The 54,968-nt window shown below is 64.0% G+C and carries 56 protein-coding genes (2 of these 56 cut by a window edge); 29 read left to right on the forward strand and 27 right to left on the reverse strand.

Features of this window, described 5'->3' with window-relative positions; all coding sequences use genetic code 11:
• Positions 1–1,105, reverse strand: the 5' portion of a protein-coding gene (locus tag ACFOEV_RS18815; protein WP_386776433.1) for an ABC-F family ATP-binding cassette domain-containing protein. 836 nt of this gene lie to the left of the window's left edge; 1,105 of the gene's 1,941 nt are visible here — the first part of the coding sequence; the start codon lies at positions 1,103–1,105; the stop codon falls past the left edge of the window.
• A 70-nt stretch (positions 1,106–1,175) separates the two neighbouring features.
• Between ACFOEV_RS18815 and ACFOEV_RS18820 the strand changes: the two genes are divergently transcribed.
• The 7 genes from ACFOEV_RS18820 to ACFOEV_RS18850 all read left to right on the forward strand — a co-directional run bounded on the left by ACFOEV_RS18820 (position 1,176) and on the right by ACFOEV_RS18850 (position 7,247).
• A complete protein-coding gene (locus tag ACFOEV_RS18820; protein ID WP_386776434.1) occupies positions 1,176–1,748 on the forward strand; it encodes a TIGR02444 family protein in 573 nt (190 codons plus the stop codon).
• Positions 1,749–1,840: 92 nt separating this feature from the next.
• Positions 1,841–2,863 (forward strand): TRAP transporter substrate-binding protein, encoded by a 1,023-nt coding sequence (locus ACFOEV_RS18825; RefSeq protein WP_386776435.1) that lies wholly within the window; start codon positions 1,841–1,843, stop codon positions 2,861–2,863.
• 195 nt (positions 2,864–3,058) lie between these two features.
• Complete coding sequence (locus ACFOEV_RS18830; protein ID WP_386776436.1) at positions 3,059–3,637, forward strand: TRAP transporter small permease; 579 nt, start codon at positions 3,059–3,061, stop codon at positions 3,635–3,637.
• Positions 3,638–3,667: 30 nt separating this feature from the next.
• Complete coding sequence (locus ACFOEV_RS18835; RefSeq protein WP_386776437.1) at positions 3,668–4,954, forward strand: TRAP transporter large permease; 1,287 nt, start codon at positions 3,668–3,670, stop codon at positions 4,952–4,954.
• Between the two features lie 22 nt (positions 4,955–4,976).
• Entirely contained in the window at positions 4,977–5,417 is a 441-nt protein-coding gene (locus tag ACFOEV_RS18840; RefSeq protein WP_386776438.1) for a universal stress protein, read from the forward strand.
• Positions 5,418–5,497: 80 nt separating this feature from the next.
• Complete coding sequence (locus ACFOEV_RS18845; RefSeq protein WP_386776439.1) at positions 5,498–6,178, forward strand: FKBP-type peptidyl-prolyl cis-trans isomerase; 681 nt, start codon at positions 5,498–5,500, stop codon at positions 6,176–6,178.
• Between the two features lie 10 nt (positions 6,179–6,188).
• Complete coding sequence (locus tag ACFOEV_RS18850) at positions 6,189–7,247, forward strand: extracellular catalytic domain type 2 short-chain-length polyhydroxyalkanoate depolymerase (RefSeq protein WP_386776440.1); 1,059 nt, start codon at positions 6,189–6,191, stop codon at positions 7,245–7,247.
• Between the two features lie 29 nt (positions 7,248–7,276).
• On the opposite strand, the gene ACFOEV_RS18855 is transcribed toward ACFOEV_RS18850, so the two are convergent.
• Positions 7,277–7,873 carry an SCO family protein gene (locus ACFOEV_RS18855; RefSeq protein ID WP_386776507.1) on the reverse strand — a complete coding sequence of 199 codons (597 nt, stop codon included), beginning with the start codon at positions 7,871–7,873 and terminating at the stop codon, positions 7,277–7,279.
• Positions 7,870–8,379, reverse strand: coding sequence for a hypothetical protein (locus ACFOEV_RS18860; RefSeq protein WP_386776441.1), 510 nt, complete (start codon positions 8,377–8,379; stop codon positions 7,870–7,872). The genes ACFOEV_RS18855 and ACFOEV_RS18860 overlap by 4 nt, the downstream gene beginning before the upstream one ends.
• 113 nt (positions 8,380–8,492) lie before the next feature.
• Between ACFOEV_RS18860 and ACFOEV_RS18865 the strand changes: the two genes are divergently transcribed.
• Entirely contained in the window at positions 8,493–9,407 is a 915-nt protein-coding gene (locus tag ACFOEV_RS18865; RefSeq protein ID WP_386776442.1) for an AEC family transporter, read from the forward strand.
• Positions 9,408–9,635: 228 nt separating this feature from the next.
• Here ACFOEV_RS18865 and trmB read toward each other — a convergent pair whose 3' ends face one another.
• The 3 genes from trmB to thiS are packed head-to-tail and all read right to left on the reverse strand — an operon-like array spanning position 9,636 to position 11,462.
• Positions 9,636–10,385 carry a tRNA (guanosine(46)-N7)-methyltransferase TrmB gene (gene trmB / locus ACFOEV_RS18870; RefSeq protein ID WP_386776443.1) on the reverse strand — a complete coding sequence of 250 codons (750 nt, stop codon included), beginning with the start codon at positions 10,383–10,385 and terminating at the stop codon, positions 9,636–9,638.
• Positions 10,386–10,417: 32 nt separating this feature from the next.
• Positions 10,418–11,215: a thiazole synthase gene (locus ACFOEV_RS18875; protein WP_386776444.1), complete on the reverse strand. Its 798-nt coding sequence runs from the start codon at positions 11,213–11,215 to the stop codon at positions 10,418–10,420.
• A gap of 46 nt (positions 11,216–11,261) precedes the next feature.
• A complete protein-coding gene (gene thiS / locus ACFOEV_RS18880) occupies positions 11,262–11,462 on the reverse strand; it encodes a sulfur carrier protein ThiS (RefSeq protein WP_386776445.1) in 201 nt (66 codons plus the stop codon).
• A gap of 181 nt (positions 11,463–11,643) precedes the next feature.
• On the opposite strand from thiS, the gene ACFOEV_RS18885 reads away from it, so the two are divergent.
• Positions 11,644–12,036, forward strand: coding sequence for a DUF423 domain-containing protein (locus ACFOEV_RS18885; RefSeq protein ID WP_386776446.1), 393 nt, complete (start codon positions 11,644–11,646; stop codon positions 12,034–12,036).
• Here ACFOEV_RS18885 and ACFOEV_RS18890 read toward each other — a convergent pair.
• The gene (locus ACFOEV_RS18890) at positions 12,012–12,425 is read right to left on the reverse strand and encodes a PaaI family thioesterase (protein ID WP_386776447.1); all 414 of its coding nucleotides are present in this window, start codon (positions 12,423–12,425) and stop codon (positions 12,012–12,014) included. The two genes, ACFOEV_RS18885 and ACFOEV_RS18890, sit on opposite strands and share 25 nt — an antisense overlap.
• Positions 12,426–12,610: 185 nt before the next feature.
• On the opposite strand from ACFOEV_RS18890, the gene ACFOEV_RS18895 reads away from it, so the two are divergent.
• The 6 genes from ACFOEV_RS18895 to ACFOEV_RS18920 all read left to right on the forward strand — a co-directional run bounded on the left by ACFOEV_RS18895 (position 12,611) and on the right by ACFOEV_RS18920 (position 19,946).
• A complete protein-coding gene (locus ACFOEV_RS18895) occupies positions 12,611–13,366 on the forward strand; it encodes a response regulator (protein ID WP_386776448.1) in 756 nt (251 codons plus the stop codon).
• Between the two features lies 1 nt (position 13,367).
• Complete coding sequence (locus ACFOEV_RS18900; RefSeq protein ID WP_386776449.1) at positions 13,368–15,893, forward strand: PAS-domain containing protein; 2,526 nt, start codon at positions 13,368–13,370, stop codon at positions 15,891–15,893.
• A gap of 123 nt (positions 15,894–16,016) precedes the next feature.
• Complete coding sequence (locus ACFOEV_RS18905) at positions 16,017–17,036, forward strand: sugar ABC transporter substrate-binding protein (protein WP_386776450.1); 1,020 nt, start codon at positions 16,017–16,019, stop codon at positions 17,034–17,036.
• Positions 17,037–17,091: 55 nt separating this feature from the next.
• Positions 17,092–18,177 (forward strand): ABC transporter permease, encoded by a 1,086-nt coding sequence (locus ACFOEV_RS18910; protein ID WP_386776451.1) that lies wholly within the window; start codon positions 17,092–17,094, stop codon positions 18,175–18,177.
• Positions 18,174–18,953: an ATP-binding cassette domain-containing protein gene (locus ACFOEV_RS18915; RefSeq protein ID WP_386776452.1), complete on the forward strand. Its 780-nt coding sequence runs from the start codon at positions 18,174–18,176 to the stop codon at positions 18,951–18,953. Before ACFOEV_RS18910 ends, ACFOEV_RS18915 begins: the two co-directional genes overlap by 4 nt.
• Before the next feature lie 57 nt (positions 18,954–19,010).
• Positions 19,011–19,946 carry a substrate-binding domain-containing protein gene (locus ACFOEV_RS18920; protein ID WP_386776453.1) on the forward strand — a complete coding sequence of 312 codons (936 nt, stop codon included), beginning with the start codon at positions 19,011–19,013 and terminating at the stop codon, positions 19,944–19,946.
• 76 nt (positions 19,947–20,022) lie between these two features.
• On the opposite strand, the gene ACFOEV_RS18925 is transcribed toward ACFOEV_RS18920, so the two are convergent.
• Positions 20,023–22,197: a malate synthase G gene (locus tag ACFOEV_RS18925; protein WP_386776454.1), complete on the reverse strand. Its 2,175-nt coding sequence runs from the start codon at positions 22,195–22,197 to the stop codon at positions 20,023–20,025.
• A gap of 217 nt (positions 22,198–22,414) precedes the next feature.
• Between ACFOEV_RS18925 and ACFOEV_RS18930 the strand changes: the two genes are divergently transcribed.
• The 3 genes from ACFOEV_RS18930 (at position 22,415) to ACFOEV_RS18940 (ending at position 25,088) form a co-directional block, all read left to right on the forward strand.
• The gene (locus tag ACFOEV_RS18930) at positions 22,415–23,419 is read left to right on the forward strand and encodes an alpha/beta hydrolase (RefSeq protein WP_386776455.1); all 1,005 of its coding nucleotides are present in this window, start codon (positions 22,415–22,417) and stop codon (positions 23,417–23,419) included.
• On the forward strand, positions 23,416–23,901 hold the full coding sequence (locus ACFOEV_RS18935) for a hypothetical protein (RefSeq protein WP_386776456.1): 486 nt from the start codon (positions 23,416–23,418) through the stop codon (positions 23,899–23,901). The genes ACFOEV_RS18930 and ACFOEV_RS18935 overlap by 4 nt, the downstream gene beginning before the upstream one ends.
• 77 nt (positions 23,902–23,978) lie before the next feature.
• Positions 23,979–25,088, forward strand: a complete 1,110-nt coding sequence (locus ACFOEV_RS18940) for an aminotransferase class I/II-fold pyridoxal phosphate-dependent enzyme (protein ID WP_386776457.1) — start codon at positions 23,979–23,981, stop codon at positions 25,086–25,088.
• 2 nt (positions 25,089–25,090) lie between these two features.
• Here ACFOEV_RS18940 and ACFOEV_RS18945 read toward each other — a convergent pair whose 3' ends face one another.
• From ACFOEV_RS18945 to ACFOEV_RS18960, 4 genes are all read right to left on the reverse strand, one after another.
• The gene (locus tag ACFOEV_RS18945; RefSeq protein WP_386776458.1) at positions 25,091–26,137 is read right to left on the reverse strand and encodes a sodium:calcium antiporter; all 1,047 of its coding nucleotides are present in this window, start codon (positions 26,135–26,137) and stop codon (positions 25,091–25,093) included.
• Positions 26,137–27,567: an amidase gene (locus tag ACFOEV_RS18950; RefSeq protein WP_386776459.1), complete on the reverse strand. Its 1,431-nt coding sequence runs from the start codon at positions 27,565–27,567 to the stop codon at positions 26,137–26,139. The genes ACFOEV_RS18945 and ACFOEV_RS18950 overlap by 1 nt, the downstream gene beginning before the upstream one ends.
• Before the next feature lie 184 nt (positions 27,568–27,751).
• On the reverse strand, positions 27,752–29,260 hold the full coding sequence (locus ACFOEV_RS18955; protein ID WP_386776460.1) for a YifB family Mg chelatase-like AAA ATPase: 1,509 nt from the start codon (positions 29,258–29,260) through the stop codon (positions 27,752–27,754).
• 98 nt (positions 29,261–29,358) lie between these two features.
• Entirely contained in the window at positions 29,359–29,712 is a 354-nt protein-coding gene (locus ACFOEV_RS18960) for an accessory factor UbiK family protein (protein WP_386776461.1), read from the reverse strand.
• Positions 29,713–29,978: 266 nt separating this feature from the next.
• Between ACFOEV_RS18960 and ACFOEV_RS18965 the strand changes: the two genes are divergently transcribed.
• The 3 genes from ACFOEV_RS18965 (at position 29,979) to glnK (ending at position 32,158) form a co-directional block, all read left to right on the forward strand.
• Complete coding sequence (locus ACFOEV_RS18965) at positions 29,979–30,317, forward strand: P-II family nitrogen regulator (protein WP_386776462.1); 339 nt, start codon at positions 29,979–29,981, stop codon at positions 30,315–30,317.
• Between the two features lie 83 nt (positions 30,318–30,400).
• Positions 30,401–31,651 (forward strand): ammonium transporter, encoded by a 1,251-nt coding sequence (locus ACFOEV_RS18970; RefSeq protein WP_386776463.1) that lies wholly within the window; start codon positions 30,401–30,403, stop codon positions 31,649–31,651.
• A gap of 168 nt (positions 31,652–31,819) precedes the next feature.
• Complete coding sequence (gene glnK, locus ACFOEV_RS18975; protein ID WP_297457795.1) at positions 31,820–32,158, forward strand: P-II family nitrogen regulator; 339 nt, start codon at positions 31,820–31,822, stop codon at positions 32,156–32,158.
• 139 nt (positions 32,159–32,297) lie between these two features.
• Here glnK and ACFOEV_RS18980 read toward each other — a convergent pair whose 3' ends face one another.
• The gene (locus ACFOEV_RS18980) at positions 32,298–33,074 is read right to left on the reverse strand and encodes a ferredoxin--NADP reductase (RefSeq protein WP_386776464.1); all 777 of its coding nucleotides are present in this window, start codon (positions 33,072–33,074) and stop codon (positions 32,298–32,300) included.
• A 147-nt stretch (positions 33,075–33,221) separates the two neighbouring features.
• Between ACFOEV_RS18980 and ACFOEV_RS18985 the strand changes: the two genes are divergently transcribed.
• Positions 33,222–34,148, forward strand: coding sequence for a LysR family transcriptional regulator (locus tag ACFOEV_RS18985; RefSeq protein ID WP_386776465.1), 927 nt, complete (start codon positions 33,222–33,224; stop codon positions 34,146–34,148).
• 71 nt (positions 34,149–34,219) lie between these two features.
• On the opposite strand, the gene ACFOEV_RS18990 is transcribed toward ACFOEV_RS18985, so the two are convergent.
• Positions 34,220–36,106, reverse strand: a complete 1,887-nt coding sequence (locus ACFOEV_RS18990; protein WP_386776466.1) for a methyl-accepting chemotaxis protein — start codon at positions 36,104–36,106, stop codon at positions 34,220–34,222.
• 118 nt (positions 36,107–36,224) lie between these two features.
• Positions 36,225–36,653 (reverse strand): host attachment protein, encoded by a 429-nt coding sequence (locus ACFOEV_RS18995; protein ID WP_386776467.1) that lies wholly within the window; start codon positions 36,651–36,653, stop codon positions 36,225–36,227.
• A 202-nt stretch (positions 36,654–36,855) separates the two neighbouring features.
• Between ACFOEV_RS18995 and ACFOEV_RS19000 the strand changes: the two genes are divergently transcribed.
• Entirely contained in the window at positions 36,856–37,350 is a 495-nt protein-coding gene (locus ACFOEV_RS19000; protein WP_386776468.1) for a hypothetical protein, read from the forward strand.
• A gap of 63 nt (positions 37,351–37,413) precedes the next feature.
• On the opposite strand, the gene ACFOEV_RS19005 is transcribed toward ACFOEV_RS19000, so the two are convergent.
• From ACFOEV_RS19005 to hemE, 7 genes are all read right to left on the reverse strand, one after another.
• The gene (locus tag ACFOEV_RS19005; RefSeq protein WP_386776508.1) at positions 37,414–38,142 is read right to left on the reverse strand and encodes an amino acid ABC transporter ATP-binding protein; all 729 of its coding nucleotides are present in this window, start codon (positions 38,140–38,142) and stop codon (positions 37,414–37,416) included.
• 76 nt (positions 38,143–38,218) lie between these two features.
• Positions 38,219–39,319 carry an amino acid ABC transporter permease gene (locus ACFOEV_RS19010; protein ID WP_386776469.1) on the reverse strand — a complete coding sequence of 367 codons (1,101 nt, stop codon included), beginning with the start codon at positions 39,317–39,319 and terminating at the stop codon, positions 38,219–38,221.
• Positions 39,320–39,329: 10 nt separating this feature from the next.
• On the reverse strand, positions 39,330–40,520 hold the full coding sequence (locus ACFOEV_RS19015) for an amino acid ABC transporter permease (protein WP_386776470.1): 1,191 nt from the start codon (positions 40,518–40,520) through the stop codon (positions 39,330–39,332).
• A gap of 117 nt (positions 40,521–40,637) precedes the next feature.
• Complete coding sequence (locus ACFOEV_RS19020; protein ID WP_386776471.1) at positions 40,638–41,666, reverse strand: amino acid ABC transporter substrate-binding protein; 1,029 nt, start codon at positions 41,664–41,666, stop codon at positions 40,638–40,640.
• A 320-nt stretch (positions 41,667–41,986) separates the two neighbouring features.
• A complete protein-coding gene (speE, locus tag ACFOEV_RS19025) occupies positions 41,987–42,847 on the reverse strand; it encodes a polyamine aminopropyltransferase (protein ID WP_386776509.1) in 861 nt (286 codons plus the stop codon).
• Positions 42,848–42,904: 57 nt separating this feature from the next.
• Positions 42,905–43,285, reverse strand: coding sequence for a VanZ family protein (locus tag ACFOEV_RS19030; RefSeq protein WP_386776472.1), 381 nt, complete (start codon positions 43,283–43,285; stop codon positions 42,905–42,907).
• Complete coding sequence (gene hemE, locus ACFOEV_RS19035) at positions 43,278–44,354, reverse strand: uroporphyrinogen decarboxylase (RefSeq protein ID WP_386776473.1); 1,077 nt, start codon at positions 44,352–44,354, stop codon at positions 43,278–43,280. The genes ACFOEV_RS19030 and hemE overlap by 8 nt, the downstream gene beginning before the upstream one ends.
• 194 nt (positions 44,355–44,548) lie before the next feature.
• On the opposite strand from hemE, the gene ribA reads away from it, so the two are divergent.
• The 3 genes from ribA (at position 44,549) to ACFOEV_RS19050 (ending at position 46,378) form a co-directional block, all read left to right on the forward strand.
• Positions 44,549–45,184 carry a GTP cyclohydrolase II gene (gene ribA, locus ACFOEV_RS19040; protein WP_386776474.1) on the forward strand — a complete coding sequence of 212 codons (636 nt, stop codon included), beginning with the start codon at positions 44,549–44,551 and terminating at the stop codon, positions 45,182–45,184.
• 54 nt (positions 45,185–45,238) lie between these two features.
• Entirely contained in the window at positions 45,239–45,910 is a 672-nt protein-coding gene (gene trhA / locus ACFOEV_RS19045; protein WP_386776475.1) for a PAQR family membrane homeostasis protein TrhA, read from the forward strand.
• Positions 45,911–46,084: 174 nt separating this feature from the next.
• Entirely contained in the window at positions 46,085–46,378 is a 294-nt protein-coding gene (locus ACFOEV_RS19050) for a hypothetical protein (RefSeq protein ID WP_386776476.1), read from the forward strand.
• A 140-nt stretch (positions 46,379–46,518) separates the two neighbouring features.
• Here ACFOEV_RS19050 and djlA read toward each other — a convergent pair whose 3' ends face one another.
• From djlA to ACFOEV_RS19070, 4 genes are read right to left on the reverse strand one after another with little or no spacing between them, the layout of a single operon-like run.
• Positions 46,519–47,295: a co-chaperone DjlA gene (gene djlA / locus ACFOEV_RS19055; RefSeq protein WP_386776477.1), complete on the reverse strand. Its 777-nt coding sequence runs from the start codon at positions 47,293–47,295 to the stop codon at positions 46,519–46,521.
• A gap of 32 nt (positions 47,296–47,327) precedes the next feature.
• Positions 47,328–49,256 (reverse strand): 1-deoxy-D-xylulose-5-phosphate synthase, encoded by a 1,929-nt coding sequence (gene dxs / locus ACFOEV_RS19060; protein WP_386776478.1) that lies wholly within the window; start codon positions 49,254–49,256, stop codon positions 47,328–47,330.
• Positions 49,257–49,272: 16 nt separating this feature from the next.
• On the reverse strand, positions 49,273–50,163 hold the full coding sequence (ispA, locus tag ACFOEV_RS19065) for a (2E,6E)-farnesyl diphosphate synthase (RefSeq protein WP_386776479.1): 891 nt from the start codon (positions 50,161–50,163) through the stop codon (positions 49,273–49,275).
• Positions 50,153–50,434 (reverse strand): exodeoxyribonuclease VII small subunit, encoded by a 282-nt coding sequence (locus tag ACFOEV_RS19070; RefSeq protein WP_386776480.1) that lies wholly within the window; start codon positions 50,432–50,434, stop codon positions 50,153–50,155. The genes ispA and ACFOEV_RS19070 overlap by 11 nt, the downstream gene beginning before the upstream one ends.
• A gap of 359 nt (positions 50,435–50,793) precedes the next feature.
• Between ACFOEV_RS19070 and serA the strand changes: the two genes are divergently transcribed.
• A complete protein-coding gene (gene serA, locus ACFOEV_RS19075; RefSeq protein WP_386776481.1) occupies positions 50,794–52,044 on the forward strand; it encodes a phosphoglycerate dehydrogenase in 1,251 nt (416 codons plus the stop codon).
• Positions 52,045–52,085: 41 nt separating this feature from the next.
• Here serA and ACFOEV_RS19080 read toward each other — a convergent pair whose 3' ends face one another.
• On the reverse strand, positions 52,086–52,904 hold the full coding sequence (locus tag ACFOEV_RS19080) for a bifunctional helix-turn-helix transcriptional regulator/GNAT family N-acetyltransferase (RefSeq protein ID WP_386776482.1): 819 nt from the start codon (positions 52,902–52,904) through the stop codon (positions 52,086–52,088).
• A 288-nt stretch (positions 52,905–53,192) separates the two neighbouring features.
• Here ACFOEV_RS19080 and trhO point away from each other — a divergent pair, with 288 nt between their 5' ends.
• Positions 53,193–54,155 (forward strand): oxygen-dependent tRNA uridine(34) hydroxylase TrhO, encoded by a 963-nt coding sequence (gene trhO / locus ACFOEV_RS19085; protein ID WP_386776483.1) that lies wholly within the window; start codon positions 53,193–53,195, stop codon positions 54,153–54,155.
• A 153-nt stretch (positions 54,156–54,308) separates the two neighbouring features.
• Positions 54,309–54,968, forward strand: partial view of a DMT family transporter gene (locus tag ACFOEV_RS19090; protein ID WP_386776484.1) — the 5' portion only. 234 nt of this gene lie beyond the right edge of the window; only the first 660 of its 894 coding nucleotides appear in the window; it begins with the start codon at positions 54,309–54,311; the stop codon falls past the right edge of the window.

Raw genomic sequence — 54,968 nt, forward strand, 5'->3', positions numbered from 1 at the left:
ACAGCGGCAGTTCGCCGGTCAGCGACTTGATCAGCGTCGACTTGCCGGCGCCGTTGGGCCCCAGCAGGCCGATGCGTTGCCCGGGCAACAGGGTCAGTTTGACGTCGTCGAGCTGGACGATCTCGCCTTGCTCGCCACGATAGCCGAGGCGCGCCTCGTCGAGTACCAGCAGCGGATTCGAGGTCTTGTCGGCGGCCGGCAGCGTGAAATGAAACGGCGAGTCGACATGGGCCACGGCGATGGTTTCCATGCGCTCGAGCATCTTCAGCCGGCTCTGCGCCTGGCGCGCCTTGGTCGCCTTGGCACGAAAGCGCGCCACGAAGCGCTCGATCTCCTCACGCCGGGCCTGCTGCTTGACGGCCTCGGCCTGCTGCTGGGCCAGCTTCTCGGCGCGAGCACGCTCGAAGGCCGTATAGTTACCGCGGTAAGTCACCAGCCGGCCACGATCGAAGTGCACGATATGGTCGCACACCGCGTCGAGGAAATCGCGATCGTGGGAGATCAGCAGCAGGGTGCCCGGATAGCGGATCAGCCACTGTTCCAGCCACAGCAGGGCATCGAGATCCAGGTGGTTGGTGGGCTCGTCGAGCAGCAGTACATCGGAGGGCATGAACAGGGTGCGCGCCAGGTTGACACGCATGCGCCAGCCACCGGAGAAGTCCGACAGCGGCCGCTCGAGATCGGCCTGGGTGAACCCCAGCCCGACCAGAAGCTGCGCCGCCCGCGCCTGCGCACTGTAACCGTCGAGCGCCTCGATGCACCCGTGCAGTTCGGCCTCGCGATGGGCGTTGCCGCTGGCCTGGGCTTCCAGCAGCGCACGCTCGGTGTCGCGCAGGGCCCGGTCACCGTCGAGCACATAGTCGACGATGGCGCGCTCCAGCGCGGCTACCTCCTGGTCCATGTGGGCGATGCGCTGGCCACCGGACATCTCCACCTGCCCCTGATCCGGGGCGAGTTCGCCGAGCAGCAGCTTGAAAAGACTCGATTTGCCGGCACCGTTGGGGCCGACGATGCCCGCCTTGTGGCCAGCGTGCAGCGTCAGGTCGGCTGCCTCGATCAGCCGCTGAGTGCCGCGTTGCAGACTGAGTTGACGCAGTGCGATCATGCCTGACTCCGGAGTGACAGAAGTTTCGCGCCATCGCGCACCCATCGGCAGGGGAGGCGACAGCCATTCGATGAGCATGGATTCTACCCAATTGTGCCGTCATTTGCGGACCTACTTGCCTCCCGCATCGGCGTTCGGCGCCGCCCGGTCGTGGGCGGTGCCGCTATGGGACCATGCCCTGGCGCTCTACGCCCAGCCCGAGGTGATGACGGCCTGCCTGTACCTGCAGGACGATGCCGGCGTGGATGTCTGCGAACTGTTGTGGGTCTGCTGGCTGCAGGTTCATGGCCTGACGCTCGATGACGATGTCGACAGTGCCCTCGACGACGTCCGCGCCTGGCAGACCGAGATGACACTCCCCCTGCGCCGCCAACGCCGAGCCCTCAAGAAGCGAGCCCTCACCAACCCGGGCCTCGCCGAGCTGCGCGAGACGATCCAGCGCGCCGAGCTGCTAGCCGAACGCGAAACCCTCGTCCGCCTGCAGACCCTGGCCGAACGCGGCCAGGGCATTCGTCCGCTCGGCGCCGAGGATCCGCCCCTGGAAAAACGCTTGGCGTCACGGTTGGGCCTACAGAAAAAACCCCACCTTTCGGCCTTGAAAACCCTAGAAACCCGCCTTGACCCCCCCACGCAGCCACGCTAGCCTCAATTAAGTAGAGACTATTGATTTTCCTGTAATTCAGCCAAACGCAGGCTCCAATCCATCGCCACCATCTGGCTAAGGGGAACATAATAATGAAGGTGCAAAAGCTATTGACCACCGCGAGCGTGAGCGCTCTGATGCTGGGTATGTCCGCCGCGGCCTATTCCGATAACTGGCGCTACGCCCACGAAGAATACGAGGGTGACGTCCAGGATGTCTTCGCCGTCGCCTTCAAGGAACATGTCGAGGGAAATTCCGACCACACGGTGCAGATCTATCGCTTCGGTGAACTGGGCGAATCCGAAGACATCATGGAGCAGACCCAGAGCGGCATCCTGCAGTTCGTCAACCAGTCGCCCGGCTTTACCGGCGCCTTGATTCCCGCGGCCCAGATCTTCTTCATTCCCTATCTGATGCCCACCGACATGGAAACCGTGCTCGAGTTCTTCGACGAGAGCAAGGCCATCAACGAGATGTTCCCCAAGCTCTATGCCGAGCACGGTCTGGAACTGTTGAAGATGTACCCGGAAGGGGAAATGGTGGTCACCACGAACGAGCCATTCACCAGCCCCCAGGGTCTCCAGAACAAGAAGATCCGCGTCATGACCAACCCGCTGCTGTCGGAGACCTACAAAGCCTTCGGTGCCACCCCCACACCGCTGCCGTGGGGCGAGGTCTACGGCGGGCTGCAGACCGGCGTCATCGACGGCCAGGAGAACCCGCTCTTCTGGATCGAGTCCGGCGGCCTGTATGAAGTGTCGCCCCACCTGACCTTTACCCACCACGGCTGGTTCACCACCGCCATGATGGCCAACAAGGAGTTCTTCGATGGCCTGGCCGAGGAGGACCAGCAACTACTGCGCGATGCTGCCAATGCCGCCTATGACCATACCATCGAGCATATCCAGGGTCTGGCCGAGGAGTCGCTGCAGAAGATCAAGGAGAACTGCGACAAGTGCACCTTCACGCGCCTGAACGAAGAGCAGACCCAGGCCTTCAAGGAGCGTGCGCCCCAGGTCGAGCAGGCATTTCTCAACATGACCGGCGAGAACGGCAAGGAACTGCTCGAGCAGTTCAAGGCCGATCTCAAGGCGGTCACCCAAGACGAGGGATAACCGCTTTCGCCTTCCAGCAAGAAGGGGGCAGCCATCGCTGCCCCTTTTGCGTTCGTCATCAGCGCATAGCGTCCACCAAGCGTTGAGGGCTTGCGCTACTCGCTGGCGCGTTTCTATTAGCCTTGGAGCTAGGGTGTATCGGCTGCCCGACAGGGGCTCGCTGAATGAATGGTTCGCTGAGAGGAGTGCGGTTTCATGTCCGACGAAGAAGCAGAAAAACACTACCGCTCTGGTCTGCCGGGCTTCCTGGGGACTATCGATACCGCCATCAGCCATATCGAGGCGGTCATCCTCGCGCTCGGGGTGCTGTTGATGGCCTTCAATACCGTCGCCAATGTCATCGGGCGCTTCGTATTCGGCCAAAGCATCTTTTTCTCCGGCGAGATCAACCGCATCCTGATCATCATGATCACCTTCGCCGGGATCGGCTATGCCGCCCGCCATGGCCGCCACATTCGCATGTCGGCCCTCTATGACGCGCTGCCGGTGGGGGGACGCAAGGCGTTGATGATCTTCATCTCGCTGTTCACTTCCCTGATGATGTTCTTCCTTCTCTATTATTCGATCGTTTATATTCTCGACCTGTATTCCCGAGGGCGTATTCTGCCCGCCCTAGGCTTTCCCATCTTCATCATCTATGTCTGGGTACCGGTCGGTTTCCTGATCACCGGCATTCAATATCTGCTGACCGCGATCAAGAACCTGACCTCGAGAGACGTCTATCTCTCGACCGCGGTCGTCGACGGGTACAAGGATACGGAAACGGAAGTCTGATGCAGGGCTAGCGACCTGGAGGAAGGTTCGATGACAACGATAATGGTCTCCACCATGATAGTCCTGCTGCTGCTGGGCTTCCCGATGATGATTCCGCTGGTCACGGCGGCGGCCATCGGCTTCTACCTGATGTTCAATGGCCTCGGCCAGATGGACACCCTGATCCAGCAGATGATGGCCGGCATTCGTCCCGTCTCCCTGATCGCAGTGCCGATGTTCATCCTGGCCGCCGACATCATGACCCGTGGCCAGTCGGCAAATCGCCTGATCGCCATGGTCATGGCCTTCATCGGCCACATCAAGGGCGGCCTGGCGGTCAGCACGGCGGCTTCCTGCACGCTGTTCGGGGCCGTCTCCGGTTCGACCCAGGCCACAGTGGTGGCGGTCGGCTCACCGTTGCGTCCCAAGATGCTCAAGGCCGGCTATACCGACTCCTTCACCCTGGCGCTGATCATCAACTCCAGTGACATCGCCTTTCTGATCCCGCCGAGTATCGGCATGATCATCTATGGGGTCATCTCGGGTACCTCCATCGGCGAACTGTTCATCGCCGGGATCGGCCCGGGGCTGATGATCCTGTTCATGTTCTCGGTCTATTGCGTGATCTACTCCATCATCAAGGACGTGCCTACCGAGGCCAAGTCCTCATGGCGCGAGCGCTTGACCGCCGTGCAGCAGGCGCTATGGCCGCTGGGCTTCCCGGTGATCATCGTCGGCGGCATCTACGGCGGCATCTTCAGTCCCACCGAAGCCGCCGCGGCCTGCGTGCTCTATGCGATCATCCTGGAATTCGTGGTGTTCCGCTCGCTGAAACTGCCGGACATCTATGCCATCGCCAAGTCCACCGGCCTGATCACCGCCGTGGTCTTCATCCTGGTCGCCGTCGGCAACGGCTTTTCGTGGATCATCTCCTTCGCCCAGATCCCTCAGCAGATCCTGACCGCCGTAGGCGTCCAGGAGGCCGGGCCCATCGGCGTGCTGATCGCCATTTGCGTATCCTTCTTCGTGGCCTGCATGTTCGTCGACCCCATTGTGGTGATCCTGGTGCTGACCCCCATTTTCGCCCCGGCCGTGGCAAGCACCGGGCTCGACCCCGTGCTGGTGGGCGTTCTGATCACGCTGCAGGTGGCGATCGGCTCGGCGACGCCGCCCTTCGGCTGCGATATCTTCACCGCCATCGCCATCTTCAAGCGACCCTATTTCGATGTAATCAAGGGCACTCCACCGTTCGTCTTCATGTTGATCCTGGCCGCGGCCCTGCTGATCATGTTCCCACAGATCGCCCTGTTCCTCAGGGACCTGGCCTTCGCCGACTAAATCCGCATGAAGGGGCTGTGTCATGTTCAAGAAGATTCTGGTGCCAGTCGATGGTTCGAAAGGTGCCCTGGCGGCGTTGGAGAAGGCCGTCGAGCTGCAGAAACTGACCGACGCCGAGCTGTATATCTTGTGCGTGTTCAAGCATCACAGCCTGCTCGAAGCATCGCTGTCGATGGTACGCCCCAAGCGGCTCGACATTCCCGACGATGCGCTCAAGGAGTATGCCACCGAGATCGCCGTGCAGGCCAAGCAGCAGGCCATGGAGCTTGGCGCCAGCAAGGTGCGCGCCTTCGTCAAGGGCGGGCGCCCCTCGAGCACCATCGTGCGCTTTGCCAGGAAACGCGATGCCGACCTGATCGTGATCGGCTCGCAGGGCACCAATGGCGAAAAGTCGGCTTCCATCCTGGGCAGCGTCTCCCAGCGCGTCGCCAGCATGGCCAAGTGTCCGACGCTGGTGGTCTGATGCCGACACCGGATGCGGAACCCTTCGAGTCCTGATAGAGTCCGAAGGTTGGGATTTCGAATTCTATTTGAGGACACTACATGAAGACACTGGTGACCGCGACGGCCCTTTCCTTGCTTGCCGCCGCTCCGCTGGCTCTGGCCGCCCCGGAAAGCGACGAGGAAAAGCTCAGTTACAGCCTGGGCGTCACCCTGGGGCAAAGCCTGGCGGAGGACGTCACCGACCTCGACCTCGAGGCCTTTACCCAGGCGATCGAGGATGTCTATGCCGGCAATGAGCTGGCCATGAGCGAAGAGGAGATGGCCGAGGCCCTGACTCGCTTCCAGCAACAGGCCATGGCCGAGCGCCAGGCGCAGGCCGAAGAACAAGCCGCCGCCAACCGCGAAGCCGGCGAGGCCTTCCTTGCCGACAACGCCGCCAAGGACGAGGTTGAAGTCACTGATTCCGGCCTGCAGTACAAGGTGCTGGCAGAGGGTGACGGCGCATCGCCAAGCGCCGAATCACAGGTCGAAGTGCACTATGAGGGCAGCCTGCTCGACGGCACCGTGTTCGACAGCTCCTATGAGCGTGGCGAGCCGGTCAGCTTCCGCGTCAACCAGGTCATCGAAGGCTGGCAGGAGGCGTTGCAACTGATGAGCGTCGGCGACACCTGGATGCTCTACATTCCTTCCGAGTTGGCTTACGGTCCCCGCGGCCAGGGCCCCATCGGTCCCAACGAGACCCTGACCTTCAAGGTCGAGTTGCTCGACGTCACCGAATGATGCCGGCGGCATGAGGTCGGCAATCCTGATCATCGCCATCGCGCTGGGCCTTGCAAGCCCCGCGGTGGCCGATGACCCACCGCTCTCCCCGCTGCCCGTGCTGACGATCGACCCCGAGGCGATCAGCGTGATGGGCGTATCATCCGGAGGCTACATGGCGACGCAACTGGCGGTCGCCTTTCCCGCGCGTTTCCACGGTCTGGGAGTGTTCGCTGCTGGCCCCTGGGGCTGCTCCCGGGGTGACCTGAGCCGTGCCCTGGGACAGTGCATGCTGACCCGGCTTGGTCCTCCCGACCTGGCCGCCCTGGCCGAGCGGCGAGACGACTATCAGGCCGATGGCCTGGTCGGGCCAGCCCGGGAGCTCGCCGATCAACGGGTCTATGTGTGGCATGGCGAGGCCGACACTACCGTCGACCCGACGCTCGGCGTGTGGCTCGCCGAACAGTACCGCACCTGGCTCGCCGACGGTGATGCCCAGTTGAAACTCGTACTGGAGGAGGGCGCGAACCATGGCTGGCCGGTGAGTGACCGGGAGGGGGAGGTTCGCTTGGCCGACTGCGGCGAGGGCGGTGGCCCCTACCTCCTGGACTGCGACATGGATGGCGCCGGTGAGGCGCTGACGTGGTTATACGGCGGGCTCGAGGCCCCGCAGGAGTCGCCTCGCGGCATGCTGTGGACATTCGACCAGGCCCCCTTCGAGGGTGGCCGCGGCTTCGACGAGCGGGGGTATCTGTTCGTGCCCAAGGCTTGTGAGGAGGGGGCCGAGTGTGGCCTGGTGGTAGCGCTGCATGGCTGCGAGATGGGACGCGAGCGTATCGACGAGACGTTCGTGCGGCACAGCGGGCTGAACGAGTGGGCCGCCGCCAACGCGCTGGTGGTGCTCTACCCCCAGGCCAAATCCAGCCTACCCAATCCCCGCGGTTGCTGGGACTGGTGGGGATATGCGGAAAGCACCTGGCGACTCGCCCCGACCCACGACACCCGCGATGGCCGCCAGGTACGTGCCATCATGACCATGATCGAGCAACTCGCCGGCCTGGCACCACCGCAAGGCCCCGAACGCCACTGAGCTCTCCATCCCGGTCATTGCCTGAGGCATCAGCGCCTTCCCAACTCACTCTCCAGCGCCACGACCAGGCTGTGCGGGTTGGGCGAATACAGCACCCGCTGACGAATCCGGCCCTCACGATCGACCAGATACAGCGACGAGCTATGATCGACGGTGTATTCCATCTCGGAATTGTCCATCTCGACCTTGCGCCAGAAAATACCGTAACGGTCGGCGATATCCTCGAGCTGCTCCTGGCTGCCCCGGGCACCGATGAAGGATTCCCCGAAATAGCCGACATACTCTTCCAGGCGTTCGAGGGTATCGCGCTCGGGGTCGACGGTGATCATGACCGGCATGACCCGCTCCGCGACGTCCTCATCCAAACGCTGCAGCGCCTGACGCATCACGGCCATGGTCATGGGACAGACATCCGGGCAGTAGGTATAGCCGAAGAACAGCACCGCAAGCTGATCGTCCTCGAGCTGAGCCAGCGAGAAATCCCCTTGTGTCGAAGGCAGGGCCACCTCGCCCCCCTCCAGCCCATCGCCGCTAGAGGTCCGATACTGCTGGAACGCCCAGGCCCCAATGGCCACGGCCACCAACAACACCACTCCAAGACCCATCCAGATACTGTGTCGCTTCACCACGGCCGCCTCACCTCGAAATCGAACCAACTTCCCTGACGCCCCTGGGGTGTCTCGATGACCACCTGCGCTCGCCAAGGCATGACCGCCTCGGTACAGACACCGATCTGGCCATCACCACGAAAGTGCCCTTCTCCCACCGGCTGCAGAGGGAAGCGATTGAGCCCCATGGACATATCGCGCCCCACGAACTCGACCGCAACCGCTTCGGCGTCGACACCCTCGACCCGCACCTCGATGGGCAGCACTTGCAGTGCCTGCAATTCGCCGTCGAGCTCGAGGACGAGGCGCGTACCCAACCCCAGGCTGGCTTCGCAAGGCCCACGATGCAAGTCACAGGACTTGGCCGGCGGATACCAGGTCACGTCCTCCCGACTGCCACGCAGGTAATAATCAACGAGATACCACAACGCCACCACGATCGTCACCAGCGTGACCACGATCAGCAGGTTGAGCAGTGGCGAGCGCGGCGCGTCGTCATCCTGGTGAGGCAATGGAAGTGTCATGGCGGCGAAAGAAGCACTCCAGAAACGGCAGGGAAACGGTAAGCTTACCAGCTATTGCCCGCACCATGGCTGCGGACGGATGTCGCAGCCCGACCATCACGCAAGGAGACGATATGGCTGGCGTCGATAACGCCCTGGGACCGCTGTTTCTACTGATTCTACTCGGCGCAGTGCTCGGCTGGCGACGCCTGCCCGGTGGCGATTTCTGGCCCCAACTCGAGCGCCTCGTCTACTTCCTGTTGTTCCCCGCCATGCTGCTCTCGACACTGGCGACCGCCGATGTCAGCCGGGTGCCGGTGCTCCGCGTGGCCATTGCCCTGCTCGGCGCCATGCTGCTCTTCGCCATGGCGCTGTGGTCACTGCGTTCACGACTGCGGCTGGCAGCACCGGCCTTCACGTCGGTGTTCCAGGGCGCGCTGCGCTTCAACACCTATGTCGGCGTGGCCGGTGCCAGTGCCCTGCACGGCCATGCCGGCGCCACCGTGGCCGCCGTGGCGGTGGCCTTGATGGTCCCCGTGGTCAATGTGCTGTGCGTGGCGAGCTTCATCGCCGCCGGTACCCTGGGGCCCGCAAGCCTCGGACGCAGTCTCGCCGCCCTGTCTCGCAACCCCCTGATCCTGGCTTGTGTCGCCGGGATCGCCCTGAATCTCAGTGGCATCGGCCTGCCCGGCTGGAGCGAGGATACCGTCTCGCTACTGGGCCGGGCGGCGCTTCCCCTGGGCCTGATCGCGGTCGGCGTGGCCCTGCGGCCCCGCGCCCTGACACGCCTCGACCGAGGCGTGTGGACGACCAACCTGATCAAGCTACTGCTGATGCCGGCTTTGGTGCTGGGCCTGACCGCGACCCTGGGGCTCGATCCCGTCAGCCGCGATATCGCCTTGCTGTTCGCCGCTCTGCCTACCGCCACGTCCGCCTATATCCTGGCGCGCCAGCTAGGCGGGGATGCCGAACTGATGGCTGCCCTGATCACCGGGCAGACGCTGCTGGCGATGCTGACGCTGCCCCTGTGGCTGACGCTAACCGGCTGATATTGGAATGCAAATAAAAAATATTCTCGTTAACCTTGACGGCGCAAATGAGAATGATTATCTTGATAGCCGTGGCACTCGCCAAGTGCCGCACTCCATCGCAGAGGATGTCAGGTTCTCTGCCATGGTTTCTCCTCATCAAGCTAGTCACGGTCTTGACGCCACCCACCCGGGTGGCGTTTTTTTGGCGAGACGGCCTCGACGCCCCCCACTCGGGGTGTCGGCTGGCTATTCGCAGCGCTCGAAGATCAGGTCCCAGACGCCATGGCCGAGTCGCGCGCCACGCGCCTCGAACTTGGTCAGGGGACGAAACGCCGGACGTGGCACATAGGGCGCCGAGTCGGACGCCGCAATGTTGCGATACCCCGGAGCAGCGGACATGACCTCGGCCATGTGTTCGGCATAGGCCTCCCAGTCGGTGGCCATGTGCAGGATGCCACCGATCTTGAGGCGGGTGCGCACCAGTTCGGCGAAGGCCGGTTGCAGGATGCGCCGCTTATGGTGCTTCTTCTTCGGCCAGGGGTCGGGAAAGAATAGCTGGAGGGTGTCGATCGAGGCCTCGGGCAAGCATTCGTCGAGCACTCGCAGCGCATCCTCGCGATAGACGCGCAGGTTGGACAGGCCACGCTTGTCGGCCTCGTCGAGCAACTTGCCGACCCCCGGGGCATGCACCTCGATGCCGATGAAATCGGTGTCGGGATGCGTTTCGGCCTGCTCGATCAACGAGGCCCCCATGCCGAAGCCGACTTCCACCACTCGGGGGGCATGGCGCCCGAACAGGGCATCCAGGTCCTGACGCCCGTCGTCGAGCGTCAGCCCCAGGCGCGGCCAGACCTCCTCCAGGCCGCGCGTCTGGGCGGCGGTCATGCGTCCCGCCCGCAGCACATAGCTCTTGATGCCGCGGCGATGCAGCGGCGCCTGGGAAGGAGCAATAGGGGGGGTGGACCTATCGGGCGTATCGTGGCGTTGGTCGTTCATACGGCTCGCAGCAGGCATCCTGGTCAGAGGGCTCAACCGTTGATACGGCCGGCGAAGGGCGAGGACGGCTCGGCACTCTGGCGACGCGGCATGCGTCCGGCCAGGAAGGCCTCGCGACCGGCTTCCACCGCCTTCCTCATGGCCTGGGCCATCAGCACCGGCTGGCGAGCATGCGCGATGGCAGAATTCACCAGTACGGCGTCATAGCCCAGTTCCATGGCCATGGCCGCGTCCGAGGCAGTGCCGATCCCGGCATCCACCAGCACCGGCACTTCGGCCTGCTCGACGATCAGGCGCAGGTTATACGGGTTCTGCAGACCATGACCGGAGCCGATCAGCGAGCCCAGCGGCATCACCGCGCAACAGCCACGCTTCTCCAGCTCCTTGGCAACGATCGGGTCGTCGCTGGTATAGACCATCACGTCGAAGCCGTCCTTGATCAGCGCATCGGCAGCGGCGAGCGTCTCCACCACATTGGGGTAGAGGGTAGCGGCATCGCCCAGCACCTCGAGCTTGACCAGGTTATGGCCGTCGAGCAGCTCGCGGGCCAGTTTGCAGGTCCGTACCGCATCCTTGGCGGTATAGCAGCCAGCGGTATTGGGCAGCAGGGTATAACGCTGGGGCGACACGGCATCGAGCAGATTGGGTTCGTCCGCGCTCTGCCCCAGATTGGTGCGCCGCACGGCGAAGGTGACGATCTCGGCGCCGCTGGCATCGATGGCCCGCGCCGTCTCGTCGAAGTCCTTGTACTTGCCGGTTCCCACCAACAGGCGTGACGTGAATTCACGGCCCGCCACGTTCAGCGGCCGATCCTGGAACGGTTCAGACATCTCGTCTCCTCAGCGCGGTTAACCATCCGCGGCTAGCCATTGGCGATTAGCCACCGCCAATGGCATGTACGATTTCTACGCAGTCGCCATCGGCAAGCCGGGTGACGGCATGCTGACTGCGTGGCACGATTTCCTCGTTGACCTCGACAGCGATGCGTCGACCGGCCAGCCCAAGCGATTCGATGAGGCCATGAAGCGTGATGTCGCCGTCGAGCGTCGTCATCTCGCCGTTGAGCTGAATCTGCATGGCTGTCTCCGAATATCCTCACAAGCGGGCCCGTCTCTGGACGGGCCCATATTTTAACGCTAAACGCGCCGTCAGGCATCCTTATCGGCAATCGCGAAGCAACTGCATGAGCGACAACGACACCCGGATACGCGATGCTTGCAGGAATTGCCAGCTCACCACATGCCGGGAGACTCACACCATGCCTCATCGCCTTGTCTGGATTGCCGTTGCCCTGAGCGGTTTCGTCACCGTCGCCGCCGGCGCCTTCGGCGCGCACGGCCTGGAAGGGCGCATTCCCCCTGCCTCGCTCAATGCCTTCGAAACCGCCGTACGCTACCAGGCCTGGCATACCCTGGCCTGCCTCGGCATCCTCGTCTGGCAACAGGTCCGTGAGGTGCAGGGGCAAGGCCTGGTACTGGCACTGTGGGCGCTGGGCATCGTGCTGTTCTCGGGCTCGCTCTATGCGCTGGTGCTGACCGGCACGCGTGCCCTGGGCCTAGTGACCCCGATCGGGGGAGTCCTGCTGATGCTCGGCTGGCTGGCGCTGGGGGGGTGCACCTGGCGCGCTCAGTCGCTGTCCGGCAGGGCGTAGGTGGCGGTGACGATGGCGACCGGGGACTCGTCGCCGGCGGAGAAAAGCTGCACTTCGCCCACCACCAGGCGCCGCCCCAGCTTGACGATGCGGGCATTGGCGATCAGGTCGCGATCGCCGCGGGCGCGGCGCAGGAAATGACAGTTCATGTCGGTGGTCACCGCCATGGGTTCGGGGCCGACCTCGGCGAGTATCGCCACGTACAGGCAGACATCCGCCAGCCCCATCATGCTCGGCCCGGACACGCAGGCCCCGGGACGCAGGTGCTCGTCTTCGATGGCCAGGCTCATGGTCGCGCGCATGCTGTCGATGCCCTCGATGGTGCCTTGACGATGCGGAAAGACCTCGTCGAGGAATTCCTCGATGGCGGCGGCGGTCATCACGGTCATGGGGCTCTCCTGCGGCGCGAGACGATGGCGTTGCGCCCAAGATAGCGCAAGGCGCGGATTCCGCACAGTCACCCGGATCGTTCGATAGTCGAGCGCGCCAGAATGATTGAAATCTTATATTAACATGTCGATGCAAGGGTTTTATTCGAAATGGGCGGTACGCCTCTGCCATGGCGGGAGAGACAATGACAAATCCAATCCCCGTGACCCACCAGACCGGCAGATACCATATTGCCGTGGTGGACGACGAAGTCGACATGCTGGATGTCCTGCAGGATGCGCTGCAGGATGAAGGCTACCGGGTCAGCGCCCTGCGCAGCGGCCAGGCGCTGCACGAACTGATCGCCCGGGACCCGGCGGACCTGATCGTGCTCGACCTGAAACTGGCCGGTGAGAATGGCTTGCAGGTGGCCCGCGATATACGGGCAGCCAGCCCGGTACCGATCATGATGCTGACCGGCAAGGGCGATGAAACCGACCGCATCCTGGGCCTGGAGGTGGCGGCAGACGACTTCCTGATGAAACCTTTCAATCTGCGTGAGCTGATGGCGCGGGTGCATGCCCTGCTGCGTCGCTCCAAGCAACTCAGCGTGCCCCTGCAAAGCGTCGATGATCAGGACCATGCCTGCCTCTGGTTCGACGACTGGCGACTCGATTTGACCCGGCGCGTGCTCTACAACCCGGCCAACCAGCCGGTCAACCTCACCTTCGGCGAGTTCAATCTGTTGGAAAGCCTGGTGACATCGGCCAACCACGTATTGAGCCGCGACAGCCTGCTGGAGCGCACCCGCGGGACCGACAGCGACTCCTTCGACCGCAGCATCGATGTGCTGATCCTGCGGTTGCGCCGCAAGCTCGAAGCCAACCCCAAGCAACCCCGTTACATCCTGACCGAACGCGGCCTGGGCTACGTATTTCAAGCCCAGGTGCGCAAGCGCTGAGATGGGACGCTGGACCCTGCAGCGACGCGCCCTGGTGGCGCTGGTCCTGGCCACGCTGTTGGCGATCGGCCTGGTACTGGTTGCCTGGTTCGGCCTCACCCAGACCCGCAATGCCGTCAGCGAGTTCGAGGCCCGCACCTTGCCGGAGATTCGGACCGCCCTGACCCTATCCGAAGAAGTGGCGCAGTTGGCCGCCCTGGCCCCTTACGTTGCCTCGGCCGCCAAGCCCTTTCTATTGCAGACCGAGCGCGACCGGCTGACGCAGCGATTCGAGTCGCTGGTAGTAGTGGCCGCCTCCCTCCGCGACCGTCCCTTTCGCTTGACGCTGCAATCCCGGCTTCAGGCGCTGCGGACCGACGTCGACCGCCTGACAGACCTGGTGGAAACCGAGCTTTTCATTCGCGAGGATCTGCTGACCGCCCAGTTCGAAGTCAACCAGATTGCCCGGCGGATCGCAGGGACGGAAGACGGTCGCACCGTTACTGACTGGCAGCTCCTGCAGGCGCTCTATCAGGGCCTCAGCGACCCCGACCAGTGGGTCGAGCGATGGACCACACTGACGGCGCCGCCCCCCTCATCGATGCCGCACGCGCCGGCCTACCAGCGGTTACGACAACTGGCAGGGAGCAGTGCCGCCCAACTGGCACAAGTCGGTCAGCAAAAAGCCTTCCTGCTGGCCAGTCTGCGCGCCAAATCCGACCATCTGACCCGGGAGGTCAATGGCTTTGCCGGCGACTTGCAACGCCAGGTCGTGGCCCAGCAGCAGACCGTCCATGCACAGGTCAATCGCGTGCTGTTCGGCATGATGCTGATGACCTGCCTGCTGATCCTGGGGGTGATCCTGCACTACATGAGCAACCTGAAGACGGTACGTGACCTGGGGGTCGTCACCCAGGACATGACGCAACTGGCGCAGGGCGGCCAGGCGCCCAAGCGCATCGCCGTGACCCGTCACGATGAGATCGGGACACTGGCCAGGGCCTACGAGGTTTTCCGCGATCATGCCGGGCGCATCGAACAGGCCGGGCATGATCTGAGAGCTCAGAAACACCTGCTGGAAACGGTCTTCAACGAAATCCAGGATGGTCTCAGCGTATTCTCTGCCGACGACCGGCTGATCGCCTGGAATCGCCGTTATCTGGACATGTTCGGCCTGGCGCCGGGAACCATCGAGCCCGGGATGTCCCTGGCCGAGGTACAGCACCAGATGGCCCGCCATCCTCACCGTAACCTGACGCTGGCCAATCGCTCGGTCGACATGAGCACGCTCAACGTGCGTCGCCACCAGGCCTACCAGAGTTTCGAGCGTCATTACGACGATGGCCGCGTGATCGAGTTTCGCAGCCAGCCCATGCCCGGCGGCGGCTTCGTGACCCTCTACAGCGACCTCACCGACCGCCGCACGGTCGAGCAGCAACTGCAACAGGCCCAGAAGATGGAGGTGCTGGGGCAACTGACCGGCGGGGTGGCACACGATTTCAACAACCTGCTGGCCGCCATTCTCGGCAATCTGCAACTTCTCGAACAGCAGGCGAGCCTGTCCGACAAGGCGCGCAGATACACCGAGCGCGCCCTGGATGTCAGCGAGCGCGGCACGCAACTGGTACAGCGCCTGCTGGCGTTCAGCCGCAAGCAACACTTGCAGCCGGAATGGGTCGAGATCGATACCCTGATCGGCGGGCTCGAGGAACTGCTGGAATACAGCGTATCGGCGCACACCCGGTTACTGATCCGGCGTCAAGCGCCAGGCACGAAGCTGTACATCGACCCATCGCAATTGGAAAACGCCGTGCTGAACCTGGCATTGAACAGCAGTGCGGCCATGCCGGAGGGCGGCCAGTTGGCCATCACCACCGGCCAAAGCATGGGGTTGGCACCCGCAGTAACGATCACCGTGAGCGATACCGGCCAAGGGATACCGGCCGAGCTGAAAGCGCGGGTCCTGGAACCCTTCTTCACCACCAAGCCCATGGGGCAGGGCAGCGGATTGGGGTTGAGCTCCGTCTACGGGTTCGTCACCCAGAGCGGGGGCGAGTTCAGCATGGAGTCCGAACCCGGCCAGGGCACGACGGTACGCTTGCGCTGGCCGACCAGTAGCGCCACGGAACGTCCCGAACGCGCAGTCCCGTCCGTCCTGCCCTTGGCGGTACCGAACGGCAAGACCGTGGTAGTGGTGGAGGACGACGCCGAGGTCAGGCGGGTAACGGTGGAACTCATCGCCACCTACCAACGGCCCGTCGAGGCCTTCCGCCATGCGCAGCAGGCGCTCGACTGGTTGCAGCACAATGCCGAGGTGACTGGTCTCGTTCTCACCGACGTCAATCTCAACGGGCCCCTCAGCGGCGTCGACCTGCGCGAGCAGGTGCGTCACCACTGGCCCGCGATCCCGGTAGTGCTGGCATCGGGCATGCCGCGCGAGGCGCTGGAGCGTGAGTATGGCCTATCGATGGGGGACACCTTCCTGCAGAAACCGATCCGCTCCGAGCAGTGGCAAGCGTTCTTTGCCGGCCCTTCCACCGACCGCTAAGGTCGCCCGCAGCAAATATTACAAATGTTTCGAGCCAAGCCGCGGCGATGAAATCGTTCATTAGCACTGCGGTGCCAGGGTGGCTCGTGTCACTGGGACAACAACAACGTTCAGGAGCATACCATGAAGAAATCCCTATCCGGTCTGGCACTAGGGGTGACGGCAATGCTTATCGCCCCCCTGGCAGCTGCCGACGACGTGTTGGTGGGACTCATCACCAAGACCAATACCAACCCCTTCTTCGTCAAGATGCGGGAAGGCGCCCAGGTACAAGCCGAGATGCTGGGTGCCGAACTGCGCACCTTTGCGGGCCGGTTCGACGGCGATAACGACTCCCAGGTACAGGCCATCGAAAACCTGGTGTCTTCCGGGGCCAAGGGCATCCTGATCACCCCCAACGATCCAGTGGCGATCGTTCCCACCATCGAACGGGCCCGTGAGGCCGGTGTCATGGTCATCGCACTGGATACCCCCTTGAGTCCAGCCGATGCCGCCGATGCCACTCTAGCCACCGACAACTTCAAGGCCGGCGAACTGATCGGCCAGTGGGCGCGGGCAAGAATGGGCGAGGAGGCCGACAATGCCAGGATCGCGCTGCTGGACCTGAGCGCCAGCGAGATCACCGTCGACGTCGCCCGCAACCAGGGCTTCCTGCAGGGCTTCGGCATCGAACTGAACGATCCCGACGACATCGGCGACGAGGCCGATCCCCGCATCGTCGGCAACGACGTGACCCAAGGCTCCGAGGAAGGTGGCCGGCGGGCCATGGAGAACCTGCTGCAGAAGGATCCCGGCGTGAACCTGGTCTACACCATCAATGAGCCGGCCGCCGCCGGCGCCTATGAGGCCTTGAAAGCGGCGGGTCGCGAGGACGCGGTCACCATCGTCTCGGTCGACGGAGGGTGCCCTGGGGTGCGCAACGTCGAGGACGGCATCATCGGCGCCACGTCGATGCAGTTCCCCTTGCGGATGGCGTCCATGGGGGTCGAGGCGATCGTCGAGTATGCCAATAGCGGGGAGAAGCCACGCCTGTCGCAGGGACTCGATTTCGTGGACACCGGTGTGGAGCTGATCACCGACTCCCCGGTAGCGGAGATACCTTCGGTTTCATCCAGCGATGGCCTGGATAAGTGCTGGGGCTGAGCAGTCGTTGTCTGTCGGTGCCCTACTGGGGTACCGACCTACCAACAGGTGAGTTATGACACATCCCAATCAATCAGGCCCACGCAACGTTGCCGCCCATGAGCAAGCAGCGGAGACCTCGGCCGGCCAGGTGGCCCGGTTCGAGGAAGAGGCACTCTCCCTGGGCCGGCGCCTACATCGTTTCTTCCATGCCAACCCGACGGCAGCACCGGCGCTGGTGCTGGTCGTGTCCGTCCTGGCCTTCATGCTGCTGGTGGGCGAACGCTTCCTGGCCCCGTTCAACCTGTCGCTGGTGCTGCAACAGGTCACCATCATCGCCACGCTGGGCATCGCACAGACACTGATCATCCTGACCATGGGCATCGACCTTTCCGTCGGCGCCATCATGGTGCTCTCATCGGTGGTCATGGGGCGCATGGCCATCGATTTCGGCCTGCCACCGTCACTGGCACTGGCCCTCGGCCTACTGACCGGCGCCACCTGCGGCCTGCTCAACGGCACCTTGGTGACGCGGCTGAAGCTGCCACCCTTCATCGCCACCCTCGGCACCTGGAATATCTTTTTCGCCCTGAACCTGTGGTATTCGAAAAGCGAAGCCATTCGCTCGCAGGACATCGAGTCCACGGCACCGTTGCTGCAATGGGGCGGAACCGCCTTCGAACTGTTCGGCGCCCGCTTCACCTACGGCTCGATCATCATGGTGCTGCTGTTCTGCGCCGTCTGGTATGCACTGAACTGGACCGCCTGGGGCCGCCATGTCTATGCCACCGGCGATGACAAGGACGCCGCCGAACTAGCCGGCATCCGCACGCGTCGGGTGTTGCTATCGGTCTACATCGTTGCCGGCATCATCTGCGCGATCGGCGCCTGGCTGCTGATTGGACGTACCGGCTCGGTAAGTCCACAGGCAGGCTATACCGCCAACCTGGACAGCATCACCGCCGTGGTGATCGGCGGCACGTCCCTGTTCGGCGGGCGCGGGTCGATCTTCGGCACCCTGATCGGCGCCCTGATCGTCGGCGTATTCCGCAACGGGCTGGCACTGGCCGGGGTGGATGTGCTGTGGCAGGAGTTTACCGTCGGTATGCTCATCATCGTGGCGGTGACCACCGACCAGTGGATTCGGAGGGTATCGGCATGAACGCACCATCCCCTATTCTGCAGGCAACCGGGCTGGTCAAGCGATATGGCCGGGTGACCGCACTCGACCGGGCGGACTTCGACCTCTATCCCGGCGAGGTACTGGCGGTGATCGGTGACAATGGCGCGGGCAAGTCGTCGCTGATCAAGGCCCTGTCGGGTGCAGTGGTGCCCGATGCCGGGGAGATCCGCATGCACGGCGAGCCCGTGCGGTTCAGCAGTCCGATGGACGCCCGGACAGCGGGAATCGAGACGGTCTACCAGACGTTGGCCGTGGCGCCGGCACTGGGCATCGCCGACAACCTCTTCCTGGGCCGGGAACTGCGCAAGCCAGGCCTCCTGGGATCCGTCTTCCGCATGCTCGACAAGGGGGCCATGCAGCGCCAGGCACGGGAGAAGCTGTCGGACCTGGGGCTGCTGACCATTCAGAACATCAACCAGGCCGTGGAGACGCTCTCCGGTGGGCAGCGCCAGGGGGTGGCGGTCGCCCGCTCGGCGGCCTTCGGCAGCCAGGTGGTGATTCTGGACGAGCCAACGGCGGCACTGGGCGTCAAGGAATCGCGCCGGGTGTTGAACCTGATCCGGCAATTGCGTGACAAGGGCATGCCTATCGTCCTGATCAGCCATAATATGCCTCATGTCTTCGAGGTGGCCGACCGGATTCACGTGCACCGCCTGGGGCGTCGCATCGCGGTGATCCGGCCGGACACGCATACCATGTCCGATGCCGTTGCCATCATGACCGGCGCCATGGAGGCAAGTCCTACCATCGCGTGACCGCCTGGCGCCACAGTGGACACCGTTGTGGTTCGGCTTCCCGATCAGGAAACCAGCATGCGCAAGCTTCTTCTCGTCCTGTTGTCAGTGTACGCCGCCCAACTCCACGCCGAGCCGTTGAAGATCGGTGTCAGCGTGGCGGACCTCGGCAACCCGTTCTTTGCCATCCTGGCGGATGCCGTCGGCACTTCGGCCCGGTCGATCCATCCCGGCGAGGTAACGCTGCTGGTACGCTCCAGTGCCTATGATCTCGACCGCCAAGTGAGCCAGATCGACGCCTTCGTGGACGCGCGAATGGACATCATTGTCCTGGCCGCCGCGGATAGCGAGGCCATCGCCCCGGCCGTCCGCCGTGCCCAGCAGGCCGGCATCATCGTGGCGGCGGTCGATATCAATGCCCGGGGGGCGGATGTGACCGTGACCACCGATAACGTCCAGGCGGGGGAAGTCGCCTGCGCCTACATGGCCGAACGGCTGGGGTACGCCGGCCGCGTGGCGATCATCAACGGGGCGCCGGTGTCATCGGTGACCGACCGGGTGGCCGGCTGTCGTGCGGTCCTGAACAACCATGGCCAGATCCAGCTACTCAGCGACGACTACAACGGCGGCGGCACCTACAGCGGTGGCTTGGAAGCCATGACCTATCTCGTCAATGCCTACCCGGACCTGGACGCCGTCTTTGCCATCAATGACCCCTCGGCCATGGGCGCGGTCAATGCCGCTCACCTGGCCGGGCGAACGAACCTGTTCCTCGTCTCGGTCGACGGCTCCCCCGAAGGCGTGGCGGCCTTGCAGGAAACCCCGCCCATACTGGCAGCCACCGCGGCGCAGTTCCCTCGCCGTCTGGCCCAGACGGTCATCCACGAGAGCCTCGAGCACCTGGCCAAGGCCGGACGGCAGGAAAGCCGGGTGATCCGCCTTCCCACCCGCCTGGTCACCGCAGAAAACGCCGAACGGTTCGGACACTGGAACGACAGCTTGCCAGCACAGTGAAACGCCACCAACAAGAACGCCCCTGCCGGTCTTCCCGGCAGGGGCGTTTTTCATGACTCGCAGCCCGCAGCCGAGCCTACTTGGCCTTATGCACTGCGCGCCAGTGGTGCAGCAGCGGCTCGGTATAGCCGGAGGGTTGCGCGCGCCCCTTGAAGATCAGGTCGCTGGCGGCCTGGAAGGCCGAGGAAGCGGCGAAGTCCGCGGACATGGGCGTGTAGCTAGGGTCCTTGGCATTCTGCTCGTCGACCACCTTGGCCATGCGCTGCAGGGTTTCGCGAACCCGGTCGGCGCTGACCACGCCATGGTGCAGCCAGTTGGCCAAGTGCTGGCTGGAGATGCGCAATGTCGCGCGGTCTTCCATCAGCCCCACGTCGTGGATGTCCGGCACCTTGGAACATCCCACGCCGTGCTCGACCCAGCGCACGACATAGCCGAGGATGCCCTGGCAGTTGTTATCGAGCTCCTGCTGGATCTCCTCATCCGACCAGGTGGGCGCCTCGGCCACCGGCACCGTGAGCAGATCGTCGAGGAGATCGGGTTCGCCCTGGGCCTCGAGCTCGCGCTGGACAGCATCCACATCCACTTGATGGTAATGCAGGGCGTGCAGTGTCGCGGCAGTGGGCGACGGCACCCAGGCGGTGTTGGCGCCGGCCTTGGGATGGCCGACCTTCTGTTCGAGCATCGCCGCCATCAGGTCGGGCATGGCCCACATGCCCTTGCCGATCTGAGCGCGACCGCGCAGGCCACAGGCCAGACCGACCTGCACGTTGTTGCGCTCGTAGGCGTTGATCCAGGTCGCCCCCTTCATATCGCCCTTGCGGATCATGGGGCCGGCTTCCATGGCGGTATGCATCTCGTCGCCGGTGCGATCGAGGAAACCGGTGTTGATGAACACCACCCGCGAAGCGGCCTCGGCGATACAGGCCTTGAGGTTGACGGTGGTACGCCGTTCCTCGTCCATGATGCCCATCTTCAGGGTATCGCGGGCCATGCCCAGGATGTCCTCGACGCGACCGAACAGCTCGTTGGACAGCGCCACCTCCCTGGGGCCGTGCATCTTCGGCTTCACGATATACACCGAGCCGGTCCGCGAGTTGCGGGGCTGTCCATCGCCCTTGTTGAGGTCGTGCAGCGCCACCAGGCCGGTGACCACAGCGTCGAGGATGCCTTCGGGCAGCTCGTTGCCATCGGCATCGAGCACCGCCGGGGTGGTCATCAGATGACCGACATTGCGCACGAACATCAGCGAACGACCGGGCAGGGTCAGGCTGCCGCCTGCCGGGGTGGTATAAGCGCGATCGTCGTGCAGGCGCCGGGTGATCGTCTCGCCCCCCTTGTCGACCTGTTCTTCCAGGTCGCCGCGCATCAGACCCAGCCAGTTGCGATACACGCCGACCTTGTCCTCGGCATCCACCGCCGCCACCGAATCTTCACAGTCCATGATGGTGGTCATCGCCGCCTCGACCACCAGGTCCTTGATCCTGGCCGGGTCGGTCTTGCCGATCGGATGCTGGTCATCGAACTGGATTTCCAGGTGCAGGCCGTGGTTGACCAGCAGCACCGCCGTCGGCTTGGCGGCATCGCCCTGGAAGCCGACCAGCTTGCCGGCATCCTTGAGGCCGGTTTCGCGCCCCCCGTCGAGGGTCACCACCAGATGGCCATCGCGCAGGGCATAGCCCACGGCGTCGCGGTGCGAACCGGTCGCCAGCGGGGCGGCCAGGTCGAGCACGCCACGCGCATAGGCAATGACCTTTGCGCCACGCTTGGGGTTGTAGTGGGTGCCTTTTTCGGCGCCGTCCGTTTCGCTGATGGCATCGGTGCCATAGAGGGCATCGTAGAGACTGCCCCAACGCGCGTTGGCGGCATTCAAGGCGTAGCGAGCGTTGCTGACCGGCACCACGAGTTGTGGCCCCGCTTGTACGGCCACCTCACGATCGACAGTGGCGGTGGTCGCCGCCACCTTGGAAGGGGCGTCCACGAGATAGCCGATCTTCTTCAGGAAGGCCCGATAGGCGGCCATGTCGCGGATCGGGCCGGGGTTTTCCCGATGCCAGGCGTCGAGTTCACCCTGCAGGCGTTCCCGCTCGGCGAGCAGTTCTCGGTTTTTCGGGGTCAGATCATGAAAGAGGGCATCCACACCGGACCAGAAGGTCGCAGCATCCACCCCGCTGCCGGGCAAGGCCTGCTCAGTGATGAAACGGTCCAACTCTGGGGCCACCTGGAGACGGTGGCGGGTGACACGATCGGTCATGAGGGTCTCCTGATGCGCTGAAGCCGGCAAGTCTAGACGCCGGCCATGGGTCGTTTGCTGTTTTTTTGATCATTATTATTTGTGGAAATGAGTTCCATATGCTACCCGAAATAATCCTCCGGGTCTTCAGGGCTCGACCAAATGATGAAATCTCACCGTTTGGTTATGGCCCAAGGCATGGCAAGGCGCTAGCATGACAGGGTACAGGGAGGGATTGATGACCGACTTCGCACCATTGCAGGCCCTTGGGCCCATCGCGCCAGCCAATGTTCCGGGTGCCGAGCCATGGACCGATCATCTCGATCACTACCTCAGCCACTATCAACTGGCCCCGCTGCTGGCGGAGCATGTCGGCCTGCATGTCGGCTTCATCGAGGCCGGCAACTTTCGCCTCTGGACCCAGGTCTGGAGCCCCGGCGTCCCCCATGGGACTGTCTTCGTGGTGCACGGTTACTTCGATCACCTCGGGCTCTATCGCCATCTGCTGCAGTGGTTGCTGGACCGTGGCTGGCAGGTGGTACTGTGGGACCTCCCCGGCCATGGCCTGTCCAGCGGCCCACGCGCCTCCATCAACGACTTCGCCGACTACGGCACCTGCCTGGCGGCCCTGCAGCAACATCTCGTGCTGCGCGACCTGGCCCCCCACCCCTGGCTCGGGATCGGCCAGAGCACCGGTGCCGCCATCCTGGCCACCGATGCCCTGACCCAAGGTGAGCACAGTTGCTGGGCTGGCCTGGCGCTACTGGCCCCCCTGGTACGCCCCTGGCGCTGGCAGCAATCGAGTTGGCTGCACTTGCTGGCCAGTCCCTTCATTCGTTCCTTGCCACGCAAGTATCGCGCCAATTCGTCGGACAGTGACTTCACGACTTTTCTCCGCGAAGGCGATCCACTGCAGCCGGAGCGGCTGACGGTCACCTGGATCACCGCCATGCGTCGCTGGATGCCGCGCCTGCTGGCGCTGCCACAGAGCGATCTGCCGGTGTTGATCCTGCAAGGCGAACAGGACCTGACGGTGGACTGGGAATGGAACCTGGGCGTCCTCGAACGCAAGTTCCCCCGGGCACGCATCCATCGCCATCCCGAGGCTCGCCATCATCTCGTCAACGAGGCCGAAGCGATCCGCCAGGAACTGTTCGCAGAGCTCGAGGCCTTCATCGCCGGTTTCGAAGGCGCTCCACGCAGCGCTAGTGCGTCTCCCGCCAAGGTAGCCAAGCATCCATGAAGCGCCGCTGGTTATGGTGGCTGATCGCCATCATGCTCGGCGGCTGTGCCAGTGCTCCGGATCAGCCCACGATGATGCGCCAGGCGTTGGTCGGCCTGAGCGATCGCGCCGCACGCCTGGTGCTCGCCGATCCGGTGTGGGATCTCCCCACGGCTGATGTGGTGGTGTTACTGGCCCCGCCGGAGGTCGACGAGCAGTTGGGCATCGGTACCGAACGCTTCCACGAGAATCTGAGCCGCGCCCTGCTCGCCCAACAAGAGGGCCCGCAACTCCTCGACTGGACACCGGCCATGGACAGTGCCGAGGCGCCGGCTAACCAGTGGTTGCTGGAATGCCGGCTTGCCGCCGATGGCCCGCGCCTGCGTCTCTCGGATCGGGAGCTGTTGCCCTACCGGTTGACGCTATCGCTGCGCCGCCCGGGTGACGGGGCACCACGCTGGCAACAACACATCAGTGGCGCCATCGATGCCAGCGCACTGTGAGCCGATGTCGACTTGGACTGCGGCGCCAAGGCGGGGACAATGGCGCCATACCCATCCACCGGCAGGAGCCCTTCGTCATGCCGCGTTTTGCCGATCATCTCTATCGCGACGGCCCGACCAATCCTTTCCCCGGCCTCAGGGCACTGGAGCGTCGTCTGGGTCGCAAGATCCCCCACCGGCTCGGTTCCAATGAAGGGCTGGACATGCCCCACCAGGCACTCGGTGCACGCTTCGGCCGCGAATTGGCAGACCTGGCGCGCGGCTACGGCGATGCCGAAGCCATGGGGGTCCGTACCCGCCTGAGCGAACAGCTCGACACGCCGCTCGAGTCGCTGCTGATCGATGCCGGTGCCGATAGCCTGATGGCGTTGGCGCTGCGGGCGACCTCTCCCGCTGGCAGTTGCGTCATCACAAGCGCCGGTACCTATCCGACCTTCGGCTATTTCGCCGCCGGGCAGGGCTGCCGGATCGTCGAAGTCGACTATCACGATGCCACCCGCACCCTGGCACCCGACCTCGACGCTCTGGCGCAAGCGGCGCACTATGAAGGAGCGCGCCTGGTCTATCTGGCCAACCCCGACAATCCCAGCGGCCATTTTCACGACGATCGGGCCGTGAGGGCGCTACGCGACGCCTTGCCCAAGGATTGTACCCTGCTACTCGACGAGGCCTACCATGACTTCCGCCATGACGCCGCCTCGCCCAGTGCCGGCGAGGCATGGTCTCGGGTGATTCGTCTGCGTACCTTTTCCAAGGCCCATGGCCTGGCCGGGCTGCGGATCGGCTATGCGATTGCCGAAGCGCATGACATCGAGATGCTCAACAAGGTGCGTATCCACTACGCGGTGTCATCGCTGGCCGAAGCCGCTGCCGAAACCCTGCTCGACCATCCACAGGAAACCGCCGAGCACGTCCAGGCGGTCATCGGGCGCCGTCAACGTCTGAGCCAGTGGCTGCGCGACCTCGGTGCGGACGTGCCCGAGAGCGCCACCAATTTCGTCGCCGTGCGACTGCCCGAGGCGGAACTGGCCAAGCGGGTTCACGGCGAGTTGCTCGAGGCCGGCAGCCTGATCCACCGGCCGCCCCATCCCGCCCTCGGCCACGTGCTGCGTATCAGCGCCGTGGAGGATGCCCTGGCGCCGGGCCGGTTGGATGCACTGGAGAGGGCGTTGCGGAGTACCGACTAGGCTTATCCGCCTTCCCCGCCCAGCATGACCATGACCACCCCGGCCAGGTAACAGCCGATGATCGTCACACTCTCGAAGCCGATACGTCCGGGCCCTTGCTCCTCGCGGCGAATCAGCCCGGCCAGCATGACGCCGGTCATCAGCAATGACAGGGCGATCCACAACACGACCGAGTCGGGTACCGCGTGGTAGATCGAGCCGCCACGATAGGCAACATCCGAGGCAGCGGCGAACAGGACATCGAAGGCATTGCCACCGATGATCCCGGCCACTGCCAGGGTCAGCGCCCCCCGGCGTACCGCCGCCAGCGTCGTGACCAGCTCGGGCAACGAGGTCGCCACCGAGGTCAGCAACACTCCCACCGCGGTCTGGCTGAGCCCACTGTTCACGGCGATGGCCGTGGCGCTGCGCTCGAGAACCCAGCCCGCGAGCCCCAGCACAGCGGCCATGATCACGAACGCCAGCCACAGCAGACTCAGTGAGCGCTGCATGGCCGCTGCATCGGGCTCGTCGAGACGGGTTTCCCGGGTTCGCGCGGGGCGCCACATGGGATTGGCCTGCACCTTGTTGACCAGCCGCAGGCCAAACAGATAGCCGACAAACAGCAACGGCGTCACCGGATGAATGTGCCATACCGTGATTTCCGGCGAGAAGCGCCCCACCAGCAGCAGCCCCAGCAAGCACAACAACAATGCTCCCTGCATCAGGTTGCCGAGGGAGGCGGCGGCATGCTCCAGATTGGCTCGCCGGTACGTCACGTCGGCAACGGTCAGGAACAGGGTCTGGACGGCAATGCCGCCCAGCGCATTGCTCATGGCCAGTTCCGGCCGGTTGGCCCAGGCCGCGGACACCGACAACACAATGCCCGACAGCGAGGTGGCCATGCCCAGCAGCATGGCACCGGCGATCGCCTCGCCGATTCCGGTGCGATCGGCCAGGTCGTCGACGACGCGGGTCAAGCGCGTACCCACTACGCCGACCACCGCCGTGCCGAGAAGGAACAGTCCGATGGCAAAGGTCAGCGGCAGGCTGCCGGGTGACAGGGACATCAGGCCGTTTCTTGCTCGTCAGCGCACGGGGCAATGGGAAAACGTGGCGGCACGGCACGCATATAGGCACGACTGGCACGCAGCACGGCACGATCCTGAAAGCGCGCGCCCACCAGTTGACAACCGATCGGCAGCCCCTCGGTACTGAACCCGCAGGGCACCGATGCGGCCGGCTGGCGTGTCAGGTTGAAGGGATAGCTGAACGGGGTCCAATCCATCCAGTCGTTCATCCCCTTGCCTTCCGGCACCTCCTGGCCCGCGGCAAACGGCAGGACAGCCACGCTGGGCATCAACAGCAGGTCGAATTCATCGCGAAAGTGCGCCTCGAATCGTGAGGTCAGGGTGGCCCTGGCCTCTTCGGCGACGAGCACGTCATTGGCACTGAACTCTTCGCCACGCCAAGCGTTTTCCAGCAGTCCCGAGCTGATCAGGTGACGCTCGGCTTCGGTCATCTGATAGCACAGTCGCCAGGTCGTCGTGAACCACAGAACCTTGAAGGCTTCGCCGGCTTCGTGCAGATCGAGATCGCTGGGCACCACCTCGGCGCCCAGCTCGGTCAGCGTCTTTGCCGCCCGTTCGACGGCCGCGGTGACCTGCGGGTCGACCCCGACACGACGCGCTGCGGTGATCAGGCCGATACGCATTCCCTCGAGGGTCTGGCGGGTGGTTTTCCCCCAGTCCGCCGGTGCCGCATCGATGGCGTAGCTGTCGCGGGACTCGTAGCGGCCGATGACGTTGAGCATGCGTATCGCGTCGTCGACGCTGCGGGTGATCGGACCGATATGCGACATCGACGGCAAGGCACAGGGCGGCCATTGCGGTACCAGGCCGAATGTCGACTTGAAACCGAAGGTCCCGGTGAAGGAGGCGGGTATGCGTATCGAGCCGCCGGAATCGCCTCCCTGGTGCAGCACTCCCAGGTTCAGCGCACAGGCCGCGGCGGCGCCGCCCGACGAGCCACCCGGCGTGAGCCGGGTATCCCAGGGGTTGTAGGTCACCCCGGTCAACGGGCTGTCGGTAACCCCCTTCCAACCGTACTCGGGCGTGGTGGTCTTGCCCAGGATGACGGCTCCCCCATCCCGTAGCCGCCGTGCCGGCGGTGCATCCTCGTCGCAGGGGGCGGGGTCGGAGATCAAGGTCCCCTCGCGCGCCGGCATGCCACGCACCCGGGTCAGGTCCTTCATCGTCACCGGCAGCCCGTCCACCGGCCCCCGCGGCAGGCCACGCTGCCAGCGGGCCTCGGCCTCGTGGGCAGCGGCGAGTGCACCCTCGTGATCCACGTGACAGAAGGCGTTGACGACGGGGTTGTAGCAATCGATGCGCTCCAGGGCGTTCGCGACCGCCTCCACGGGCGAGAGACGGCCATGTCGATAAGCGTCGATCAGGGCAGCAGCATCCATCGCAGCGAGATCGGTCTCCGGCTTATGCATCGGCCCCCCTTGGCTGTCTTGGCTGGTGTGGACCCCAGGGCACGACGAAGTGGCCCCCGTATCCTCCTATCGACAGCTTAGCCAACAGGAGCGGCCCTGGGTTCCAGCGCCCGCGAGAGGGATATCGCCTGCTCAAGAGAACGAGCCATGACGGTGCTTGCCGCTCGAGTGCGTTCCCGCGCAGTCAGGGACGCTTGAGTAGCCGGTCCAACTGGCGATAGCCGATGGCTTCCATCAACTGCGGCTTGGCGGGACGCCCCTCCCCGGCCAGGTCGGCCAGGGTCAGCGCCACACGCAGCACGCGGTGATAGGCGCGTGCCGAGAGATTGAGACGGCCGAGCACCTCGGCCAGCCAGGTGCGCTCCGCCGCCTCCAGCGCACAGGCGGCCTCCAGTTCACGCCCCGGCAAGTGGGCATTCAGGCCACCGCGAGCATACTGGCGCTCGCGGGCCGCCACCACGCGGGCACGCACCGCGGCCGAGCTTTCGCCACTGTGCTCGGCGGTCAACTGCTCGGGGGGCAGGGCCGGCACTTCCACCTGCAGATCGATACGGTCGAGCAAGGGACCGGACAGCCGTGCCTGGTAACGCTGGATCTGCGCCGCCGTGCATTGGCAGCGGCTTCGCGGATCGCCCAGGTGCCCGCAAGGGCAAGGGTTCATCGCCGCCACCAGTTGGAAACGGGCTGGATACCGGCGCTGGTGGCTGGCCCGCGAGATGGAAATGCATCCCGACTCCATGGGCTCACGCATCACTTCCAGCACACTGCGGCTGAATTCCGGTAACTCATCGAGAAACAGCACGCCTTGATGAGCCAGGGAAATCTCGCCGGGACGCGGCTTCGAGCCACCTCCGACCAGGGCCACGGCGCTGGCGGTATGATGCGGGGCACGAAAGGGGCGTTGCCCCCACTGTTCACGCAACGCCAGGCCACACACCGAGCGAATTGCCGCCACTTGCAGGGCCTCATCCTCGGTCAGTGACGGCAGGATGCCGGGCAGGCGGCTGGCGAGCATGGTCTTGCCGGTTCCCGGCGGGCCGGCGAACAGCAGGTTGTGCCCTCCCGCCGCTGCCACTTCCAGGGCACGCCGCGCCTGGTGCTGGCCGCGTACCTCGCGCAGGTCGGCAGAGGGGTCGGGCAGGGCGACGGGCGCCTCGAGATGGTGCGCTGCAATGCGTTGCTGGCCCAGCAGGTGCGCCACCACCTCCAGCAGATGGTCGGCGGGTAGTACCTCGAGCCCTCCCGCCAGGGCCGCTTCATCGGCATTGGCCCGCGGCACCAGCAGACGTCGTCCCGCACGACGTGCCGCCAGTGCCACCGGCAGCACACCCGGTACCGGGCGCAGGCGGCCATCGAGCGCCAGCTCACCCAGGCATTCGACTCCCGCCAACGCCGCGGCCGGCACCTGGCCGGAGGCCACCAGGATTCCCAAGGCGATCGGCAGATCGAAACGCCCGCCCTCCTTGGGCAGGTCGGCGGGCGCCAGGTTGAGGGTGATGCGGCGCGTATTGGGAAACTCGAAACCGGCATTGATCAGGGCGCTACGCACCCGCTCACGGCTTTCCTTGACCGCGGTTTCCGGCAGCCCGACCAGGGTCAGCCCCGGCAGGCCGTTGGCCAGGTGCACCTCGACCAGCACCTCGGGCGCATCCAGCCCCACGCTGGCACGTGTGTTGATAATGGCCAACGTCATGGGCGTTCCTTGCACATCGTCATCGTCCTTGAATGAACGCCATGGCCTTCGGCGTCGAATATCGGTGCCGCCCGGTCCCGCTAGCGACGGGACCGGAATCAGTCGCCGCTCCTGCCGGGCGGTCGAGACGCCTCTCCGGCGCCGGCGTCCTCGGGCGGTGAGGTATCGTCACGGCGTTCGCCCAGCGGTGCCTCGACCGACGATTGGGCGGTATCCAGTGCCGCTTCGAGTGCCGCCACCTGCTTCTCCAGGGCTTCGACCCGTGACCGGGTACGTTGCAGGACATCCATCAGGATATCGAAATCCTCCCGCGACACCAGCTCCAGACGGTCGAAGGCGCCACGCATGGCCTGGTGCACGCCACGCTGCAGTTCCTCCGGGGCATGCGAGGCGTCCTGTAGACGTTCACCGAGCTGTTGGGCCAGCCGGCTGAGGCGGTCGCTGTTCACCATGGGTCGTTCCTCGCTCCAGGAATGTGATCCCCACAGGATACGCAAGGATCCCGCCCAGCGCATGCGCCGAAATGATGCGCCCACGAAGTGCAAGAGCACCAAATCAGTGCATTACCTTGCCGAGTGGGATGCACGCCACCTATGCCGCCGCGCGAAATGCATTATAACTATTTGATATTAATTGAATAACAATATCGTGGCATGTTTTGCGCTTGATGCCAGGTAGGCGCAAGCCATTACCGCACGCCATTGACGGGAGAATTGGGATGAAACTCATCACCGCCATTATCAAGCCGTTCAAGCTTGACGATGTCCGCGAGGCGCTGGCCGACAACGGCGTCCAGGGCATCACCGTGACCGAGGTCAAGGGCTTCGGGCGCCAGAAGGGGCACACCGAGTTGTATCGCGGCGCCGAGTATGTCGTCGACTTCCTGCCCAAGGTCAAGGTCGAGGTCGCCGTCGACGCCGACCGCCTGGAAACCGTTCTCGATGCCATCCGCACGGCGGCCAACAGCGGCAAGATCGGTGACGGCAAGCTCTTCGTCACCCCGCTGGAAGATGTGATCCGGATCCGTACCGGCGAACGCGGTGCCGATGCCGTCTGATCCATCCTTGATCCGACCATGTACGCAGGAATCTACGCCAACGCGAGTCCCTAAAAAATAACGCTGGCTCAGGAGATTATCGAATGACAGAGCTTTCAGAGCTGACTTATGCGCTCGACACTTTCTACTTCTTGATCTGCGGTGTGCTGGTGATGTGGATGGCCGCCGGCTTCGCGATGCTCGAGGCCGGGTTGGTGCGTTCCAAGAACACCGCCGAGATCCTGACCAAGAACGTGGCGCTATTCGCCATCGCTTGTACCATGTATCTGCTGATCGGCTACTACATCATGTATTCCAGTGCCGGCGGTGGCGTCCTGCCCAGCCTGGGCTTTCTGATCGGCGTCGAGAACAGCCTGGACGCCATTACTGCGGGCGGTGACGACGCGCCCTATTACTCCATGCGCTCCGACTACTTCTTCCAGGTCGTGTTCGTGGCTACCGCCATGTCCATCGTCTCCGGTGCCGTGGCCGAGCGCATGAAGCTGTGGGCGTTCCTCGCCTTTGCCGTGGTCATGACCGCGGTCATCTATCCGGTCTCCGGCTACTGGACCTGGGGCGGCGGCTGGCTGTCCGAGGTCGGCTATTCCGACTATGCCGGTTCCGGCATCGTGCACCTGGCGGGTGCTGCGGCCGCTCTGGCCGGTGTGCTGATACTCGGCCCGCGCAAGGGCAAGTACGGCAAGGACGGCTCGATCTATGCCATCCCGGGTGCCAACATGCCGCTGGCGACGCTGGGGATGTTCATCCTGTGGATGGGCTGGTTCGGCTTCAACGGTGGTTCGGAGCTGAAGATGTCCGACGCCGTATCCGCCAACAATGTCGCCCAGGTGTTCGTCAATACCAATGCCGCGGCGGCCGGTGGCGTGATCGCCGCCCTCGTGCTGGCCAAGCTGTGGTTCCGCAAGGCCGACCTGACCATGGCCCTCAATGGCGCCCTGGCCGGCCTGGTCGCCATCACCGCCGACCCGCTGTCTCCCCCTGCGCTGGGCGCCGCGGTCATCGGCGCTATCGGTGGCGCCATCGTCGTGGCTTCCATCGTGGCGCTCGACAAGCTCAGGATCGACGATCCGGTCGGCGCCATCTCGGTGCACGGTGTGGCCGGTATCTGGGGTGTCCTGGTGGTACCGATGAGTAATGGGGATGCCTCCTTCGGCGCCCAGATCCTCGGCATCATCGGCATCTTCGCCTGGGTTTTCCTTGCCAGCCTCGTGGTATGGCTGATCATCAAGGCGGCCATGGGCATCCGGGTCAGCGAAGAGGAGGAATACGAGGGGGTCGACCTGACCGAGTGTGGCCTGGAGGCTTACCCCGAGTTCAACGTCGCAAGCAAGTAGCGGCATACCGAGTGAGCTGGCGTGCTCCCCTGGCCCCCTTCGGGGGCCTTTTTTAATCCCCCCTCGAGCGGTGTATGCTTGACAGCCAACACCACTCGGCGATGCTAGACGAAAGATCCTGTGGGGGCTCGGTGCGCCACCTGCACAACAGATGCAAGGAGAAGGACCATGAAACTGGTGACTGCCATCATCAAGCCGTTCAAGCTCGACGACGTTCGGGAATCGCTTTCCGAGATCGGCGTTCAGGGCATCACCGTCACCGAGGTCAAGGGCTTCGGGCGACAGAAGGGGCACACCGAGCTGTACCGCGGTGCCGAATACGTGGTCGACTTCCTGCCCAAGGTCAAGCTCGAAGTGGCGGTGGACGACGACATGGCCGAACAGGTCATCGACGCCATCACCCAGGTCGCCAATACTGGCAAGATCGGCGACGGCAAGATCTTCGTCTCGCCACTCGAGCAGGTCATCCGCATCCGCACCGGCGAGACCGGCAAGGACGCGGTCTGAAAGATGTAAGCTGTAAGCTGTAAGCTGTAAGCTGTAAGAAAAACAGTTTATATCAGCTAGTTATAGAAAACCCCGCCGATATATTTTACCGCCGGGGTTTTCTTATAGCTTAAGGCTTAGAGCTTACGGCTATCCTTGCTTATTTCTCGACAAAGGCGCGCTCGATGACGTAGTCACCGGGCTCGCCCATGCGCGGCGAGATCTGGAAGCCGAGGTCGTCGAGCAGGGCGCTGGTGTCGTCGAGCATCGCCGGACTACCACAGATCATGGCGCGGTCCTGCTTGGGGTCGATCATCGGCAGGCCGGTGTCCTCGAACAGCTTGCCGTCACGGATATGGTCGGTCAGGCGCCCCATGGTATGGAATTCCTCACGGGTGACCGTGGGATAGTAGACCAGTTTCTCGGCGATCTCCTCGCCCAGGTACTCGTGAGCCGGCAGTTCCGTGGTGATGAAGTCTGCATAGGCGAGCTCACTGACGTTGCGCACGCCATGGATCAGCACGATCTTGTCGTAGCGTTCGTAGGCTTCGGGATCCTGGATCAGGCTCATGAAGGGCGCCAGGCCGGTACCGGTAGAGAGCAGGTAAAGGTTGCGTCCCGGCAGCAGGTCGTCGGTGACCAGGGTGCCGGTGGGCTTGCGGCTGACCATGACCTGGTCGCCGACCTTGAGGTGCTGCAAGCGCGAGGTCAACGGACCATCCGGCACCTTGATGCTGAAGAACTCGAGGTGGTCCTCGTAATTGGGACTGGCGATGGAGTAGGCGCGCATCAGCGGCTTGCCGTTCACCTCGAGACCGATCATCACGAACTGGCCGTTCTTGAAGCGCAGGCTACGCTCACGGGTGGTACGAAAGCTGAACAGGGTGTCGTTCCAGTGATGAACGCTGAGGACTTCTTCCAGGGCAAACTTGCTCACGACGGGCTCCTTGATATTCCATTGGCGAATAACGTCGCCGCTCTACCTATGGCAGCAATTCTAAGCGCCCATTTTATATCTGTTAAATGGATTATATGGATAACCCTTATCTATACTATGGATAAGCAGTCCATCGGGAGTCACATCATGCGCTATAGTCTGCGTCAATTGGAAGTCTTCGTCGCCGTCGCCCAGCACGAGAGCGTATCGCATGCCGCCCGTTCGCTGGCGTTGTCCCAGTCGGCGGCGAGCACCGCGCTGGCCGAGCTCGAGCGTCAGTTCGACTGCCAACTGCTCGACCGCATCGGCAAGCGACTCAAGCTCAACGCCCTGGGCTTCCAGATCCTGCCCAAGGCGGTGGCCCTGCTCGATCGCGCCGAGGAGATCGAGGAACTGCTGCGCGGCCAGCGCGGCATCGGCTCGCTCGATGTGGGTGCGACGCTGACCATTGGCAACTACCTGGCCACATTACTGATCAGTGACTTCATGCAGCGCCATCCCGATAGCCGGGTCCGCCTGCAGGTAAGAAATACCAGTGCCATCATAGAGCGCATCGTGCAACACGAACTCGACCTGGGTCTGATCGAAGGCGACTGCCAGCATGAGGATGTGGTCATGCAACCCTGGGTGGAGGACGAACTGGTGGTGTTCTGCTCACCGCACCACCCACTGGCCAATGCCGGGGAACTGGACATGGACCGCCTGCTGCGAGCCGACTGGATCATGCGCGAACCGGGATCGGGGACACGACTGACCCTGGAACACGCCACGCGCCATCGACGGGCACGCTTCAATACCCTCCTCGAACTGGAACATACCGAGGGCATCAAGCGTGCCGTGGAATCGGGGCTGGGTATCGGCTGCGTGTCGCGACTAGCGCTGCGCGACGCCTTCCGTCGCGGCAGCCTGGTGCCGATCCCCACCCCGGAGTTGGACCTGAGGCGCCAGTTCACCTTCATCTGGCACCGCCACAAGTACCTGACCACCGGCATCCGCGAGTTCCTGCGCCTGTGCCGCAAGATGACCGAGGGCATCACGCGTAGCGACGAGATCGACCTGCCCTATATTCCCTGACACCGGGAAGCCCGGCAATGGCCAGGCTTCGATAGGATCGGCAGTAGCATTCTTGGAGCCTATCGTCGCCGTCAGGCCGACTCGAGCCGCCTGGCCGATGGCTTCTCCCGCGCGGATGACACTGGCGCCGACAGTTGCGGTGAGAGGGACTCGTGCCGTTCGGCGAGGGTAAAGCCACCAACCGCTTCGGTCAGCCGATCCGCCTGGTCCTTGAGCTGTTCGGCCGCCGTGGTGGATTCCTCGACCAGCGCCGCATTCTGCTGGATCATGCGGTCGAGTTCGGAGACCGCGACATTGACCTGGCCGATGCCATCGCTCTGCTCGGCGGTGGCCGTGGTGATCTCGCCGAGGACGTCGGCGACCCGGGTAACACTGTCGACGATCTCGTCCATGGTGTCGCCGGCGGTGCGCACCAGGGCGGCCCCGTCTTCGGTCCTGGCCACCGAGGTATCGATCAGCGCCTTGATCTCGCGCGCGGCGTCGGCACTACGGCCGGCCAGTTGCCGTACCTCACCGGCGACCACCGCAAAGCCACGGCCCTGCTCACCGGCGCGCGCCGCTTCCACCGAAGCGTTCAGCGCCAGCAGATTGGTCTGAAAGGCGATGCCATCCATCACCGTGACGATCTCGGCGATCTGCCGCGAGGAGTCGGTGATGTCCTGCATCGTACTGACCACCCGGGAGACGACTTCGCCACCGCGTGTCGCGACGGCGGAGGCCGACTGGGAAAGCCTATCCGCCTGCCGGGACGATTCGGCGGTGTGTTCCACGGTGCTGGTGATCTCCTCCATCGAGGCCGAGGTCTGCTGCAGGCTGGAGGCGGCATTCTCGGTACGTCGCGACAGATCCTGGCCGCCGCTGGCGATCTCGGTGGCGGCGATGCGCACCGTCTCGCTGCTGTCGCGGATGGTCATCATCACCGCTTCCATCTTGGCCACGAAGCGGTTGAACGCTGACGCGATCTGCGCCACTTCATCGCTACCGTCTTCCGGCAGGCGACGGGTCAGGTCGCCGCTGCCACTGGCGATGTTCTCCAAGGCGTCGCGAGCTCGCACCAGACCGCCCAGGGAACGCTTGAGCCACAGACCGAGCAACACCGTAGCCATCCCCGCCGCCACCAACAGTGTGATCAGCGAGGAGTGGATGATCGCCCGCAATCCAGCGTTGGCCTCGTCTGCATCGAGTGCCACCCCCAGTTCCCAGTCGCTGCCCTCGATGGGCATGACGGCGAGTCGCTTGTCGTGCCCAGCGATGTCGACGGGTCGCCAGCCACCGTCGCTACCCAGCGCTGCGATCGCCTCCGGCGTCAGGTCGTCGCTCAGCCGCGTCACGGGCTCGAGGGTGAGAGCGGCGTCGGGGTGGGCAATCAGCGTTTCACCGCCGACACTCAGGAAGGCGAAACTCGAGGGCGTCGGCTGAATCGCCGCGACATCGGCAACGATGGTGTCGATGACCACATCGCCGCCGAGCACACCGACCAGCTTGCCGTCGCGTTCGACCGGCGTAGCGAAGGTCACTACGACGCGCCCCGTATTGGCATCCACATAGGGCATCGACACGATGCTGGCACCGCGCTCGGTGGCATCGAGATACCAGCCGCGCTGGCGCGGATCGTAATCGTCGGGGGGAACCCAGCCATCGGAGGTGGTCAGGCTGCCGTCGGGCTTGCCCAGGTAGGTCGAGAGAAAGCCTCCGGACTCGGCCAACTGGACCAACGCCGTGACGGGGGCATCCCTGGTCACCGGGGTACGCGCCGCTTCGATCATGCTGGTACGCGCGGTGATCCATTCACTGATCGCCAAGGCATGGCCTTGCGTCACGGAGGCAAGCTGCCGGGCCACCTGCTCGTCATTGTGCGACTTGACGGTGAGGTAGTTGGCCGCGCCACTGATGGCCAGGGCCAGAGCGACCACCACCACGGTGGCGATCAGGATTCGTATGCGCAGGGAAGAAGCCATGGGCGTGCTCGCTGATAGGGTGGTTTGCCAGAGAAGACGGCACGCGGGTGCCACGCGCCGCCACTGGTCGGTCCTATCGGCAATTGCGTCCCAGGCTTTAGTCGATGCGCGAGAGAGATCAGCGCAGGTCGCTGACGGCTTCCTGAATCTCGGCCTGGCTGGCCTTGGAAAGATCCTTGGGCAAGGTATGGATGATCAACTTGCCGGAGGGGGCATCGAGCTTGTCACGCAGGAGCCCCAGAAAACGCGGTGGCGCCACCAGAATCAACTTCTGCAAGTGGTTGTCGACGCGCGCTCGATAGACACGTTCGGCCACTTCCTTGGCAAACATCTCGGCATGGTGGTTGGAAGCAACATTCTCGCCGCCCGAGGCACGTGCGGTGGTGGCGGTCGACTCATGCACATCTCCGCGGCCATCCGTCACCAGGTCACCTTCATGCAAACGCCCTTCGGCATGCACCAGGCTGTCCTGCTCCACCAGTTGCAAGGCATCACGAGTGAAGACGCGCGCCCGGGCCGAATCCGCCACCACAATATAGGTCGTCATAGACTTACGCTCCTTGGGTTGCTGACACCGCGACACTTACCTTATCGAGATTGGCAAGGGTCGCGCGGGTGGTCAATATCGCCATCGGATGAGAGACCACTGCAGTTTTTCCGCCAACTGGGTTAGCATCGACTGCGCCGGCACGGAGGCCAGCGCAACCGGCCAGCACCGCGTGCGCCGATTCACTGGGAGGTCCCTATACATGCGTCAGTTCCTGTTTCCGCGTCGCCCTCTGCCGCGACGCACCCTATTGTTCTGTCACCTGGTCATCCAAGTCGGTCTGTTGGTCGCCGGCGGAGGCTGGCTGGCGAGCCGCACCCCCTGGCTGAGCTCGCAAGACTGGGCCAGCGCCTGGCCTGAGCTGGTCCTTGGTGGCAGTCTGCTGCTGTTGGCCATTGTCGCTACCCGGCTATTGGCCGAGCTATGGCTGTTGCCCCATCATCTGGCGGAGCAGCGTCCCGGGTTCGCCCCGAGCGCCGTAGTGACCCGTTCCTTCGATCGTCGGCCCGCGATCCACGATGAAGGCCACGCCTGGACCAGTGCCGCGCGCAGCGTGGATGCCGAGGATACGGTACTGGGCAGTGCCCGCGTCAGCCAGCCGGCGCCGTCGCGGCGCCGCGGCCTCGATGAGCCCACCCTGGATCTCGCCGCCAGCGGCACTCCCGAACCACCGGCTCGCCATGAACCACGACTGTAACGCTATCATGCAACGACGCCCCGGCCCTGAAGCCGAGGCGTCGTCTCTCGCCACGTCCGCCGATCAGTGACCGAGGATCTGACTGAGGAACAGCTGGGTGCGTTCCGACTGGGGGTGGTTGAAGAACGGCTCCGGGGCGTTTTCCTCGATGATCTGGCCCTGATCCATGAAGATCACCCGATCGGCCACGGTCTTGGCGAAGCCCATCTCATGGGTGACGCAGAGCATGGTCATGCCTTCCCGGGCCAACTCGACCATGACATCGAGCACTTCCTTGATCATCTCCGGGTCCAGCGCCGAGGTGGGCTCGTCGAACAGCATGACTTCCGGGTGCATGCATAGCGAGCGGGCGATCGCCACGCGCTGCTGCTGCCCGCCCGATAACTGCCCGGGGTACTTTTTCGCCTGCTCGGCGATCTGTACCCGTTCGAGATACTGCATGGCGCGTTGCTCGGCCTCGCGGCGCGGCTTCTTCTGCACCCACATCGGCGCCAGACAGCAATTTTCCAGCACCGTCAGATGCGGGAACAGGTTGAAGTGCTGAAACACCATGCCCACCCGCCGGCGAATCTGCTCGATGCGCTTGACGTCCTGGGTCAACGGCATGCCGCCGACCACGATCTCGCCCTGCTGGTGCTCTTCGAGGTGATTGATGCAACGAATCAGCGTCGACTTGCCCGAGCCCGACGGGCCACAGATGACGATGCGCTCGCCGCGCTGGACGGTAAGGTTGATATCGCGCAGGACGTGGAAATCCCCGTACCACTTGTTGACGTCGCGCATCTCGACCATCGAGGTCTCGGCGCTGGCCGCTGCGGTGGAAGCTTGTTCACTCATCATTGTTGTCCCTGTTGTTAGGTGCCGAGGCTCAGCGCTTGTGACCGGTATGTAGCTTGCGTTCGAGGTGCTGACTGTAACGCGACATGCTGAAACAGAAGATCCAGAACATGAATGCCGCGAACACATAGCCTTCCAGCGAGAATCCCAGCCAACGCGAATCCGACAGGGCCGCCTGAACGATGCCCAGCAGGTCGAACAGGCCGATGATCATCACCAGGGTGGTGTCCTTGAACAGCGAGATGAAGGTATTGACGATCCCCGGGATCATCATCTTCAATGCCTGCGGCAGGACGATCAGGCCCATGCGTTTCCAGTAACCCATGCCCAGTGCCGCGGCGGCTTCCTCCTGTCCCCGCGGGATCGCCTGCAACCCGCCGCGGACCACCTCGGCCATATAGGCGCTCTGGAACAGCGTGATGCCGATCAGGGCCCGAACCAGGCGATCGACACTGACCCCGGTGGGCATGAACAGCGGCAGCATCACCGAAGCCATGAACAGCACCGTGATCAACGGAACGCCACGCCAGAACTCGATGAATACCACACTGAAACTTCTGACGATGGGCATGTGCGAACGCCGTCCCAGCGCCAGCAGGACCCCGATCGGCAAGGCCCCCACCATGCCCACCACGGCCAGCACCAGGGTCAGCATCAGGCCGCCCCAGCGATGGGTTTCGACCATGCGTAGCCCGAAGTGGCCGCCATAGAGCAGGAAGTAGACGAATACCGGGAACACCACCAGGGTCGCCACCGCTACCCAGCGCTTGGACGGCAGCCGGGGGATCGCCAGCCAGGCGACCAATACTGCGAAAACAGCGAAGATCACGTTGACTCGCCAGATCTCGTCACGCGGATACAACCCGTAGATGAACTGGCCGATGCGGGCGTTGATGAACACCCAGCAGGCCCCTTCGCGCGAACAGTCTTCGCGACTGGTACCGATCCAGTCGGCATTGACGAACGCCCATTGAAGCGTCGGCACCAGCAGCAGATACAACAGATACAGGCCAAGCAGCGTAAAGGCGCCGTTGATCGGCCCGCTGAACAGATTGGCGCGCAGCCAGGCGATGGGGCCGATGGTACTGGACGGCGCCGGGCGCGCCTCGATCACTTTCCGATTATGAATCATCACCGGGCTCCTAACGTTCCACCAGCGCCATGCGGGCGTTGAACCAGTTCATGAACATCGACACCAGCAAGCTGATGGACAGATACACCGCCATGGTCATGGCAATGACCTCGATCGCCTGGCCGGTCTGGTTGAGCGTGGTACCCGCGAATACCGACACCAGGTCGGGGTAGCCGATGGCGGTGGCCAGCGAGGAGTTCTTGATCAGGTTCAAGTACTGGCTGGTCAACGGAGGGATGATCACGCGCATGGCCTGAGGAACGACCACCAGACGCAACACCAGCCCCTGGGGCAGGCTCAGCGCCTGGGCCGCTTCGGTCTGGCCATGGGAGATGGCCTGGATGCCGGAACGCACGATCTCGGCGATGAACGAGGCGGTATAGATCGACAGTGCCAGCCACAGCGCCAGGAACTCGGGAATCACGGTGATGCCGCCACGGAAGTTGAAGCCCCCCAGTTCCGGGATGTCCCAGGTCACCGGCACGCCGGTGGCGACCAGCACGCCAAAGGGCAAGCCAACGATCAGCCCCAGCGAGATCCACCCCGCCGGTAGCCGATGGCCGGTGGCTTCGTGGCGGCGCTTGTTCCAGATCATCAGCCCGATACTGGCGACGATGGCCACCGCCAGGGCCAGCGGGATCAGGCCGAAGCCGGACTCGAACAACGGCTGGGGCAGGTAGAGCCCGCGCACGTTGAGAAAGATCACTTCGCCGAAGGACAGGCTGTCGCGGGCACTCGGCATGGTCCGCAGCACGGCGAAGTACCAGAAGAAGATCTGCAGCAGCAACGGGATGTTGCGAAAGATCTCGATATAGCCATTGGCCAGGCGTGCGATCAACCAGTTGGGCGACAGCCGTGCGATGCCGACGATGAAGCCGATGATGGTCGCCGCCAGCACTCCCAGTCCCCCCACCAGCAGGGTATTGAGCAGCCCGACCACGAAGGTTCGGCCGTAGGTGCTTTGCGACGAATAGTCGATCAGGGTCTGGACGATGCCGAAGCCGGCGGTGTTGGAGAGAAAGCCGAAGCCGGTGGTGATACCGCGCGCCGCCAGGTTGGCCTGGGTGTTGCCGATGATGGTCAGCAGGAAGGCCGCGACACCCGCCACCAGGAGTAGCTGGAAGGCCAGGGCCCGCTTGGCGGGGTCGCGCCAGAACGGAGGTTTGGGGCCCTGGGCAGGGACCTTGGGTCTAGCAGACATGGGATGCGTCTCCGCCAGGAGTCAAACAGGATCGAAACGACCGCTCAGGGCCGGGATCATCCGGCCCTGAGCGTCGACATGCATGCTCCGGCCACGGCCGGAGCTCAGGCGAGACGCTTAGCGTACCGGCGGGGCGTACTGGATACCGCCGTTGCTCCACAACTCGTTGATGCCGCGTTCGATCTCGAGCGGGGAATCCATGCCCACGTTGCGATCGTAGATTTCGGCGTAGTTGCCGACCTGGCTGATGATGTTATAGGCCCAGTCGGCTTTCAGCCCCATGCCTTCCCCGAAGTTGCCGTCCTGGCCGAGCAAACGGGCGATGTTGGGGTTCTCGGAATTCAGCATGTCGTCGACATTGTCGCTGCTGATGCCCAGTTCCTCGGCATTGAGCATGGCGAACAGCGACCACTTGACGATGTTGAACCATTGGTCGTCGCCCTGGCGGACCACCGGCCCCAGCGGCTCCTTGGAGATCACTTCCGGCAGGATCACGGCACCGCTGGGATCGGACAACTGGATGCGCAGCGCGGCCAACTGGGAGGTATCGGAGGTCAGGACATCGCAACGACCGGCCTCGAAGCCACCGACGGTCTGCTCGGAGGTGTCGAAGACGATGGGCTCGAATTGCATCTCATTGGCACGGAAGTAATCGGCCACGTTGAGTTCGGTGGTGGTACCGGCCTGTATGCAGATCGCCGCGCCATCGAGCTCCTTCACGCTGCCGATGCCCAGGTCCTTGGAAACCATGAAGCCCTGACCGTCATAGAAGGTCACGCCGGCGAAGTTCAGGCCCAGCGTCGTATCGCGGGTAGCGGTCCAGGTGGTGTTGCGCGACAGCACGTCGACCTCGCCGGACTGCAGAGCGGTGAAGCGCTCCACGGCATTGAGCGGCACATAGCGCACCGCCTCGGCATCGCCGAACACCGCCGCCGCGACGGCGCGACAGACTTCGACGTCGATGCCCTGCCATTCCCCTTGGTCGTCCGGTGCCGAGAAGCCCGGCAAGCCGTCACTGACGCCACACTGCACCACACCGCGTTGCTGGGTATCTTCGAGGGTGGTGGCTTGCGCCGCGGCCGTCACGCCCAACGACAGGGCCGTGACAGCGGTCATCAGTACGAGCTTGTTGTTGTTGTACGACATGGATCGTTCCCTCAGATGTTATGAAGAATCATCGTGCATGCTTGGCGCATGTGCCATGCACCTTAGCAAAGAGTGTTCCATTCACGTCATATTGTGGCGATAACATTTATTCAACGCAGGAGAGGCAGCAAAAAGCCAGGATCTCGTCGCTGGTAGCGCTGATGTCGGCCTCCCCTGGGGACATATCGGGCTCCATTGCGGTACGATCGGCAGCCCGCTGCGCCGTAGTAGGGCGCAAGACACGCCAACGCCTCGCCACTTCGCAGAGGTGACGAGGCGTTGAGGAGTATCGGCGATCGCGATGCCGGCGGTGCGCCGGCTCAGTCCAGCAGACGACGCATGAAGGGCGGCAATGCCAGGGCGCCACGGTGGGCTTCTGCGGTGTAGTAGTCGAGCGCCAGGTCGGCCTTGGCGGCATCGGCTTCACGGAAGCGAGTCACGTCGCAGCCCTTGCCGGCGAGCGTCGCACTCCACCAACCGGAGGGATAGACCGGCTGCGGAAACGGCAGGGTCGCCACGCTGGAAAAGCCGGCCTCGATCATGTCGTCACGCAATTCGCGGATGATGGTGCCGGTGTGATAGAGCGGCGATTCGCTCTGCTGCACCAGCAGTCCGCCATCCTTGAGAATACGATGGCAACGCTTGAGGAAGTCGGTCTTGAACAGCCCTTCCGCCGGCCCCACCGGATCGGTGGAATCGATGATCATCAGGTCGACACTGGCATCGTCGGCCCCGTCGACCCATTCCACGCCATCGGCGAACAGCAGCTCGGCGCGCGGGTCGTCATTGGCAGCGGTCAGCGCCGGAAAGAAGCGCTTGGCCGCCTTGGTGACTTCCTCGTCGATGTCGATCTGGGTGACATGCTCGACACCGGAATGCTTGAGCACCTCGCGCAGGGTGCCGCAGTCGCCACCACCGATGATCACCACGCGCTTGGGGTCGGCATGCGTGAACAGCGCCGGGTGCGCCATCATTTCGTGGTAGAGGAAATTGTCGCGGTCGGTGAGCATCACACAGCCATCGAGCACCATCAGGTTGCCGTATGTCTCGGTGGCATAGACCTCGAGGTGTTGATAGGGGCTGTGCACGTCGAGCAGCTTCCCGGTCACCTTGAGAGAGAAGGCGCTGCCGTGACCGTCGAAGACTTCGGTGAACCAGCCCGCGTCGAGAGACTTGGTCATCATGGACCCTCGTATGTCATGAATGGAGGCGCCTTGTCGGCGGCCGCGCAACATAGCCTAAGACCGGCCGCGAATAAAGCCCTTGCGCAGCCCCTGCAACAACAGCAGCGCACACCCGGCCCCCAGGGCATTGGCAAGCATATCCCAGCCATCGCCGCCGCTGCGCTCCGGCACCAGCATCTGCGCGTATTCGATGACGACGCCGTAGAGCGCCACGCTGGCGAAGGCGGCCCACAGACGCATCCCGGCCAGCCCCACCAGGCCGGCCAGGCCGCCATAGCCGACGAAGTGGTTGAGCTTGTCCCAGGGCAGCCCCGTGGGCATCTCGCTGCCCGGGGTCAGGCTGCTGATGGCGATCGCCAGCGCCGCCAGCAACGCCAGCACGGCCCACAGGCGGCGGCGATCGTGCCAGTGCCGCAGCCAGCCCGTCTCAGTCATGCCGGATCTCGCGATGATAGCCCGGGCTGAGCTCATGCAGGGCATCCAGGAAGGCGGTGACATGCGCGGGCTCGGTGAACTGGCTGATACCGTGCCCCAGGTTGAACACATGCCCCGGTCCCTCGCCATAGCTGTCGAGGACGCGCGCCACCTCGGCATGAATCGCCGAGGGCTTGGCGAACAACACATTGGGATCGAGATTGCCCTGCAGCGCCACACGATGACCGACCCGGGCCCGCGCGTCGGCAAGCTCGGTGGTCCAGTCGAGCCCCACGGCATCGGCACCGGTGCCGGCGATATGCTCCAGCCACTGGCCACCGTTCTTGGTGAACAGGATTACCGGCACCCGGCGTCCCTCGTGCTCACGGATCAGGCCGGCGACGATCTGCTCCATGTAGCGCAGCGAGAACTCCAGGTAGGCCGGCGTCGACAGTGCCCCGCCCCACGTATCGAAGATCTGTACCGCCTGGGCGCCGGCGCGAATCTGGGCATTGAGGTAGTCGGTGACCGCCTGGGCCAACAGATCGAGCAACCGGTGCATGGCATCCGGTGTGTCGTAGAGCATGGTCTTCACATGGCGGAAGTCCTTGCTCGAGGCGCCCTCGACCATATAGGTGGCCAGAGTCCAGGGGCTGCCGGAGAAGCCGATCAACGGCACGCGGCCATTCAATTCGCCACGAATGGTACGCACGGCGTTCATCACGTAGTCGAGATCGCGCTCGGCGTCCGGCGCCGCCAGCCTGGCGACATCCTCGACGCTGCGCACCGGCTTGTGGAACTTGGGCCCCTCGCCGGTCTCGAAATACAATCCCAGCCCCATGGCATCGGGGATGGTCAGGATATCCGAGAACAGGATGGCGGCATCCAACGGGTAGCGCTCGAGCGGCTGCAGGGTGACCTCACAGGCCAGCTCGGCGTTGCGGCACAGATCCATAAAGCTGCCCGCCTGGCCACGCACCTCACGATATTCCGGCAAATAACGGCCCGCCTGGCGCATCATCCACACCGGGGTACGGTCTACCGGTTGGCGCGCCAGGGCACGCAAAAAGCGATCGTTCTTGAGTTCCATGGTCGACTCAGCACTTGCGAATTTTCCCGCATTGTACCCAAACATGTCGGCGACGGCTTGATTCCCGGCGACGTCTGCCCCATTTATTGGCATTATTCATCGACCATCCGAGGCGCCGTGAGCGTCGGCGACGATCCTGCTAGAATGGCCGCTCCACTCGCCGGCACCGCCGTCGTCTATCATCGAGGTTCCCTGTGACGATTCGATTCATCGCCGCCTCCAAGCTGCCCACGCCCTGGGCGACCTTCACCATGCATGGCTTCGAGGACGAGGCCACCGGCAAGGACCATATCGCCCTGACGCTGGGTGATATCGCCGACGGCGAGCCGGTGCTGGGGCGGGTGCACTCGGAGTGCCTGACCGGCGATGCGCTGTTCTCGATGCGCTGCGACTGCGGCTACCAGCTCCAGGAGGCTCTGAAGCGTATCGCCGACGAGGGTCGCGGGGTGTTGCTGTATCTGCGCCAGGAAGGGCGCGGTATCGGGCTGCTCAACAAGATCCGCGCCTACCACCTGCAGGACCAGGGTGCCGATACCGTGGAGGCCAATGAACGCCTGGGCTTCGGCGCCGACCTGCGCCGCTACGACCTGTGCGTGCCGATGCTCGAGCACCTTGGCGTGGCCTCGCTGAGGCTGATGACCAACAACCCGCGCAAGGTCGATGCCCTGACCCGCGACGGTGTCACTGTGGCCGAGCGGCTTCCGATCACCACGGGCCTCAACCCTCATAATGAGCAGTACCTGGCCACCAAGGCCGGCAAGCTCGGCCACATGATGGTGCTCGGCGACTTCACCCAGGCCTCCGACATCGATATCGAGCGCAAGCCCTGACCCACGGAACCAGCGGACCGGTTGGCGGGTCTACCAAGTCATGGAGAACGTAGCATGACGGATCGCGCCCCCCTCGACGAACCCCCCTACAGCCTTCGCGAAGAGCTGCTGCACAGCATCAGCCATGGTGTCGGTGCGGCACTGAGTCTGGCCGGCATGGCGACCTTGATCGTGCTGGCCAGCGTGGCGGCGCACGTCGATCCCTGGAAGATCGTCGGCGTCAGCCTCTACGGCACCAGCCTGCTCCTGCTCTACACCGCCTCCACGCTCTACCACGGCGTCCGCCACCCGAGGCTCAAGCGTGCGTTTCAGATGCTCGATCACTGCGCCATCTACGCGCTGATCGCCGGCACCTACACGCCCTTTCTACTGGTCAACCTGCGCGGCTCGCTGGGCTGGACGCTGTTTGCGGTGGTCTGGGGCCTGGCCCTGGGCGGCATCGTGCTCAAGCTGATCTGGCCGCATCGCTTCGGCGTGCTGCGGATCAGCGTCTATCTGGTGATGGGATGGCTCGTGGTGCTGGCCTTCGGTGAGTTGAGTGCGGTCTTGACGCCCACCAGCCTGGCGCTGTTGATCGCCGGAGGTGTCACTTACTCGCTGGGCGTGATCGTCTTCGTACTCAGGGCCATCCCTTACAACCACGCCATCTGGCATGGTTTCGTACTGGGCGGCAGCACCTGCCATTACTTCGCGGTGTTCACCGCCGTATTGCCCTATCCCGCCTGACGCCGCCCGTCACGTCGTCTCGCCTGCCCCTACCCTCTCTCGATGATAGCCGTCCGAGCGGAAAACGCGGCCGCCCTGATAGAGGCGGGTTATTATCGCCATTGATACTATTGCTTGGCTAATAATTAGCAAGTGAATAAAAATGACCTCATCACTCGACATGAGGCATTCATCATGAAAATCCAGACTCGCGTAGCCACCCTGCTGTTCGCCGCACTGCCCATCGTGGCTCATGCCGGCATCGCCTCCGAAAGGGCGCTTCAGATCAACCAGGCCGCGCCGACAGTCTCTGCCGCCAACGCCGGGTCGGCCACCCCGGATGCCGTGCCCGATTACCGCTACGACGGTGCCAGTGCGGCCATGGTCGACGCCCGGCAGCAGTTGATCGTCGAGGGCGAGCCTCGCACCCGGTTCCCCGAGAACCGCGACGAAGCACAACCGAGCCGGCAAGCCACCGGCAATTCGTGACCCTTGACGCCGACCGACATAGGCCCCACCCAGTGGGGCCTTGTCGTGATTGGCAGGCACGAGAGGCGTGCCGGTGATTCCCCGAATATCATGACGGGTACCGTACCGGCGTGATACCGGTCACGCTCGGGTGGCCATGCCTAGGCGGCTTGTCGTTCGCGTGTCTTCTTGATCAGCTCGTAGGCGTTGCTGATCTCGCTGGTCCGCTCCTTGGCCACTTCCCGCATGCTCTCGGGCAACCCCTTGCCGGCCAGCTTGTCAGGATGGTTCTGACTCATCAGGCGGCGATAGGCGCGCTTGATCTCGGCATCGCTGGCATGGGCATCGACACCCAGCACTCGATAGGCATCTTCCAGCGATTGCCCGGAAGCGGCTCCCGGCGCCTGAGCACCGCCGCCACGCAGCATGGCTTCGATCTGCTCGATTTCCGCCTCCGAACAGCCCAGGCCACGCGCCACCCGCACCAGCATCTCATGCTCGGCGGGATGCAACACTCCATCGGCGGCGATCGCCGACAGCTGTACCTGCAGGAACACCTGCAGTAACGCGCGCTGGCCCCCAGCGATACGGCGGACAATGGCCAGCTCCGCGTCCAGATCGAAGTCGGGCGCCTTGCCACGGTTGAACGCCGCCTTGGCTCGCTCACGCTGCTCGGCGTTCAGCTGCAGGCGTTCCCATAGCTGCTTGGAAACCTCCAACTCGTCCTGAGTGACCTGGCCATCCGCCTTGCATAAGCAACCCATCACCGCAAAGGTGGAATCCAGGAACTGCGCCTGTATCCCGGCCAGTTTTCCCAGCACACTCTTGCGCAACAGGCGCCGGACACCCCAATAGGCGAGAGCAGCCCCGATCAGCATGCCCAGCGGGCCACCGATCATGTATCCCAGCACTGCCCCCATCACTGTCGCTATCAACATGGTCTTCCCACCGTAACAATGTGTGACGTGGTTTAACGCCCTCGGTCGAGGCGCTGGCGAATCGCCGCTTCGATGCCGTCGGCATTCAGGCCGCACTCGGCGAGCAGCTCGGCCGGCTTGCCGTGCTCGACGAAGGCGTCGGGCAGGCCCAGGTTGAGCACCGCCGCCTGTACGCCCTGTGCCGCCAGCAGCTCGTTCACGGCACTGCCCGCACCGCCGGCGACCACGTTCTCCTCCAGCGTCACCAGCAACTCGTGGTCGCGGGCGGCGGCCAGGACGGCGTCGCGGTCCAGCGGCTTGATCGAGCGCATGTTGAGGTGCGTCGCCTCCAGACGTTCGGCGACCTCGGCCGCCGGCGTATTGAGGCTGCCGAAGGCCAGCAGAGCGACTCCTCGGCCTTCCCGCCTGATTTCCGCCTTGCCGATCGCGATCGGCTCGAGCGAATCGGGAATGGCTACCCCGGGCCCTTTGCCACGCGGGTAGCGCACCGCCGCCGGGCCAGGATGCCGATAGGCGGCACTGAGCATGGCGCGGCATTCCGCCTCATCGGCCGGCGCCAACACCACCAGTCCCGGCACACAGCGCAGGTACGACAGGTCGAAGGCACCATGATGGGTGGGGCCGTCCTCACCGACCAGGCCGGCACGGTCGATGGCGAAGGTCACGTCGAGCCCCTGCACCGCCACGTCATGGATGAGCTGGTCGTAGCCGCGCTGCAGGAACGTCGAGTAGATCGCCACCACCGGCTTCATGGCCTCGCAGGCCATGCCGGCGGCCAGCGTCACCGCGTGCTGTTCGGCGATGGCCACATCGTAGTAGCGCTCGGGGTATTCCTGCGAGAAACGAATCAGGTCCGAGCCCTCGCGCATCGCCGGGGTGATGCCGATCAACCGCTCGTCCTCCGCCGCCATGTCGCAGACCCAGTCGCCGAAGACGTTGCAATACTTGCGCGGCTTCGGGCGCACTGCAGAGTCGTTGCGTGGTTTGGCCGTGGAGGTCTCGACCTGGGGGGGCGGCGAGGGCTCCTTCTCCAGCTTGGTGATGGCGTGGTAGCCGATGGGGTCGGACTCGGCGGGCTGGAAACCACGCCCCTTGCGCGTCTTGACGTGCAGGAACTGGGGGCCGTCCAGGTCGCGCATGTTGCGCAGCGTATGCACCAGCGTCGGCAGGTCGTGGCCGTCGATGGGGCCGATATAGTTGAAGCCCATTTCCTCGAACAGCGTGGCCGGGCTGATCATGCCCTTCATGTGCTCTTCGGTGCGTTTGGCAAACTCCAGGGCACCGGGCAGGTGCGAAAGCACCTTCTTGCTGTTCTCGCGCATCACGGTATAGGGCTTGCTGGCGAGGATCCGCGCCAGATAGCTGGCCATGCCGCCGACGTTCTCGGAGATCGACATCTCGTTGTCGTTCAAGATCACCAGCAGGTTGGCGTGCACGTGGCCGGCATGCGCCAGGGCCTCGAAGGCCATGCCGGCGGTCAGGGCACCGTCGCCGATCACCGCGCAGACCCGGCGCTTCTCGCCCCGGGTACGCGCCGCCAGCGCCATGCCCAACGCCGCCGAGATCGAGGTGCTGGAATGGCCGACGCCGAAGGTGTCGTATTCCGATTCGGCCCGCCGTGGAAAAGCCGCCGGGCCACCGTACTGGCGAATGTGCAGCATCGCCTCACGGCGACCGGTGAGGATCTTGTGCGGATAGGCCTGGTGGCCCACGTCCCACGCCAGTCGATCGTAGGGCGTCTCCAGGGCATGGTGCAGGGCCACGGTCAGTTCCACCACGCCCAGACCGGCACCGAAGTGCCCGCCACTACAGCCCACGCTGTAGAGCAGATAGGCACGCAGCTCGTCGGCGAGCTGCAACAGCTGGCCCTGGCTCATGGCCCGCAGCGCGGCGGGTGTCTCCAAGGTGTCGAGCAGCGGTGTTGCTGGGCGCTCGGCGGGTATTTCGTCGAACAGCTTCATGAAGGCATCAGTCTTTTCAGTGGTCGCGCTCGATCATGTACCGAGCCAGATCGGCCAGCGGCGTGGCGCCCTCACCCAAGGGAGCAAGGGCTGCCAGCGCATCATGCAGCAGCCCAAGTGCCTTGGCACGAGCACCATCGAGGCCGAGCAGGGCCGGATAAGTAGGCTTGTCGCGTGCGGCATCGGCTCCCGAGGCCTTGCCGAGCGTGACGGTATCGCCGGTGACATCGAGAATGTCGTCCTGAATCTGGAACGCCAGGCCGATGGCCTGCGCATAGTCCTCGAGCGCCGCGAGACGCGGGTCATCCTCAGCCACGGCGACCAGGGCCCCCAGGCGCACCGCGGCACGGATCAGCGCGCCGGTCTTGTGGCGGTGCATCATTGCCAGGGACTCGGCATCGGGGTGACCGCCGACCGCCGCCAGGTCCAGCGCCTGGCCGGCAGCCATGCCATCGCGGCCGGAGGCGGCGGCCAGGGTGCGGATCAAGGCCGCAAGGCGCGGAGTCTCGGCAGACGACAGCACCTCGAAGGCCAGCGTCTGCAACGCATCGCCGGCGAGTATCGCCGTCGCCTCGTCGAAGGCCCTGTGCACCGTGGGTTGGCCACGACGCAGGTCATCGTCGTCCATCGCCGGCAAGTCGTCGTGAACCAGTGAATAGGCATGGATCAGTTCCACCGCGGCGGCCGGCGCATCCAGGCTATCGACGCTCGCCCCCAGCACCCGTCCCGTGGCATACACCAGCACCGGACGCAAGCGCTTGCCACCCCCCAGCACGCCGTGACGCATCGCCGCCTCGAGACGCGGCGCCGCCGGCAAACGCTCGCTGAACAGGCGCGCCAGCCAGGCATCGATGCGCGCCCGGTCACTCGCCAGTCGCGCTTCCAGAGACGCTAGCTCAGCGTTCACCGGCATCTCCCGTCCCGGAATCCGCGAAGGGCATGTCACCCAGGGTGCCATCCGGTTGCTCGACCAGGGCGCGCACCTTGAGCTCGGCCTCGTCGAGGCGGCGTTGGGCGTCGCGGGTCAGATTGACCCCTTGTTCGAATGCCGCCAGCGAGTCCTCCAGCGACAGCTCGCCGGATTCGAGCCGGTTCACCAGTGCTTCCAGCCGTTCGAGGGTGGCTGCGAAATCCTGGGGTGCCTCACGTTCGGATAACGTGGTGTCCTTGTCAGCCATGGTGCATCTCGCTCATCATGCGGGTCGTTCGAGAGTCAGCATCGAGGTCCCGTGCCAGGTCAGAAATCGAGGCCACAGTATACACGCTCTCCCCCGGGGGTCGTCTGCCCCGAATGGCGGTCACTTGCAAGGCGTTCATTCTTGCGGCGCAGCATTTTCATCTTGCCTCGGCGCCGAGTTGCGGCCCGGTTGTGCTAGGATAGTGGCCCTGTTGTGCCCCAGGCGTCACACGCCATTGCCTCCCGGCAGCCCCTTCACGCTCTCATCCGCGGGCCGCTGCTCATGACATCGGTAGGCCAACAGGCTAAAAATCATACTGATAGCAAGCGGCTCATGCCGCAGAAAGGGTTGATTCGACCATGGCCAAAACGTCCCTGGACAAGAGCAAGATCAAGATCCTGCTGCTCGAGGGCGTCCACCAGAGTGCGGTGGACAACTTTCTGAACGCCGGTTACACCAACATCGAGCACCTGGCGACCTCACTGGATGAAGCGACGCTGGTCGACAAGATCCGCGACGTGCACTTCCTCGGCATTCGTTCGCGCACCCAGCTGACCCAGCGCGTGTTCGACGCCGCCGAGAAGCTCGTCGCCGTGGGCTGCTTCTGCATCGGCACCAACCAGGTCGATCTGGGCGCGGCGCTCGAACGCGGCATCCCGGTGTTCAACGCACCGTATTCCAACACCCGCTCGGTGGCGGAGCTGGTACTCGCCGAGGCGATCATGCTGCTGCGCGGCATTCCCGAGAAGAGCGCACGCGCCCACCAGGGTGGTTGGCTGAAGTCGGCCAAGAACGCCCACGAGGCCCGTGGCAAGACGCTGGGCATCGTCGGCTATGGCAACATCGGTGCGCAGCTCTCGGTGCTGGCCGAATCGCTGGGTCTCGATGTCATCTACTACGACGTGGTCACCAAACTGGGCATGGGCAACGCGCGCCAGGTCGCCAGCCTCGAGGAACTGCTGGCGCGTGCCGACGTGGTCAGCCTGCACGTGCCCGAAGTGCCCTCCACCAAGTGGATGATCGGCAAGGAGCAGATCGCGCTGATGAAGCAGGGCGGCATCCTGATCAACGCCTCCCGCGGCAGCGTGGTGGTGATCGAGGAACTGGCCGAGGCGCTGAAGAGCGGCAGGCTGCTGGGCGCGGCCATCGACGTGTTCCCGGTGGAGCCCAAGGGCAACAGCGAGGAGTTCGTCAGCCCACTGCGCGGGCTGGAGAACGTCATCCTCACCCCGCACATCGGCGGCTCGACCCTGGAAGCCCAGGAGAACATCGGCGTCGAAGTCTCGGAGAAGCTGATCACCTACTCCGACAACGGCACCACCATCACCTCGGTCAACTTCCCCGAAGTGGCACTGCCGGCGCATCCGGACAAGCACCGCCTGCTGCACATCCACGACAACGTGCCCGGCGTGCTGTCCGAGATCAACCACGTACTCTCGGAGAACGACATCAACATCTCCGGCCAGTACCTGCAGACCAACGAGCGGGTCGGCTACGTGGTGATCGACGTCGACAAGGCCTATGGTCGCCAGGCGCTGGAAGCCCTCAAGCATGTCGAGCATACCCTGCGCGTGCGGGTACTCTACTCCGAGACCAACTACGAGGAGTGACGCCTCGGGGGGCTCCGTAGCCCTCGGCACCCTGCCGAGGGCTACAATTCCAGGTCCCAGTGCTGACCGACGAGATCCTTGCCGAACGAGTGGTGCGGCTCTTCCTCGGCTAGCCTGAAGCCAGCCGTCTGGTAGATGCGACGCGCCGATACCAGGACATCGTTGGTCCATAGCGTTAGCCTTCGATAACCCTTGGCGCGGGCGAAACGGATGCATTCCTCGACTAACCGTTTACCGATCCCCAATCCGCGTGCCGAAGGTTCGACATATAACAGGCGCAGCTTCGCGACGTCGTCGGATTGCCGGACGACGAATACCGAGCCGACGATCGCCCCTTCACGCTCGGCAATCCAAGACCGCTCGTACTGAGGGTCAAAGCGCTTGACGAACTGCCCCAGGATCTCCGCGATGAGCGCCTCGTAGGTTTCATCCCACCCATACTCATGGGCATACAGGATGGCCTGCCGATGGATGATCCAGCCGATATCCCCGGGTTGATGCGGACGCAGCAGATAGGGTTCGGTTGGCGGGGGCGAACCGCCCAAAAGTCGCTGTATCTGTTGCATCGCCACGACCAACGCCTGCCGTTCGCTGATCGACAAGGGAACGAGCAGCGCCGCTATTTGATCGTGCGATGCTTGATCGAGAGGCTGGAAGGTCTTTCGCCCTTGGGGAGTCAGAGCCAGTTCCGACTGGCGTGCATCGGCTGCGCTGGGCGTGCGCGTCAGAAAGCCCTGTGTTTCGAACTTCTTCAGCAACCGGCTGAGGTATCCCGCATCGAGCCCTAGATCGCGACGCAGTTGGGTAGCGGTCAAATGTTCACGATGGGCGAGCTCATATAGTACCCGGACTTCGGTCAAGGAGAACTCGCTCTTGAGTAAGCCTTCTTCGAGCAACCCGATTTGCCGGGTATAGAATCGGTTGAACCCTCTGACGGCGTCGATCTGCTCGTTCGCTACGGATGTGATTTGTGTCATCGGCTGCCTCTCTCGGCTTGAGTCAATTATTTATTTGACTAAGTCAAATATAGGCAGCATTACTTTCCCAACACAAGTGACACAGATGCACGAACCACATGTTAGCGGTAGAATTCCCGCCACGATTTCACCCGGTCCGTCCTTTGCGAGGACGACTGCCAGGAGACAGACATGACATCATTCGACGATTCCCCACGAATCGTGGTCGCGGCGTTGTACAAGTTCGTCACGCTCGACGACTTTGAGGCCCTGCGCGAGCCATTGCGCCAGACCATGCTCGCCAACGACGTCAAGGGCACCCTGTTGCTGGCCGAGGAAGGCATCAACGGCACCGTGGCCGGCAGCCGGGAAGGCATCGATGCGCTACTGGCCTGGCTGCAGGCGGATCCGCGCCTCACCGATATCGATCACAAGGAATCGTATTGCGATGTTCCCCCCTTCTATCGCACCAAGGTCAAGCTGAAGAAGGAGATCGTCAGCCTTGGCGTGGCGGGCGTCGATCCCAATCGCCGGGTCGGGACCTACGTCGAGCCGCGCGACTGGAACGATCTGGTCGCAGACCCGGAAGTGCTGGTGATCGACACCCGCAATGACTACGAGGTCGCCATCGGCACCTTCGAGGGCGCCATCGACCCGAAGACCAAGTCGTTCCGCGAGTTCCCCGAGTACGTGAAGGCCCACTACGATCCTGTCAGGCACAAGAAGGTGGCGATGTTCTGCACCGGCGGCATTCGCTGCGAGAAGGCCTCGAGCTTCATGCTGGGAGAAGGCTTCGAGGAGGTCTACCACCTCAAGGGGGGAGTCCTCAGGTACCTGGAAGAGGTGCCCGAGAAAGCGTCGCTGTGGCGCGGCGAGTGCTTCGTATTCGACAACCGGGTCACGGTGCGCCACGACCTCAGCGAAGGCGAGTACGAACAATGTCACGCCTGTCGCATGCCGATCTCCACCGAGGACCAGCGCTCTTCCCGCTACGAGCCCGGCGTGAGCTGTCCCCACTGCTGGGACTCGCTGCCCGAGAAGACCCGCGCCGGTGCCCGCGAGCGCCAGAAGCAGATCGAACTGGCCAAGGCCCGCAACGAGCCCCATCCGATCGGTCGCGATCCCAGGCAGATGAAGGAACGGGCCGAAGGCTGAAGAGGCGATCTTGCGCCTGACAAAAAGCCGCCGCCTGCGTATCGACGCGGCGGCTTTTTTCATGGTAATGATTAACGTCCAAACAATTTCCTGCCTGGCAATGCTTTTGTAGCAGCATCGTTCCAACGTGGCAGCGTTTTCGAGGTTATCGGCATGCCAACCGGACTGGCGTACCTGATCGTGGTGCTGGTATGGGCCACCACACCCCTGGCCATCAAATGGAGCGCCGAAGCCGGCGCCCCGGTGGGCAGCGTGTGGCTGCGCATGGCAATCGCTGCCGTGCTCGGCCTGATGATCCTCAAGGCCCTGGGCGGACGCCTGCGCTGGCACCGCCGGGCGCTGGCCAGCTATGCGGCGGCGGTACCGGGGGTATTCGGCGCCATGTCGTTGAGCTATCACGCCTCCCAGACGCTGCCCTCCGGCCTGATCTCGGTGATGTTCGGCCTGGCTCCCCTGGTCTCGGGCATCATCCTGCAGTGTCTGCCCGGCGCGGTGAAGCTCAAGCGCTGGCACTGGCTGGGTTGCACCCTGGGGGTGGTGGGTCTGGCCGTGATCTTCGCCGACTCGCTGTCCGCCGGTACCCAACAGCTCGGGGCCCTGGCGATGATGATCTTGGCAGTGACCCTGTTCAGTGGCAGCGGTATCGCCGTGCAACGTGTGGCCGCGGGCCTTCAGCCGCTAAACCAGACCGTCGGTGCCTTGCTTCTCAGCATGCCGTGCTTTGCCCTGCTGTGGTTCGGCAGCGGTGAGCCGCTGCACGTGCCCCTTACCACTCGCGGGCTGTGGTCGGTGCTGTATCTGGGATTGTTCGGT

Origin of the sequence: Litchfieldella rifensis (assembly GCF_042646605.1) — a bacterium.
In the GTDB taxonomy this organism is placed as follows: Bacteria; Pseudomonadota; Gammaproteobacteria; order Pseudomonadales; family Halomonadaceae; genus Litchfieldella; species Litchfieldella rifensis.

What these genes read in the sequence shown, in the direction of transcription:
- ACFOEV_RS18945 (WP_386776458.1), bottom strand. Translation starts at nt 26,137, where the DNA reads ATGTCCCTGTCACCCGGCAGCCTGCCGCTGACCTTTGCCATCGGACTG.
- ACFOEV_RS18955 (WP_386776460.1), bottom strand. Translation starts at nt 29,260, where the DNA reads ATGACGTTGGCCATTATCAACACACGTGCCAGCGTGGGGCTGGATGCG.
- ACFOEV_RS18820 (WP_386776434.1), top strand. Translation starts at nt 1,176, where the DNA reads ATGAGCATGGATTCTACCCAATTGTGCCGTCATTTGCGGACCTACTTG.
- ACFOEV_RS19005 (WP_386776508.1), bottom strand. Translation starts at nt 38,142, where the DNA reads ATGGTCGAGATGCGCGACGTCAACAAGTGGTACGGGGATTTCCACGTC.
- ACFOEV_RS19010 (WP_386776469.1), bottom strand. Translation starts at nt 39,319, where the DNA reads ATGATTCATAATCGGAAAGTGATCGAGGCGCGCCCGGCGCCGTCCAGT.
- ACFOEV_RS18840 (WP_386776438.1), top strand. Translation starts at nt 4,977, where the DNA reads ATGTTCAAGAAGATTCTGGTGCCAGTCGATGGTTCGAAAGGTGCCCTG.
- glnK (WP_297457795.1), top strand. Translation starts at nt 31,820, where the DNA reads ATGAAACTGGTGACTGCCATCATCAAGCCGTTCAAGCTCGACGACGTT.
- ACFOEV_RS18900 (WP_386776449.1), top strand. Translation starts at nt 13,368, where the DNA reads ATGGGACGCTGGACCCTGCAGCGACGCGCCCTGGTGGCGCTGGTCCTG.
- ACFOEV_RS19050 (WP_386776476.1), top strand. Translation starts at nt 46,085, where the DNA reads ATGAAAATCCAGACTCGCGTAGCCACCCTGCTGTTCGCCGCACTGCCC.
- ACFOEV_RS18935 (WP_386776456.1), top strand. Translation starts at nt 23,416, where the DNA reads ATGAAGCGCCGCTGGTTATGGTGGCTGATCGCCATCATGCTCGGCGGC.
- ACFOEV_RS18860 (WP_386776441.1), bottom strand. Translation starts at nt 8,379, where the DNA reads ATGACACTTCCATTGCCTCACCAGGATGACGACGCGCCGCGCTCGCCA.
- trhA (WP_386776475.1), top strand. Translation starts at nt 45,239, where the DNA reads ATGACGGATCGCGCCCCCCTCGACGAACCCCCCTACAGCCTTCGCGAA.
- ACFOEV_RS18985 (WP_386776465.1), top strand. Translation starts at nt 33,222, where the DNA reads ATGCGCTATAGTCTGCGTCAATTGGAAGTCTTCGTCGCCGTCGCCCAG.
- djlA (WP_386776477.1), bottom strand. Translation starts at nt 47,295, where the DNA reads ATGTTGATAGCGACAGTGATGGGGGCAGTGCTGGGATACATGATCGGT.
- ACFOEV_RS18915 (WP_386776452.1), top strand. Translation starts at nt 18,174, where the DNA reads ATGAACGCACCATCCCCTATTCTGCAGGCAACCGGGCTGGTCAAGCGA.
- serA (WP_386776481.1), top strand. Translation starts at nt 50,794, where the DNA reads ATGGCCAAAACGTCCCTGGACAAGAGCAAGATCAAGATCCTGCTGCTC.
- ACFOEV_RS18905 (WP_386776450.1), top strand. Translation starts at nt 16,017, where the DNA reads ATGAAGAAATCCCTATCCGGTCTGGCACTAGGGGTGACGGCAATGCTT.
- ACFOEV_RS18970 (WP_386776463.1), top strand. Translation starts at nt 30,401, where the DNA reads ATGACAGAGCTTTCAGAGCTGACTTATGCGCTCGACACTTTCTACTTC.
- ACFOEV_RS18850 (WP_386776440.1), top strand. Translation starts at nt 6,189, where the DNA reads ATGAGGTCGGCAATCCTGATCATCGCCATCGCGCTGGGCCTTGCAAGC.
- ACFOEV_RS18885 (WP_386776446.1), top strand. Translation starts at nt 11,644, where the DNA reads ATGCCTCATCGCCTTGTCTGGATTGCCGTTGCCCTGAGCGGTTTCGTC.
- ACFOEV_RS18930 (WP_386776455.1), top strand. Translation starts at nt 22,415, where the DNA reads ATGACCGACTTCGCACCATTGCAGGCCCTTGGGCCCATCGCGCCAGCC.
- ACFOEV_RS19015 (WP_386776470.1), bottom strand. Translation starts at nt 40,520, where the DNA reads ATGTCTGCTAGACCCAAGGTCCCTGCCCAGGGCCCCAAACCTCCGTTC.
- speE (WP_386776509.1), bottom strand. Translation starts at nt 42,847, where the DNA reads ATGACCAAGTCTCTCGACGCGGGCTGGTTCACCGAAGTCTTCGACGGT.
- ACFOEV_RS18965 (WP_386776462.1), top strand. Translation starts at nt 29,979, where the DNA reads ATGAAACTCATCACCGCCATTATCAAGCCGTTCAAGCTTGACGATGTC.
- ACFOEV_RS19020 (WP_386776471.1), bottom strand. Translation starts at nt 41,666, where the DNA reads ATGTCGTACAACAACAACAAGCTCGTACTGATGACCGCTGTCACGGCC.
- ACFOEV_RS18940 (WP_386776457.1), top strand. Translation starts at nt 23,979, where the DNA reads ATGCCGCGTTTTGCCGATCATCTCTATCGCGACGGCCCGACCAATCCT.
- hemE (WP_386776473.1), bottom strand. Translation starts at nt 44,354, where the DNA reads ATGGAACTCAAGAACGATCGCTTTTTGCGTGCCCTGGCGCGCCAACCG.
- ACFOEV_RS18845 (WP_386776439.1), top strand. Translation starts at nt 5,498, where the DNA reads ATGAAGACACTGGTGACCGCGACGGCCCTTTCCTTGCTTGCCGCCGCT.
- ACFOEV_RS18835 (WP_386776437.1), top strand. Translation starts at nt 3,668, where the DNA reads ATGACAACGATAATGGTCTCCACCATGATAGTCCTGCTGCTGCTGGGC.
- ACFOEV_RS18875 (WP_386776444.1), bottom strand. Translation starts at nt 11,215, where the DNA reads ATGTCTGAACCGTTCCAGGATCGGCCGCTGAACGTGGCGGGCCGTGAA.
- ACFOEV_RS18865 (WP_386776442.1), top strand. Translation starts at nt 8,493, where the DNA reads ATGGCTGGCGTCGATAACGCCCTGGGACCGCTGTTTCTACTGATTCTA.
- ACFOEV_RS18825 (WP_386776435.1), top strand. Translation starts at nt 1,841, where the DNA reads ATGAAGGTGCAAAAGCTATTGACCACCGCGAGCGTGAGCGCTCTGATG.
- ACFOEV_RS19070 (WP_386776480.1), bottom strand. Translation starts at nt 50,434, where the DNA reads ATGGCTGACAAGGACACCACGTTATCCGAACGTGAGGCACCCCAGGAT.
- ACFOEV_RS19030 (WP_386776472.1), bottom strand. Translation starts at nt 43,285, where the DNA reads ATGACTGAGACGGGCTGGCTGCGGCACTGGCACGATCGCCGCCGCCTG.
- dxs (WP_386776478.1), bottom strand. Translation starts at nt 49,256, where the DNA reads ATGAAGCTGTTCGACGAAATACCCGCCGAGCGCCCAGCAACACCGCTG.
- ACFOEV_RS18950 (WP_386776459.1), bottom strand. Translation starts at nt 27,567, where the DNA reads ATGCATAAGCCGGAGACCGATCTCGCTGCGATGGATGCTGCTGCCCTG.
- thiS (WP_386776445.1), bottom strand. Translation starts at nt 11,462, where the DNA reads ATGCAGATTCAGCTCAACGGCGAGATGACGACGCTCGACGGCGACATC.
- trhO (WP_386776483.1), top strand. Translation starts at nt 53,193, where the DNA reads ATGACATCATTCGACGATTCCCCACGAATCGTGGTCGCGGCGTTGTAC.
- ACFOEV_RS18910 (WP_386776451.1), top strand. Translation starts at nt 17,092, where the DNA reads ATGACACATCCCAATCAATCAGGCCCACGCAACGTTGCCGCCCATGAG.
- ACFOEV_RS18890 (WP_386776447.1), bottom strand. Translation starts at nt 12,425, where the DNA reads ATGACCGTGATGACCGCCGCCGCCATCGAGGAATTCCTCGACGAGGTC.
- ACFOEV_RS18960 (WP_386776461.1), bottom strand. Translation starts at nt 29,712, where the DNA reads ATGGTGAACAGCGACCGCCTCAGCCGGCTGGCCCAACAGCTCGGTGAA.
- ACFOEV_RS18925 (WP_386776454.1), bottom strand. Translation starts at nt 22,197, where the DNA reads ATGACCGATCGTGTCACCCGCCACCGTCTCCAGGTGGCCCCAGAGTTG.
- ACFOEV_RS19000 (WP_386776468.1), top strand. Translation starts at nt 36,856, where the DNA reads ATGCGTCAGTTCCTGTTTCCGCGTCGCCCTCTGCCGCGACGCACCCTA.
- ACFOEV_RS18995 (WP_386776467.1), bottom strand. Translation starts at nt 36,653, where the DNA reads ATGACGACCTATATTGTGGTGGCGGATTCGGCCCGGGCGCGCGTCTTC.
- ACFOEV_RS18990 (WP_386776466.1), bottom strand. Translation starts at nt 36,106, where the DNA reads ATGGCTTCTTCCCTGCGCATACGAATCCTGATCGCCACCGTGGTGGTG.
- ACFOEV_RS18920 (WP_386776453.1), top strand. Translation starts at nt 19,011, where the DNA reads ATGCGCAAGCTTCTTCTCGTCCTGTTGTCAGTGTACGCCGCCCAACTC.
- ACFOEV_RS18895 (WP_386776448.1), top strand. Translation starts at nt 12,611, where the DNA reads ATGACAAATCCAATCCCCGTGACCCACCAGACCGGCAGATACCATATT.
- ACFOEV_RS18830 (WP_386776436.1), top strand. Translation starts at nt 3,059, where the DNA reads ATGTCCGACGAAGAAGCAGAAAAACACTACCGCTCTGGTCTGCCGGGC.
- trmB (WP_386776443.1), bottom strand. Translation starts at nt 10,385, where the DNA reads ATGAACGACCAACGCCACGATACGCCCGATAGGTCCACCCCCCCTATT.